The following is a 56,555-nucleotide window of genomic DNA, read 5'->3' on the forward strand; positions in this document are numbered from 1 at the left end:
TCCGGCGCGGTCGTCTACCTCAAGGGCCTCCAGCCCGCCGTCGACGCCGCCGTCGAGCAGTCCGGCGCGCAGCACGTCGCCGACGCGGCCGCCCTCACCTCTCTCGAAGAGCACGGCACCGAGGTCGACGGCCACCACCACACCACCGGCGACAACCACTCGCACTCGGAGTCCGAGGGCGGCAAGGACCCGCACGTCTGGCTCGACCCGGTGAAGTACGCCGAGGTCGCCAAGGGCGTCAACAAGACCCTCGCCAAGGCGGACCCGAAGCACAAGGCCGACTACCAGAAGAACACCGACGCCCTGGTGGAGAAGCTGGACGGGCTGAACACCGAGTTCAAGAACGGCCTGAAGAAGCGGTCGTCCGACACCTTCCTCACCACCCACGCCGCCTTCGGCTACCTCGCCGAGCGCTACGGCCTCACCGAGGAGGCCATCAGCGGACTCGACCCGGAGTCCGAGCCCAGCGCCAAGCGCATCAGGGACCTGCACACCCTCGCCGAGGAACACCACGTCTCCACGGTCTTCTTCGAGACCATCGCCAACCCCGCCACCGCCAAGGCCCTGGCCGGCGACCTCCATCTGAAGACCGATGTCCTGGACCCGCTGGAGGGGATCAACGCCAAGTCCCGCGGCAAGGACTACTTCGGTGTGCAGCGCGCCAACCTCGCCGCGCTGCAGAAGGCGCTCGGCAGCAAGTGACGGACACCGCACCGCACGTGACGGAGGCCTCCATGAACCAGCCGCCCACCCAGCCGGTGATCGACCTGCGCGGGGCGACCGCCTCGCTGGGCGCCCGCCCCGTATTGCGCGGTGTGGACCTCACCGTGCACTCCGGCGAGGTCGTCGCGCTGCTCGGCGCCAACGGCTCCGGCAAGTCCACCGCCGTGCGCTCCGTGATCGGCCAGGTCCCGCTCACCGGCGGTGAGCTGGCCCTCTTCGGCACGGAATTCCGGCGGTTCCGGAACTGGGCCCGGATCGGCTATGTCCCGCAGCGCACCACCGCGGCCGGCGGCGTCCCCGCCACCGTCCGCGAGGTCGTCACGGCCGGCCGGCTGGCCCGGACGAAGCTGGGCATCCTGCGCAAGGCCGACCGGGCCGCGGTGCACCGGGCACTGGAGCTGGTCGGCATGGCGGACCGCGCCAAGGACTCCGTCAACGCGCTCTCCGGCGGCCAGCACCAGCGGGTGCTGATCGCCCGTGCGCTGGCCGGCGAACCGGAACTGCTGATCATGGACGAGCCGATGGCCGGCGTCGACCTGGCCAGCCAGGAGGTGCTCGCCGCCGCCCTGCGCGAACAGGTCGGCCGCGGCGCCACGGTCCTGCTCGTGCTGCACGAGCTGGGCCCGCTGGAGCCGCTGATCGACCGCGCGGTGGTGCTGCGGGACGGCTGTGTCGTCCACGACGGCCCGCCGCCCGAGGCCGTCGGCCAGCACGCGCTGCCCGGCCACGACCATGTCCACCCGCACGCCGACCAGGCCGCGGAACCGATCCGGACGGGGCTGCTGAGCTGATGGAAATCCTCGACTACGCCTTTATGCAGCGGGCCCTGATCGCCGCCCTGATCGTCGGCGTCACCGCCCCCGCCATCGGCATCTACCTCGTCCAGCGCCGCCAGGCCCTGATGGGCGACGGCATCGGCCATGTCGCGCTGACCGGCGTCGGCCTCGGCTTTCTGCTGAACACCAGCCCCATCTGGGCCGCCACCGCCGTCGCCATCGCCGGCTCGGTCGTCATGGAACTGATCCGCTGGTACGGCAAGACCCGCGGCGACCTCGCGCTGGCCATGCTGTTCTACGGCGGTATGGCGGGCGGTGTGATGCTGATGAACCTGTCCGACGCGGGCTCCAACGCCAACCTCGGCACCTATCTCTTCGGCTCGATCACCACCGTCTCGCCGCAGGACATGACGACGATCTACGTGCTCGCCGCCCTGGTGCTGGCGATCACGATCGGGCTGCGCCGCCAGCTGTTCGCGGTGTGCCAGGACGAGGAGTTCGCCCGGGTGACCGGCCTGCCGGTGCGGCTGCTGAATCTGCTGGTCGCCGTCACCGCCGCGGTCACCGTCACCGTCGCCATGCGCGTCGTCGGTCTGCTGCTGGTCAGCGCCCTGATGGTGATCCCGGTCGCGGCCGCCCAGCAGATCAGCCGCAGCTTCGCGGTCACCTTCTCGGTGGCCGTGGCGATCGGGGTCGCGGTCACCCTGACGGGCACCACCACCTCGTACTACGTCGACGTCCCGTCCGGCGCCACGATCGTGCTGTTCGCCATCGGCCTGTTCGTGATCTTCACCGGGCTCGCCGCCCCGCTCGCGAAAAAGCGTGCAAGGGCTGCCGCAGAAGCCTCGAAGGGGTGCACTCTGGAGGTACCCGGCGGCCGCTCGGCGACGGACGATGTCAGCGTGGCCGGGTGAGCACGGGCGGCGGGAAGCCGGCGGACCACGCCGGCGACAGATACGTGTATCGGTAAGCGTCTCCCCGGCGGGCCGGTCATCACCTGGCACAATGGCGGGACGCACGTGCAGGGGGAAGTCCTGACGTCGTAAACGTCCTAGGGAGGCAACGGTGGCGACGAGCGCGGGATCTCCGGTACGCGGCCGGTCGACGCGGCAGCGGACCGCGGTGTCGGCCGCACTCGACGAGGTCGACGAGTTCCGCAGTGCGCAGGAGCTGCACGACATGCTCAAGCACAAGGGCGACTCCGTCGGGCTGACCACCGTCTACCGGACGCTTCAGTCCCTCGCCGACGCCGGTGAGGTCGATGTGCTGCGCACCAGCGACGGCGAGGCGGTCTACCGCCGGTGCAGCACCGACGATCACCACCACCACCTGGTGTGCCGGGCCTGCGGCAAGGCCGTCGAGGTCGAGGGCCCCGCGGTGGAGAAGTGGGCCGACCAGATCGCCCGGGAGCACGGCTTCCAGGACGTCGCGCACACCATCGAGATCTTCGGGACCTGCGGCGAGTGCGCCGAGCGGGCCGCCGAGAAGCAGTAGCGGCAGCACCGCGACGCAACGCTGAAGGCCGCCTCCGACAACCGGAGGCGGCCCTTTGCGCGTCTGCCCGCAGCCCCTACGTCGCGGACTCGCCCTCCGCCAGCTGCGCGCCACCGAACCTGCGGTCCCGCTTGGCGTACTCCAGGCACGCCTCCCACAGGTTCCGACGGTCGAAGTCCGGCCACAGAATGTCCTGGAAGACCATCTCCGCGTACGCGCTCTGCCAGATCAGGTAGTTCGAGGTCCGCTGCTCACCCGACGGCCGCACGAAGAGATCCACATCCGGCATGTCCGGGTAGTACATGTACTTCGCGACGGTCTTCTCGCTGACCTTCGAGGGGTCCAGCTTGCCGGCCCGCACATCCGCCGCGATGGCCGCCGCCGCGTCCGCGATCTCGGCCCGGCCGCCGTAATTCACGCAGAAATACAGCGTCATCGCGTCATTGTTCTTGGTCTGCTCCTGGGCGATCTGGAGCTCCTGCACGACCGACTTCCACAGCTTCGGCATCCGCCCGACCCAGCGGATACGGATACCCAGCGCGTCCATCTCGTCACGGCGCCGCCGGATCACATCGCGGTTGAAGTTCATCAGGAAGCGGACCTCGTCGGGCGACCGCTTCCAGTTCTCCGTCGAGAAGGCGTACAGCGAAAGATTCTTCACGCCCATTTCGATGCAGCCCTTGAGGACGTCCAGCACGACGCCCTCGCCGACCTTGTGGCCCTCGGTACGCGGCAGCCCGCGCTCCTTGGCCCACCGGCCGTTGCCGTCCATGACGACCGCCACATGGTTCGGGACGAGCTCACCGGGGATCTTCGGCGGCCGCGCACCGGAAGGGTGCGGCTCGGGCGTCACGTACTCACGTCGATTACGGCCCAGAATCCCGCGTCGTGCCATGCGGCCCACTTCTCCTATAGGTCTTGAGAGGCGTATTCGCCTTGAGGGTCGTGTTCGCTATTTCTCTACGTACCGGAGAGAGCGCAGGCCCCGCTCCAGATGCCAGTGCAGATACGCCGTGACGAGGCCGCTGCCCTCCCGGGCATGACGGGCCTCACAGGCGTCCGCGGTCTCCCAGTCGCCGGTCAGCAGCGCACTCAGGAGCCCAATGGCCTCAGAGGAGGGTACGACGCTCCCCGGCACCCGGCAGTCACCACAGGTCACCCCGCCCGACGCGACCGAAAAGAACCGGTTGGGGCCGGGCAGCCCGCACCGCGCACAGCTGTCGAAACTCGGCGCGTAGCCGTTGACGGCGAGCGAGCGCAGCAGGAACGCGTCCAGCACGAGATGCGGCTCGTGCTCCCCGCGGGCCAGCGTCCGCAGCCCGCCGACCAGCAGCAGATACTGCTGTACGGCGGGCTCCCCCTCGTGATCGGTGAACCGCTCGGCGGTCTCCAGCATGGCCGTCCCGGCCGTGTAGCGGGCGTAGTCGGTGACGATCCCGCCGCCGTACGCCGCGATCGTCTCGCTCTGCGTACACAGCGGCAGCCCGCGCCCGATCAGCTCGCTGCCGCGGGCGTAGAACTGCACATCGACATGCGAGAACGGCTCCAGCCGCGCCCCGAACTTCGACTTCGTCCGCCGCACCCCCCGGGCCACCGCACGGACCCGGCCGTGCCCCCGGGTGAGCAGCGTGATGATCCGGTCCGCCTCACCCAGCTTCTGGGTGCGCAGCACGATGCCGTCGTCGCGGAACAGACTCATGGCGCCATTCTCGCGCATGGCGGCGGGGCCGCCGTCGCCCGGCCTGCTGGGGTATGCGGACCGGGCGCCCGCCCTGGCTGCGCGCGCCTGGTACGCAGCGTCGCCCCTCCGGGCATCGGCCGGCCGACGGGCGGCGGTTGTCCTGCTTCCCATTCCTCGACCCGCTTCGTCATGTCCGCACCTTCCGCGAGGGCTCACTGTTCGCACCCGGAGCGTGACGCTGCGAATTCAGGCTGCGCGATGAGAGGAGCCCCGCAGCTGCCCTGCAGGGAAGGGAGGGGGCAATGGCCGGCAGACCGACAACTGTGGTGGAGTGCCCTCGTCGACGCCGTCAAAGACTCGCATTTCGCCGGCGCCTGATCGCCTTTCACCAGGCGTACACAACAGGCTCACAAAGGCCCCGCCATCCCGCTGGATGACGGGGCCACATCACGTTATGGTCCGGGTCATCGTGGGCGGAAGACGACCTTCCGTACTTCTCAGTCGCCCCGTGGAAGTGGCCCTCACGGCTCGTCAACTGCCCGGTAGCATCCCGTGAAGTTCGGCAACTCACCGCCGTGAAGGCCGGCCGATCCAGTCAGTACCCAATTGAGGATCTCGATGACATCCATACCGGAGGCGCTGTTGTGGTGCCTCAGCGCAGGTACGGCCGCCGCCGTGGTCCTGGCGGCGCTCTCGATCCGTGCGGGCAGGCAGCGCGCCGATCTGAGAAAGCGCCTGTCCACCGCTGAGGAACAGAACAGCGCCACGCTCCGCAGCAATACGGAGCTGACGGCCCGGCTGCGCGCCACCGAGGCCGAGATCCGGCATCTGGCCGGTACCCGGCTCCCCGAACTGACGCTGGCGCTGGCGCACCCGCATGTGCCCGTGCCGGGGCTGCTGGACGCGCGGTTCACCGGGTCGGAGACCGACCAGGCGCTGAACGCCGTACTGGAGCAGGTCAGCGACGCGATCACCAAGGAGCGGGCGCGGGTCGACGCCGCCGCCCAGTCCACCCTCCGCGGGGCGACCACCACCATCCAGGCGCTGCTCTACCAGCTCCAGACGGCGCTCCAGGAGATGCAGCACCGCTACGACGACCCGAACGTCGCCCAGGACCTGCTGAACGCCGACTTCCTCAACGAGCAGGCGCTGCGGCGCATTCAGGCCACCGGTGTCGTGTGCGGCGCCTGGCCGGGGCTGACCCGCGAGGACTCCTACCTCGCCGAGCTGGTCGTCGGCGCCACCTCCCGGCTGCGCGGCTATGAGCGGGTGAACATCAGCAATCAGCTGCGTGACCCGATCGCCGTGGTCGCGCGGGCCGTGGAGCCGATCGCGATCACCGTGACCGAGCTGCTGGCCAACGCGCTGCACCACTCGCACCGTGAACTGCCCGTCACCATCACCCTCCAGCAGGGCAATCGCGGCGCCTCGGTCATCGTCGACGACTACGGCGTCGGGATGCACGACGACGAGATCAAGGCGGCGATGGAGCTGCTGTCGGGTGACGAGGACCTGCTGCTCACCCAGCTCGGTGACCCGCCGCGGTCCGGATTCGCGGCGGCCGGTCAGCTGGTGCGCCAGTACGGCTTCGGGGTGCATGTCGAGCCGTCCCCGTACGGCGGCGTGCGGGCGGTCGTGTACATCCCGGGTGACCCCCTCCTCACCGTGCTCGACGAGAGCGCCCAGCCGATGTCCGTGATGGCTCCTCTGCCACACCGTTCCGCGGTGCCGGATCGTTCCGCCTCCGTGCTGCCCACCGGTTCCGCGACGCCGCCCCCGGCCGCCGCCGCGCAGCAGCCCGCGCCCGCCGCGCAGCCCGCCCCCTCCTACGAGGCACCGGCCCAGCAGGCCGAGGGCGAACTCCCGCGCCGGCGGCGCCGTAAGCCCGTGTCCGAACCCGACGAGAGTGCCGCGCGCACCGAGTCGGCTCCCGAGCGCTCCCCGGAAGAGACCGGAACCCGCTGGGCCGCGCTCCAGCGCGGTACCGAATCCGGCCGGGCAGCCGCCCATTCAGAACCCCCTCGCAGTCCCGAAGGGAACGCTTAGTCATGAACAGCCCCACCCGCCGCCGTGTTGCCGAGGACAAGTCCTGGGTGCTGGCACCCCTCTTGGAGTTGCCGCATGTTATTCACGCAGCCGTCATCTCCGGCGACGGATTCATCGAGGGCTCCTCACCCGGCCTGAAGCGGGACTCCGCCGAGGGTGTCGCCGCGATGATGTCCGCGCTCCAGGGCGCGGGCCGGGCCGTCACCGCGGCGTTCGCCGAGAAGGACGACACCCGGCTGCGGCAGACCGTGATCGAGTCCGATGAAGGCTTCGTCTTCGCGATACCGGCCGGCGAGAACACCTGCCTGGCCGTCTTCGCCGGCCCGGAGGTGAACATGGGTGTGGTCGCGCACCATATGCAGGTCCAGGTCACGACCCTGGGCAACAAGGTCATGAACAGCCGGGCGCGGGACCTCGGCAACCCGGTATGACCCCCCGCCAGAGCAGCGGCAGGCGCCTCGTACCGGCCTATCTGGCGACCGGCGGACGCGCCCAGCCCAGCCGCAACACCTTGGACCGGCTCACCCTGCTGCACGGCGTGGGGATGCCGATCACCAGCGAGGTACGTCCGGAGGAGCACCGCATCCTGGAGCTGCTTCAGCCCGGGGCGCTGTCTCTGGCCGAGGTCGCCGCCCACCTTGACCTGCCCGTGAGCGTGGTGAAGGTGCTGGTGGCCGATCTCGTCGACGCCGGGCGGCTGCACGCCCGTGCCCCCATCCCCGAAGCCGAGCAATTCGACCGACACATCCTGGAGAGGGTTCTCGATGGACTCCGCTCTCTCAAGTCCTAGCCCCGGCACCGGCGCGAGCACCGGCAACATGTACCTCTCCGGCGAGAACCAGACACTGGTCAAACTGCTGATCGCGGGACCGTTCGGGGTCGGCAAGACCACTCTCATCCGTGCGCTGTCGGAAACCCCGCCGCTGCACACCGAAGAGGTCATGACCCAGACCGGCGCCGCCGTCGACGATCTCGCCGGAGTCCGGGAGAAGACCACCACCACCGTCGCCATCGACTTCGGGCGGCTGACCCTGCCCGGGGACCTGGCGCTGTATCTGTTCGGCACGCCCGGACAGAAGCGCTTCCGGCCCCTGTGGCAGGACATCGCCCGCGGCGCACTGGGCGCCCTGGTCCTCGCGGACACCCGCCGGCTGGCGGACTCCTTCGAGGTGATGGACATCGTCGAGGAGGCCGGACTGCGCTACGCGGTCGCGGTCAACACCTTCCCCGACGCGCCCGAGTACGACGTCGAAAAGCTGCGCGAGGCGCTCGATCTGCACCCCGACACGCCGCTGGTGCTGTGCGACGCCCGCGACCGGGAGCAGTCCGTCGACGCGTTGATCGCGCTCGTCGGGCACGTCCTGGCCCACACCCCCGAGGAGAACCCGAACCCGTGACTTCCCCGCACCAGCCGGGAGCCGCACCGCCACCGGGCTGCCCGGCGCACGCCGCCCCGTACCAGCAGGCACCGGCGCAGCCCGACGCCCAGACGCCGGTGAAGCTCTACGGACCGGACTTCGCCGCCGACCCGCACCGCATCTACGCGCAGCTGCGCCAGTACGGCGCGCTGGCGCCGGTCGAGATCGCGCCGGAGGTGACCGCGATGCTGGTCACCGACTACCGGGCGGCCCTCGACCTGCTGCACGACGACCAGACGTGGTCCAAGGACTCCCGCGAGTGGATGACCACCGTCCCGGCGGACTCGCCGGTCATGCCGATGCTGATGTGGCGCCCCAACATCTTCTACGCGGACGGGCCGGCGCACGTCCGCTACCGGGACGTCGTCGTCGACAGCTTCAAGCTGGTCGAGCCGCATGAGCTGCGGGCCCGCGTCCACCAGGCCGCGGACAGCCTGATCCGGCGCTTCGGGGCGCACGGCGAGGTCGATCTGATCGGCGACTACGCGCGGCTGATCCCGCTGCTGATGTTCAACAACCTCTTCGGGATGCCCGATTCCTACAGCGACCGGCTGATCGAGGCCATCGCGGGGATGCTGGACGGCACCTCCCCCGAGGAGGCCGCGGCCGCCAACGAGGCGTACACGAACTACATCATGGAGCTGGTCGGCTCCAAGAAGGCCGAGCGCGGTCCCGACCTGACGTCCTGGTTCATGGACCACCCCAACGCGCTCAACGACGAGGAACTGATCCACAACATCATCCTCACGATGGGCGCGGGCAACGAACCGCTCGCCAACCTCATCGGCAACGCGCTGTCGCGGATGCTGTCCGACGACCGCTACTACAACACCCTGTCCGGTGGCGCGCTGACCGCGCACGACGCCATCAACGAGGTGCTGTGGAACGACCCGCCGCTGACGAACTACTCCGCGCACTTCCCGGTCCGGGACGTCTTCTTCCACGGGACCTGGGTGCGCAAGGGGCAGTTGGTGATGGTGTCGTACGCGGCCGCCAACAGCCAGTTCGACACCACGTCGCTGGGGACGCCCGGGTCGGGCGGCGGCTCGCACCTCGCCTGGGCGGCGGGCCCGCACGCCTGTCCCGTGAAGCGGCATGCGCTGCTGATCGCCACCACGGCGATCGAGCGGCTCACGGCCTGGCTCTCCGACATCGAACTCGCCGTGGACCCCGGCACGTTGCAGTGGCGCAACGGCGCGTTCCACCGGGCCCTTGTCGCGCTCCCGGCCCGCTTCACCCCCATCACCCCCGACCAGGCAGGAGCTACCCCATGGCACAACAGGGACAGCAGCCCTTCGTCATCGACCCGGTCGGAAGCGACATCCACGGGGAGGCGGCCCGCCTCCGCGCACTAGGCCCGGTGGCCCGGACCGAACTGCCCGGCGGTATCGAGGCCTGGACGGTCACCAGCCACACCCTCCTCAAGCAGCTGCTGACCGACGACCGGGTCTCGAAGAACCCCCGGGACCACTGGCCGGAGTGGCAGCGCGAGGAGATCCGCAGCAGCTGGCTCCAGTACTGGATCGGCGTCACCAACATGTTCACCGCGTACGGCGCCGATCACCGGCGGCTGCGCAAGCTGATCGCCCCGGCGTTCACGGCCCGCCGTACCGATGCCATCCGCCCGCGCGTGGAGAGCATCACCACGGCGCTGCTGGACGACCTCGCCGCGCACCCCGCGGGCGAACCCCTGGACCTGCGGCAGCGGTTCAACCACCCGCTGCCCATGCAGGTCATCTGCGAGCTGTTCGGCTTCCCCGAGGGTGAGAAGCGCGGCGAACTCGCCCGCCTCGTCACGGCCATCATGGACACCACGGCCACCCCGGAGCAGGCCGGTGCCACCGGCGCGGCCGTCCATGCGCTGCTGTCCGATCTGGTCGCCACCAAGCGCGAGCACCCGGCGGACGACCTCACCAGCCTGCTGGTCTCCGCGCGGGACGACGAGGGCCAGAAGATGACCGAGCAGGAGCTGCTGGACACCCTGCTGCTCGTCATCGGGGCCGGTCACGAGACCACCGTCGATCTCCTCGGCAACGCGGTGCACGCCCTGCTGACCCACCCCGAGCAGCTCGAACTGGTGCTGTCGGGCCAGGTCTCCTGGAACGACGTCATCGAGGAGACCCTCCGCTGGGCCCCCAGCATCGCCGCGCTCCCCCTCCGCTTCGCCGTGGAGGACATCGAGATCCCGGACGGCCCGACGATCCGCAAGGGCGAGGCGATCCTCCCGGCGTACGCGGCAGCCGGCCGGGATGCCGCGTTCCATGGCGACACCGCCGCCGACTTCGACATCCGGCGCTCCGACCAGGAGCATCTGGCGTTCGGCCACGGCGTCCACCACTGCCTCGGCGCCCCGCTGGCCCGTATGGAGGCCCGGATCGCCCTCCCGGCCCTCTTCACCCGCTTCCCTGACCTCCAACTGGCCACCCCAGCCGAGCAGTTGGAGCCCACCAGTGGCTTCATCTCGGGCGGTCTGCGCACCCTGCCGGTCCGTCTGACTCCGGCGTGAACCCGTCCTGAGGCGGGCCTGAGGCGGGCCTGGAGCGGGCCGGAGAAGGCCCTTGGGCGGCCCGCCGCTCCGGCATCCGGCCCCGTCACCCTGCCCGGGTGGCGGGGTCTTCGGCTGCCGTCCTCAGGACGGCGTACGCGCCGCCGCCAGCAGCTGGTTGATCTCGGCGGGGCGCAGCATCAGGGCGCTGCCGACGGTACTCAGCACCTCGCGTTCCGCGGGGGTGTAGGAGCCGTCGGCGAGGGCGATCCGGGCGCCCTGGAGGAGGAGCGATTCCCGGCCCGCCGGGGCGAGGTGCGGGGCGAGCGGCTCCAGCGCCTCGTGGAGCTCTATGGCCAGCGCGGTGCCGCAGGGGTCCAGGCCCTGGGGGCCGCAGTGACCGCCGGTGACCGCGTCGTAGGTGCCGGTCAGCCGGCCGGTGTCGGCGGCGAGGGCGGCGAGCAGGGTCAGCAGCTCGTCCTCGGAGCAGTCCGCGAAGCCGGCCACGCGGACCGTGTCGACGGCGGTGTCGCGGACCGCGCGGGAGGAGGTGCCGCCGGCGGCCAGCAGCGCGAGAGTGACGGTGTGGACGGCGTCCCGGAGCATCGCGGAGAAGCGGAGGGTGGTGGGGTGGTCCAGGGCGTCCGGGCCGAAGTGGCCGCGGCAGGCGGAGCACTCCAGGACCGGGCCGGCGGGGCCGCGGGAGAGGAGCGGGAGGCCGAGCAGGGTGAGCCGGCGACGGCCGGTCCGGCGGAGGTAGTTGCGGTCCCCGCCGCAGTCCGGGCAGAAGAACTCGCCATCGGCGACGGTCCGCCAGGACGTGCGCACGCCCATCACACACATCTTGTGCATCACGTCAGCCCTCCGTAACTCACCCGTGCCCCTCCGGGCACGGGAGGTACCTGCATGGCCCCCTCGTCGCATTGGACGTGATGTTAGCCACATACGTGATGCGGCGTCAGCACCTCGTACCGGACAACTGGCCGGATGACGAAGGACCCCGCCCCTCCGGACGGTAGGGGGCGGGGCCTATGGGCGCCGTGAAGAGCATGGCCATGAGGAGGCGGGCAACGGGTGGGGCGGCTGCGGGGCCGCTCGTGGCGGCGGCCCGGCTTGGCCAAAACGGTGGGGTTCGGCGGCGCCCGCGCGGGGACCGGCGTCAGCCTTACGGGGTCATCGGCCTTACGAGGCCATCAGCGCCCGGGCCACCTGTCGTGTCTGGTTGTCCAGGCCGCGGGCGTTGGGGTGGACGAAGGTGCAGGCCTCGCCGGTACCGGGGAAGGACCGGCACAGCTCCGTCGGCGGGTCGGTCTGGTTGCCGTCGCCGGTGAGGTTGTCCTTGATGCCGTACATCCACTTCGCGTCGCCGCTCGCGCACACCCCGTGCGCGGCACTGGGACCGTAGGTGTCGATGTAACTCGCGCCGTGGTAGGCGGCCTGCTTCTCCAGCAGCGCGTTCAGGCGCAGTTCGAGCCCGTCGAGCCAGGGCATATCGCCCTTCTTGACGCTGCCGAGCTGGTTCCAGCGGCCGAAGGTGCAGCCGGAGTTGTCCGGAACGATGGCCGGATACCCCACGACGGCGACCCGTGCGTGCGGTGCGCGCCGGTGGATCACCGTCATCATGTGGGCGAAGTCGGTGTCGAGCCGGCTGAACCGCTCCTCCAGCCAGTCCTCGCCCGGACCGCCGTCGCTGTAGTGGTCGGTACAGGGCTTCGGCTGGAGGGGCTTGGTGATGCCCAGTTCGAGGCACTTGCTCACGATGGGCCCGAAGCCGAGGGAGTTGCCGCCGACGCCGACGGTCACGTAATCGGTGTCCGGGGACAACGCCTCGACCTGCGGCGGCAGATCGGACCAGCCGCCCGGGGGCGGGATGGTCGGCGGACCGTGAATCTTGGCGGCCGGCTGGGGACCGAGGACCCCGTCGACCACCTCGGCGGCCCCGCAGGTCTTGTCCGTCAGCGCGAGTCCGAGCTGACCGGCCACCTGGTGCGGGTAGTTGCGCCCGGAGCGGCCGCAGCCGTCGTGCTCCTCCCAGGGCCGGACGAACACCCCGGCGCTGTAGGAGTCGCCGAGCGCCACGTACTCCGGACGGTCCGCCGTCCGGGCCGGGGCTCCGGACGCCGCCGGGGCGAACGCGGAGGCCACCACGGCGAGCGAGGCAACCGCCGCGACAGCCAGCCGGGAGAGGGCGGGCATGCCATATCTGCTCATCTGCACGTCCTTGGTGTCCGCGCCGCGGCCTGTCCGACGAGCGCTGATCACCAAAAGTACTGAGCTACTTACGCACAGTGAGAGGCGTGGAGCCCAAACCCCACCTTCAGGTGGCGGGGTCGCACAACGGCGCCCCCGCGGCTCGGAAAGAGTCGCGGGGGCGCCGAAGGGGGCGGCCGATGCCGGGCGTCAGCGGCCCGCGCGGTTCACGGCGGAGACCACGGCCTTCAGTGAGGCGCGCGTGGTGTTCGCGTCGATGCCGATACCCCACAGCACCTTGTCACCGATCGCGCACTCGATGTACGAGGCGGCCAGCGACGAGGCGCCCTCGCTCATGGTGTGCTCCTGGTAGTCCAGCAGCCGCGCGTCGACGTCGATGCCCTGGAGGGCGTGGAAGAACGCGGAGATCGGGCCGTTGCCGGTACCGACCAGCACCGTCTCCGCACCGTCCACCTCGGCCTCGACGGTGAGGGTGTCGACGCCGTCCTTGTCGGTGGTGGTCTGGCCGTTCTTGACCTGGATGCGGCCCCACGGGTTCTGGGGGTTGGGCAGGTACTCGTCCTGGAAGGCCGACCAGATGGCGGCCGGCGTGACCTCGCCGCCCTCGGCGTCGGTCTTCTCCTGGATGATCCGGGAGAACTCGATCTGCATCCGGCGCGGCAGTTCCAGCTTGTGGTCGTTCTTCAGGACGTAGGCGATTCCGCCCTTGCCGGACTGCGAGTTGACGCGGATGACCGCCTCGTAGGAGCGGCCGACGTCCTTGGGGTCGATGGGCAGGTACGGGACCGCCCACTCGATGTCGTCCACGGTCTTGCCGGCGGCCGCTGCCTCGGCCTCCATGGCGTCGAAGCCCTTCTTGATGGCGTCCTGGTGGGAGCCGGAGAAGGCGGTGTAGACCAGATCGCCCGCGTAGGGGTGGCGCGGGTGGATCTCCATCTGGTTGCAGTACTCGCTGGTGCGACGGATCTCGTCGATCTGCGAGAAGTCGATCTGCGGGTCGACGCCCTGGGAGAACAGGTTCATGCCCAGCGTCACCAGGTCGACATTGCCGGTGCGCTCGCCCTGGCCGAACAGGCAACCCTCGATACGGTCGGCGCCCGCCATGATTGCCAGCTCGGCGGCGGCGACCGCGGTGCCCCGGTCGTTGTGGGGGTGCACGGACAGGCATACGTGCTCGCGCCGGGACAGGTTGCGCGACATCCACTCGAAGCGGTCGGCGTGCGTGGACGGCGTGGAGCGCTCGACGGTGGCGGGCAGGTTCAGGATGATCTCGCGGCCCTCTTCGGGCTGCCAGACGTCACAGACCGCCTCGCAGACCTCCAGCGCGAAGTCCAGCTCGGTGTCGGTGAAGATCTCCGGGCTGTACTGGTAGCCGAAGATCGTCTCGTCGCCGAGGATCTTGTCGGCGTACTCCATGACCAGCCGGGTGCCGTCCACGGCGATCTGCTTGACCTGCTCCTTCGAGCCGCGGAAGACGACCCGGCGGAAGGTGGGAGCGGTCGCGTTGTACAGGTGGACGGTGGCGCGGTGGGCGCCCCGCAGCGACTCCACCGTCCGCTCGATCAGCTCCTCGCGGGCCTGCGTCAGGACGGAGATCGTCACGTCCTCGGGGATCGCGCCCTCTTCGATGATCGAGCGGACGAACGCGAAGTCCGTCTCCCCGGAGGACGGGAAGCCGACCTCGATCTCCTTGTAGCCCATGCGTACCAGCAGGTCGAACATCTCGCGCTTACGGGCCGGCGACATCGGGTCGATCAGCGCCTGGTTGCCGTCCCGCAGGTCGGTGGAGAGCCAGCGGGGCGCGACGGTGATGCGGTTGTCCGGCCAGGTGCGGTCGGGGATGTCGACCGCCTCGTAGCGGCCGTACTTGTGGACCGGCATTCCGGAGGGCCGCTGGAGCTGCGTCGCGTTGGTGACCGGGGTGGGTCGGCCGACGGCATGACCTGCGGGGCTCGACGGGTTCGTCATGGTGCGTAGGGCTCCTCGTATGTCCGCTGGGGGTCCCCCTGCTCCGGAAGAGCGAGGGAGAGGCCGACGGGGCGATAGATCGCAACACCGAACTCCGCGGGGAGGGGGTCGGCCTACGACTACAGGCCCTCGCCGCGGCAGCTAAGGAGAAGCAGCCCGAAACGCATGATGCACAGCACCCTAGCCGAGGTACGCCCTGTCCGGCGGTCGCGTATCAGTATGCGGGACCCGACGGACGTTACGACCTAAATGCGACCAACCACACTTTTAGGGAATCTTGGACGCAGGCAGTGACAGCGGGATTACACAGTGCCACCTTTTGTGCATGGACCTCAACGACGCGCAGCCAGATCCCGCCACCCGTCACACGCCCGTCTTCTGCACGATCATCCCGCCGCACATCCTCGACAACCTGGCCCAGTCCGACGACCCGGAGCGGCACGAGCCCGCCCGTCGCACCCTGGAGCACGACCACGTGGCGCGCACCGAGCGCCGCGCGATCGCCGCCCGCGGCGGCCTCACCCCCGGCGAGCCCGGCGCCGACGCCGACAAGCCGAACCGCACCATCTACGACGCCCGGCACCGCGAGGACCTGCCCGGCAAGAAGGTCCGCAGCGAGTCCGACGGCCCCTCCAAGGACGCCTCCGTCAACCGCGCCCACGCCGGCCTGGGCGCCACCTTCGAGCTCTACCTCAAGGTCTACGGCCGTAAGTCCATCGACGGCGCCGGCCTGCCGCTCAACGCGACCGTCCACTACGGCCGGCGGTACGACAACGCCTTCTGGGACGGCGAGCGGATGGTCTTCGGCGACGGGGACAACGACCTGTTCAAGGACTTCACCATCTCCGTCGACGTGATCGGCCACGAGCTCACCCACGGGGTCACCCAGTACACCGCCAACCTCGACTACCAGGGCCAGTCCGGCGCCCTCAACGAGTCGGTCTCCGATGTCTTCGGCGTACTGATCAAGCAGTACGCCCTCGGCCACACCGCCGACCAGGCCGACTGGCTGATCGGCGCCGACCTGCTCGGCCCGAACGTCACCGGCACCGCCCTGCGCTCGATGAAGGCCCCGGGCACCGCCTACGACGACGACGTCCTCGGCAAGGACCCGCAGCCCGCCGCCATGAAGGACTATGTCCACACCATCGACGACAACGGCGGCGTGCACATCAACTCCGGCATCCCCAACCACGCCTTCTACCTGGCCGCCACCGCCATCGGCGGCAAGGCCTGGGAGCGCGCCGGGCAGGTCTGGTACGACGTACTGACCGGCGGCGAGCTCACCCACACCGCCACCTTCGCCGACTTCGCCGCCCTCACGATCAAGGCCGCCAAGGCCCGCTTCGGCGCGGGCGACGAGCACGAGGCGATGATCAAGGCCTGGACACAGGTCGGCGTCACCACGAAGTAGCGGCACCGCGTGCCCGGGGCGGGAATTCGGCAGCGCCTTCCGCCCCGGGCACGATTACCGTGGCCTTACGGGGTAGGAGTCCGTCGAAGACGTCGGAGGAGTCCGTTATGCGCATTCATGTCCATCGCACCGGAGGCTTCGCGGGCGTCGACCGCCGCGCCGAGATCGACACCTCGGGCCGCCCCGACGCCGATGACTGGCAGAACCTGGCCAAAGAGGCCGTCGCCACCGCCCGCACCGAACCCCCCGTAGGGGTCCCGGACGGCTTCAGCTACCAGATCACGGTCGACGGCCGGACGGTCTACTGCTCCGACCCGCGCCTCACCAAGGAACAGCGGTCGCTGATCACGAAGGTGATGAAGGAAGGCGCGTAGCACCGCCGCGTGGCGATGCGCGGGGCCGCCCCGGCCCCACTCAACTCCGTACCGCACCGCCCCCTTGACACCGTTACCGCCGGTTACAAAGATCCGGTTCATGACGACCGAGCCGGTGCCCGCTGCCCTGCCCCGCTTCCCCCGTGACTTCGTGTGGGGGGTGTCCACGTCCGCCGCGCAGATCGAAGGCGCGGTGGCGGAAGGCGGGCGGGGGCGGTCCGCGTGGGATGTGTTCGCGGCGGAGGCGGGGCGGATCAAGGACGGGTCGGATCCGCGGGTGGCGACCGATCACTACCACCGGTACCCGGAGGACGTGGCGCTGCTGAAGGAGCTCGGGGTCGGGGCGTACCGGTTCTCGGTGGCCTGGCCGCGGGTGGTGCCGGACGGGAGCGGGGCGGTCAGCAAGGCGGGTCTGGACTTCTACGACCGGCTGGTGGACGCGCTGCTGGCGGCGGGGGTCGCACCGGTGCCGACGCTGTTCCACTGGGACACTCCGCAGGCGCTGGAGGAGGGCGGCGGGTGGCTCGTCCGGGAGACGGCCGAGAAGTTCGCGGCGTACGCGGACGTGGTGGCGGAGCGGCTCGGGGACCGGGTCGAGCGGTGGATCACGCTCAATGAACCGGCCGAACTGACCTTGCTGGGCTACGGGCTGGGGCAGCACGCGCCGGGGCGGCAGCTGCTGTTCGAGGCGCTGCCTGCGGCACATCACCAGTTGCTGGGGCACGGCCTCGCCGTACAGGCGCTGCGGGCCCGCGGGGCGACGAGCATCGGGATCGCCAATTCGCACGGGCCGACGTGGACGGCGAGCGCGTCGGAGGCGGACACCGCGGCGGCCGATCTCTACGATCTGCTGCTCAACCGGCTGTTCGCGGAACCGGTGCTGCTGGGGCGGTATCCGGACGAGGAGCTGGCGGCCCTGCTGCCGGGTCCGGTCGCCGAGGACCTGAAGGTCATCGCGCAGCCGCTGGACTGGTACGGGATCAACTACTACCAGCCGACACTGGTGGGCGCCCCGGGGGCCGAGGGCGTGGCGGCGGCCGACTTCGGCGGGATCCGGCTGCCGCCCGAACTGCCCTTCGCGCCCCAGGAGATCGAGGGGTATCCGCGGACCGACTTCGGGTGGCCGGTGGTGCCGGAGGCACTCACCGGGCTGCTGGTGTCGTTCCAGGAGCGGTACGGCGACCGGCTGCCGCCCGTCGTGATCACCGAGAACGGGTGCTCCTACGAGGGCATCGAGGACGGCGAGCGGATCGCGTTCCTGGACGGGCATCTGCGGGCGCTGCACCAGGCCATGGCGGCCGGGGTGGACGTCCGGGGCTACTTCGTCTGGTCGTTGACGGACAACTTCGAGTGGGCCGAGGGGTACGCCCGGCGCTTCGGGCTGGTGCACGTCGACTACACGACGCTGGCGCGGACGCCCAAGGCGTCGTTCCGCTGGCTGCGTGACGCCCTCCGGGAGCAGGCCCGCGGATGAGCCGCGCCGCTCCGGAGGCGCTCACGGAGCCGACGGAGCCGGCCGGACGCGGGTGGACCGCCGCCCTGTCGCTGGCCAACGGGGCGATCTGGGTCGGCTGGTACGGGCCGCTCCAGATCCTGCTCGCCCTCCAGGCCGCGGAACTCGCGCCGCCGGGCACGGCGAAGGAGTCGGTGCTGGCGTGGGTGACGGGCGCCGGGGCCGTGGTCTCGATGGTGGCCAACCCGCTGTTCGGGGCGCTGTCGGACCGTACGGCCTCGCGGTTCGGGCGGCGCGCCCCGTGGGTCCTCGCGGGGGTGCTGGGCGGGGCCGGGGCGCTGGTGCTGCTGGCCGGGGCGGGCACGGTGGCGGGGATGGCGCTGGGGTGGTGCCTGGTGCAGCTCACCCTCAACGCGGCGTTCGCGGCGATCACGGCGGCGGTGCCCGACCGGGTGCCGCACGGCCGGCGCGGGGCGGTGGGCGGCTGGCTGGGGGCCGCGCAGATCCTCGGGGTGGTGGCCGGGACGGGGCTGGCGACGGTCGCGGGCGGGGTGGTCGCGGGCTACCTCGCCTGTGCCGGCTTCACGGTGCTGGGCACCCTCCCGTACGTACTGCTGCACCGGGACCCGGTGCTGCCTGCCGGGCGGCGTCCCGCGCTGCGCCTGCGGGCCCTGCTCGCCGGGTTCACGATCAGCCCGCGCCGCGACCCCGATCTGGCGTGGGCCTGGCTGACCCGGTTCCTGATCAACCTCGGCAACGCGCTGGCCCTGCTGTACCTGCTGTATTACCTGCGGGATGTGCTGCACCGGCCGGACCCGGACGGCGGGGTGCTGGTGCTCACCGCCGTCAACGCGGTGACCCTGCTCGGCACGGTCGTCGTCGCGGGCTTCTGGTCGGACCGGATCGGACGCCGGCAGCCGTTCGTGCTGGGGGCGGGGGTGCTGATGACGGTGGCGACCGGGCTGCTGGCCGGGTGGCAGACCTGGCCGGGGGCGGTGTGTGCCGCGGCGCTGCTGGGGGTCGGCTTCGGCGTCTTCACCTCCGTCGACTTCGCGCTGATGACGCAGGTGCTGCCGGCCGCCGCGGACCGCGGCAAGGACCTGGGCGTCATCAATATCGCCAACGCGCTGCCGCAGGTGGCCGCCCCGGTGCTGGCCGCGCCGATCGTGCAGCACCTCGGCGGCTACCGGGTGCTGTACGGCGTCGCCGCGGGCATCGGGCTGCTGGGGGCGTTGCTGGTGCGGCGGATCCGGGGCGTGGCGTAAGGGCCGGGGCGCCGGATCCGGGGCGTGGCGCAGTCCCGTCGGCCGGGTCCCGGGCCGGAACGGCTCAGAAGCCCAGCTTGCGCAGCTGCTTCGGGTCGCGCTGCCAGTCCTTGGCGACCTTCACGTGCAGGTCCAGGAAGACGGGCGTGCCCAGCAGCGCCTCGATGTGCTTGCGGGACTTCATGCCGACCTCCTTCAGGCGCTTGCCCTTGGGGCCGATGATGATGCCCTTCTGGCTGGGGCGCTCGATGTAGACATTGGCGTGGATGTCGAGGAGCGGCTTGTCGGCCGGGCGGTCCTCGCGCGGCAGCATCTCCTCGACGACCACCGCGATGGAGTGCGGCAGCTCGTCGCGGACGCCTTCCAGCGCGGCCTCGCGGATCAGCTCGGCGACCATGACCTGCTCGGGCTCGTCGGTGAGGTCGCCCTCGGGGTAGAGCGGCGGGCTCTCCGGGAGCATCGGGACCAGCAGGTCCGCGAGCAGGGACACCTGGGCGTCGCCCACCGCCGAGACCGGGATGATCTCCGCCCATTCGATGCCCAGCTCCTTGCCGAGCTGGTCGATGGCGATCAGCTGGGCGGCGAGTGCCTTGTTGTCGACCAGGTCGGTCTTGGTGACGATGGCGACCTTGGGGGTCTTCTTGATGTCGGCCAGCTCACCGGCGATATAGCGGTCGCCGGGGCCGATCTTCTGGTCGGCGGGCAGACAGAAGCCGATCACATCGACCTCGGACCAGGTGGTGCGCACGACATCGTTCAGCCGCTCGCCCAGCAGCGTGCGGGGCTTGTGCAGGCCGGGGGTGTCGACGAGGACCAGCTGGGCCTCGGGGCGGTGCACGATGCCGCGGACCGTGTGGCGGGTGGTCTGCGGGCGGTTGGAGGTGATGGCCACCTTCGTGCCGACGAGCGCGTTCGTCAGGGTCGACTTGCCGGCATTGGGACGGCCGACGAAGCAGGCGAAGCCCGCACGGTGCGCGGCGGAGGACTCGGTACGAACGCTCATGGCGCCCATTCTCCCCGATCCCGGGCGCGCCTCCGACCATCCCGGCCCGGGGACGGCCGGCGGGGGGGCGCGAACGGCGCGGGGCGGCCCTCCGCTGCCGGCGGGCCGCCCCGTGCGCCGTCGTACGGCCGGCCGGCTCAGGCCGGGGTCCCGCCCGCCGGGACGGTGCTGCGCAGCGTGCCGTCGGGGCCCGCGACCAGCACCGGCGTATCGGGGCCGCCGAGGTCCCGTACGGCCGCGCGGTCGGCGTCGTCGGCGTGCTCGGCGTCGGTGACCACGGCCGCGGCCTCCAGGGACGTGGCGCCGCTGGCGACGGCCATCGCGACGGCGGTCCGTAGCGCGCTGAGCTGTAGCGAGTCCAGGGCGACGGTGCCGGCGACATAGGTGCGGCCGGTCTCGTCGCGGACGGCGGCGCCCTCGGGCACGCCGTTACGGGCCCGCGCCGAGCGCGCGAGCGTGATGATCTTGCGGTCTTCGGGGTCCAGCGGTGCGGCTTCGCTCATACGGGCGAGCATATGCGGGGCGGCGGGAGGGCCGCGGCAAGGGGCGACGGGCCGGGCCGACCGAAGGCGCCCGCCTTGGGCCGCCCTCCCCCGGGCCGTCAGCCCGCGACCGAGGACATCCCGCCGCGCCGGCCCTCCGGAGAGGTGAGCCACGCCAGCCTGGCCGCGGTGTCCGTCTCCGGGCGCGGATTGTGCAGCACGACATTGAGATCGGGACGGGCCGGGATCCGCAGCTGGGTGGTCTCGAAGAACAGCGCCCCGACCAGCGGATGGTTCAACTCCTTCTGCCGCTGGCCGCCGTCCTGCACATCGCCGCGCTCCCACAGCGCGGCGAACTCCTCGCTGCGCGCGGAGACCTCACGGACCACCTCGTCGAAGCCCTCGTCGCCGGGCCGCGCCGACCACGCGGCGCGGTACTCCGCCACCACCGAGGGGGCGTTCGCCTCCCAGCTCGCCGCCCGCGCACGGTAGACGGGGTCGGTGAAGAAAGCGATCAGGCAGTTCGGCGAGACCCCCGGTCGGCCGTGGCGGAGCACCAGCCCCGCCGCCTCGTTGTAGGCGACGGTGTTCCAGTACGGGTCCATGATGTGCGCCGGGGACGGCATCCAGGCGTCGATCAGCCGCTGGAGGCCCGCGCACACATCGGTGCGGCCCAGTTCCTCGGCGTCCTGCCGCAGCGGTGGGTTCAGCCCGGCCAGGACGTACAGATGCCGGCGCTCGGCGCCGCTGAGCCGCAGCACCCGGGCGACCGAGTCCAGCACCTGCGGCGAGACGGTGATGTCCCGGCCCTGCTCCAGCCACTGGTACCAGGACGCGCCGACCCCGGCGAGGACGGCGACCTCCTCGCGGCGCAGGCCCGGGGTGCGGCGGCGGCCGCCGTCGGGCAGGCCCGCCTCGGCCGGGGTGACCCGGGCGCGACGGCTTCGGAGGAAGTCGCGCAGATCCTGGCGGCGGCGCGCGGTGTCCCGGTTGGCTGCGTTCGTGGCCACGTTCTCCCCCTGTTCGGCGTGGCTGGTGGTGCGGACACCACGATAAGTTCCCGCTCCCCACGCGGTGTTCGGGGGCCGCAGCCTCGTCCTATGCCGATAACCGACAGCACCGTTGCTCCCGATACACCGACGGGCGCCGCCCCCGCGCCGGGCGCCGCCCCGAATACCGCGCCCGCCGGCTCGCGGATGACCGGGCGCGCCAAGCTCATCCTGCTGCTCCTGTGCGGCGCGCAGTTCATCATCGCGCTGGACTTCTCCATCCTGAATGTGGCGCTTCCGGTGCTCGGGCGGGATCTGGGGATGGACCAGGCCGATCTCCAGTGGGCGGTCACCGCGTTCGCCCTGCCCTCGGGCGGCTTCCTGCTGCTGTCCGGCCGGATCGCCGATCTCTTCGGGCGGCGCCGGCTGTTCCTCATCGGGCTCGGGCTGTTCACCGCGGCCTCGGTGCTGGCCGCGCTGGCCTGGTCCCCGGCGGTCTTCCTGGCCGGGCGGGCGCTTCAGGGCCTCGGCGCGGCGATCATCGTGCCCACCGGGATGTCGCTGCTCACCACCACCTTCGCCGAGGGCCCGCAGCGGGAACGCGCGTTGGGCATCAGCGGCACCGTGCTCTCGATGGGCTTCACCATCGGCATGGTGCTGGGCGGGGTGATGACCGATGCGCTGGGCTGGCGCTCCACCATGAGCCTGCTGTCGGTGGCCGGGGTGGCCGTTCTGGCGGCGGCGCCGCTGCTGCTGACCGAGTCCCGGCATCCCGAGCGGCCGCGGATCGACGTGCCCGGCGCGGTCACCGTCACCGGCGGCCTGCTGTCGCTGATCTACGCCCTGTCGACCGCCGCCGAGCAGGGCTTCGGCCGCCCGGACGTGCTGGTGACGCTGCTCGCGGGGGTGGGGCTGCTGGCCGCGTTCGTGGTGGTCGAGTCGCGGGCCGCGCAGCCGCTGGTGTCGCTGCCGATGCTGCGCCGCCGGACCGTCGCCTGGGGCAATCTGGCGGGCCTGACGACCTTCGCGATGATGAGCACCGTCATCTTCCTGCTGACGCTCTACCTCCAGGAAGTGCTGCGGCTGTCCCCCTTCCACACGGGTCTGGTGTTCGGGGTGCAGGGCGTGGTCTCGGCGTTCGCCGGGCTCGTCGCCCCGAAGGTCATCGGCCGGCTCGGCGCCCACCGCACCCTGCTGACCGGGCTGCTGCTCCAGGCCGGTTTCACGGCCGCGCTGCTGGGGCTGGGCACCGGCGGCGGCCTGTGGCTGGCCCTGACCGGGGTATCCCTCGGCAGCCTCGGCCATCTGTGGGCGATCATCTCCTACGGCGTGACCGCGACCTCCGGGGTGCCGGACGCCGAACAGGGCCTGGCCACCGGGCTGGTCACCAGCTCGCAGCAGGTGGGCATCACCATCGGCATTCCGCTGCTGAGCGCCGTCGCCTCGGCGCATATCGCCGCGCTGCGGGCGGACGGCAGCGACTTCGCCCGGGCCACGCTCGGCGGCATCAAGCTGGCGCTGGGCCTGGACGCGGCGCTGCTCGCGGTGGTCGCGCTGCTGGTGGCGGCCGGGCTGCGGACGGTGCGTACGGCGCGCCGCGGCTGAGGAAGAAGGTGGTTGCCCCGGTCCCCCGTCGCCGGGGCAACCTGCGCTACAGGATTTCTCACGCATTGCGGCCACGCGCCGACGACCGCTTGAAGATCCTTCCACGGCGCCTGCCGCGGAATCCAGCTCCCCCGGATATGGCTTTCAGAACATTTCTGCTGCACTGGAGATAAGTAGCCGCGCGGTATGCGACAGCGGGAAATATTCCCGCCATCACCAGGAATTACGCGGCGAATTCCGCGGATGTTCAGCCGGCGGTGCGGCCGCCCGCCGACTGCTCCTCAGCGGCGCTCGCACCCGCCGGCCGCACCGGCTCGCAGAGCACCGTGATGATCTTGTTGCGGCGGCCGGCCGGGGATTCCGCGGTCAGCCGCAGCCCCTTCAGCCCCGGGTCGGAGGCGTCACCGGAGAGGTCTACCTCGGCGGTGGCACCGGCGATCGGGACCCGGCCGAGGAGCTTGGCGAGCAGTCCGCCGACGGTTTCGACGTCCTCGTCGTCCAGCTCGGCCAGGCCGTACAGCTCACCGAGGTCGCCGATGTCCAGCCGGGAGGTGACGCGATAGCGGCCGTCGCCGAGATCCTCGACGGGCGGCAGTTCCCGGTCGTATTCATCGGTGATCTCGCCGACGATCTCTTCCAGAATGTCCTCGATCGTGACAATGCCTGCGGTGCCGCCGTATTCATCGATCACCACCGCGACATGATTACGGTCCTGCTGCATTTCCCGCAGCAGATCACCGGCATTCTTGGTGTCGGGGACGAAAACGGCGGGGCGCATGGCCGTGGAGACCAGCTCGCTCTCGGCGTCGCGGCTGATGTGGACCTTGCGGGCCAGATCCTTGAGGTAGACGACGCCGACGATGTCGTCCTCGTTCTCGCCGGTCACCGGGATACGGGAGAAGCCGGAGCGCAGGGCGAGGGTCAGCGCCTGGCGGATGGTCTTGAACCGCTCGACGGCCACCAGATCCGTGCGCGGCACCATCACCTCACGGACGAGGGTGTCGCCGAGCTGGAAGACGGAGTGCACCATCCGGCGCTCCTCGTCCTCGATCAGCGACTCCTTCTCCGCGAGGTCCACCAGGGAGCGCAGCTCGGCCTCGGAGGCGAACGGGCCCTTGCGGAAGCCCTTGCCCGGGGTGAGGGCATTGCCGAGGAGGATCAGCAGCTGCGGGACGGGGCCCATGATGCGGGCCAGCGGCAGCAGGACGTAGGCGGCGGCGGTCGCGGTGTTCAGCGGGTGCTGGCGGCCGATCGTCCGCGGTGAGACGCCGACGGCGACATAGGAGACCAGCACCATCACGGCGATGGCGACGGTCAACGCCTCCCAGGTCTCGTCGAAGGAGCGCAGACAGGCGTAGGTCACCAGGACCCCGGCGGCCATCTCGCAGCCGACCCGCACCAGCAGGGCGACATTGAGATAGCGGGTGGGGTCGGCGGCGACGGCGGCGAGCTTGGCGCTGCCGCGGCGGCCGGAGCGGACGGCTTCCTCGGCCCGGAAACTGGTCGTCCGGGCCAGCCCGGCCTCCGCACAGGCGGCGAGCCAGGCGATCACGACGAGCAGGACCGCGACCGCGATCAGCTGGGTGGTCATCGGGCTGTCCCGTCAGGTCACGGTGGGGGCCGGAGAGGGGCCGGTCAGCCCCCGCTCGGCGCGCCAGCCGTCAACGATCGCCGCCTGGAGACCGAACATCTCGGCCTTCTCGTCCGGCTCCTCGTGGTCGTAGCCGAGGAGGTGGAGCACTCCGTGGACGGTGAGCAGCTGGAGCTCCTCGTCCATGCTGTGCCCGGTCGGCGCCTCCTCGCCCTGCTTCTTGGCGACCTCCGGGCAGAGCACGATGTCACCGAGGAGGCCCTGCGGGGGCTCCTCGTCGTCCTTGGCCGGCGGACGCAGCTCGTCCATGGGGAAGGACATGACATCGGTCGGCCCCGGCAGGTCCATCCACTGGAGGTGGAGCTGCTCCATGGCCTCGGCGTCGACGACGATCACGGACAGCTCGGAGAGCGGGTGGATACGCATCCGGGCGACGGCATAGCGGGCGACATCCAGGATGGCCTGCTCGTCGATCTCGGTGCCGGACTCGTTGTTGACGTCGATGGACATGGGGGCGTTGCTTCTCGCTTCTCGGGCCCGGCCCGATGGTTGCTGGGACCGCGGGTCGTGCGCCAGCCGGCCGGGGCGGCCGGCCGGCGGGGCTCACGAGCCGTTGCGGCTGTCGTACTTCTCGTAGGCGTCGACGATACGGCCGACGAGCTTGTGCCGGACCACGTCCTGGCTGGTGAGCAGGGAGAAATGCACATCGTCGACACCGTCCAGGATCTCCCGGACCTGGCGCAGACCGCTCTTCGTGCCGCCCGGGAGGTCGACCTGGGTGACATCGCCGGTGATGACGATCTTCGAGTCGAAGCCGAGGCGGGTGAGGAACATCTTCATCTGCTCGGGGTTCGTGTTCTGCGCCTCGTCGAGAATGATGAAGGCGTCATTCAGCGTCCGGCCGCGCATGTACGCCAGCGGCGCGACCTCGATCGTCCCGGCGGCCATCAGGCGCGGGATGGAGTCGGGGTCGAGCATGTCGTGCAGCGCGTCGTAGAGCGGGCGCAGATAGGGGTCGATCTTCTCGTAGAGCGTGCCGGGCAGGAAGCCGAGCCGCTCACCGGCCTCGACCGCGGGGCGGGTCAGGATGATGCGGTTGACCTGCTTGGCCTGGAGCGCCTGGACGGCCTTCGCCATGGCGAGGTAGGTCTTGCCGGTGCCGGCCGGGCCGATGCCGAAGACGACGGTGTGCTCGTCGATGGCGTCGACATAGCGCTTCTGGTTGAGGGTCTTGGGCCGGATCGTCCGGCCGCGGTTGGAGAGGATGTTCTGGGTGAGCACCTCGGCGGGTGTCTCGCTCACCGCGCCCTCGCCGTCCTCCGCCGCGCGCAGCATGGCGATGGACCGTTCCACTGCGTCCTCCGTCATCGGTTGTCCGGTGCGGAGCACCAGCATCATCTCGTCGAAGAGGCGCTGGATGAGAGCCACTTCCCGGGCGTCACCGACAGCGCTGACCTCGTTGCCCCGGACGTGGATGTCGGTCGCCGGGAAGGCTTTTTCGATCACGCGCAGTAGGGAGTCACCGGATCCCAGGACCGTCACCATCGGGTGCTTGGCCGGGACGGTGAACTGGGCGCGCGCCTGCGGTTGCGTGGGTGTCTGAGTCATAAGGCGGCTCGGTGGCCTGCTCAACCCCCATCCTTTGCTAATAAGAGGTGCCTGCCTGCACTCGACTCCTTGGGATACAAGAGTACGACGGAGCACTGACAGGCCCGAGGGCTTTTCCCGCCGGGGCGGGGCGACGGGGGCACGCCGCAAGGGGCGGCCGCACGCGCCGGGCCCGGCCCCGCGGCTGCTCAGGCCGGCCGGCGGAAGCCGATCGTGGGGACCGCGCGGGCCAGCGGCGCCGGCCGGTACGCCGCGGGCAGCACCTCGTCCAGGAAGGCGTACTGGCGGCGCAGCACACCCGGTGCGCCCGCCTCGTAGGCCCGCACCTGCTGCCACCAGGCGGCGATCTCCGCCCAGCCCGGCGCGGACAGCGAGCCGCCGAATTCCTGCACGGACAGCGCGGCGGACAGCCCCGCGAAGGCGAGCCGGTCGGTGAGCGGCCAGTCGGCGAGGGTGCCGGTGACGAATCCGGCGACGAAGACATCGCCGGCGCCGGTCGGGTCCAGCGCCTCCACGGCGATCGCGGGCACCTCGGCGCTCTCGCCGGTCCGGCCGTCCACCGCGCAGGCGCCCTCCGAACCCAGCGTGACCACCGCGAGCGGCACCCGGTCGGCGAGCTTGCGGGCCGCGGCGCGCGGGCAGTCCGTCCGGGTGTAGCGCATCGCCTCCTCGGCGTTGGGCAGGAACGCCTCGCAGTGCTCCAGGTCGGCGAGGTCGGCCGGGTCCCAGCGGCCGCTGTCGTCCCAGCCGACGTCCGCGAAGATGCGGCTGCCGCGGCCCGCCGCGCAGCCCAGCCAGCCCTCCCGCCGGCCCGGGACCAGCGAGGCGATGCAGGCGCGGGACGGCGGCGGGCAGCCGGGGGCGTGCTTGCCGTCGAAGGCGAAATCGGGCGGTGGCGCCTCGTGACCGTGCGAGACCATCGTGCGCTCGCCCTCGTACGCCATGGAGACGGTGACCGGGGAGTGCCAGCCGGGGACCGTGCGGGACAGCTCCAGGTCGATGCCCTCGCCCTGTTCGAGCACCTCCCAGCAGTACTCGCCGTAGTGGTCGTCGCCGAAGGCCGCGGCGAGTGAGGTGCGCAGCCCGAGCCGGGCCAGGGCGGTGGCCATGTTGGCGACGCCACCGGGGCTGGAGCCCATCCCGCGGGCCCAGGACTCGGTGCCGCGGACCGGGGCGGAGTCCAGACCGGTGAAGATGATGTCCAGGAAGACCGAGCCGGTGAGGTAGACGTCGGTGCGCGGATCGCCGTCGGCGCGCACCCCGGCCAGCGGATCGAGGGCCGCGGGCACGGCGGCCGGGCCCGCGGGCGGAAGGTCATCGCGTCGGCTGCTCACCGTGCTCTCCCCTCTCGTATCTGCACGTGCCGCCAGTGTGCCTGATGCTGCGGTACGTTCCGCCCCATGAGGCTCACGATTCTGGGCGGGGGCGGTTTCCGGGTGCCGCTGGTGTACCGCGCCCTGCTGGACGACCCGGGGCGCGCCGTCTCCGAGGTGGTGCTGCACGACACCGATCCGCGCCGGGTGGCGGTGATCGCCGAGGTCCTGGCGCGGCTGGCGCAGGGGCATCCGGCACCGGTGCCCGTACGGGTCGCGGACGGTCTGGACGAGGCGCTGGCCGGCGCCGGCTTCGTCTTCTCGGCGATCCGGGTGGGCGGCACGGCGGGCCGGGTGCGGGACGAACGCATCCCGCTGTCCGAGGGCGTGCTCGGCCAGGAGACGGTCGGCGCGGGCGGTGTCCTCTACGGCCTGCGGACGATTCCGGTGGCGCTGCACATCGCCGAGCGGGTCGCGGCGCTCGCCCCGGATGCCTGGGTCATCAACTTCACCAACCCCGCGGGCATGGTCACGGAAGCCATGTCCCAGGTGCTCGGCGACCGCGTCATCGGGATCTGTGATTCGCCGGTGGGGCTGGTGCGCCGCGCGGCGCGGGCGGCCGGCGCGGACCCGGACCGGGCCGGTTACGACTATGTGGGGCTCAACCACCTCGGCTGGCTGCGGTCGTTGACGCTGGACGGCACGGATCTGCTGCCGGGGCTGCTCGCCGACGAGGACGCGCTGGGCTCCTTCGAGGAGGGCCGGCTGTTCGGCGGGGACTGGCTGCGGACCCTGGGCGCGCTCCCGAACGAGTATCTGCACTACTACTACTTCCGCCGCGAGACCCTCGACTCCGTACGGGACACCCGGGAAACCCGCGGCGAATTCCTCGACCAGCAGCAGGGCGGCTTCTTCGAGCGGGCCGCGGCGGCCGGCGGCCCGGACGCGGTGTACGCCCTGTGGGAGCGGACCCGGCTGGAGCGCGAGGAGACGTACATGGCGCACAGCCGGGAGGCCAGTGGCGGCTGGCAGCGCGACAGCCACGATCTGGAGGGCGGCGGCTACGACCGGGTGGCGCTGGCGCTGATGCACGGCATCCTGGGCGGCAGCGGCACCCGGCTGATCCTCAATGTCCGCAACGGGACGACCGTGCCGCAACTGGCGCCGGACGCGATCGTGGAGACGGTGTGCGAGGTGACCGCACAGGGCGCCCGCCCCCTGCCCTGCGCACCGCTGCGGGAGGACCAGTTGGGCCTGATGTTGCAGGTCAAGGCGGTGGAACGGGCGACGGTGGAGGCCGCGGTCTTCAAGGACCGCGCCGCCGCGCTACGGGCCCTGGCCCTGCATCCGCTGGTGGACTCCCCCGCGGTGGCCGCCCGCATTCTGGAGCGGGCGGCCGGGGAGGGGTGAGAGCGGGGGCGGGGGGGCGCGGAGCTCGGGGGCCGGGGCACGGGCCTGCGGGGCACGGGCCGGCGGGCCGCGGGGCCTGTCGCCACGGCGGCATGACGCCACCGAGGCGTGACGCACGGCGGCGTGACGCCACGGCGGCCTCGTGCCACGAAGGCGCGTCACACCTCGGAATACCCTCCGCCCCCGCCACGTTGTGGCCCCGAGGGGGCGCCCGCACCCCCTACGGGAAGTGTTCGCCCCTCCCCTAGGGCATCTCCGACGGGCCGCGTTACCTCTGAGTGCCCTGAGCATTCCGTTCGCTGTGGGGCGGGACGCCGGTGGCCAGGACCTTGACCTTGTCGGACGCCCCTCGTTCCGGCGAGCAGCCGCGCGTTTCCCAACTAGTCGCCACGGTCGGGTTCTTCGCGTTCTCCTAGGCGTCTTTTCCCTGCTCACAAGCGTGTTAGCCGCACGTTAGCGGAGCGGCAGCCGCCCGCTAGTGGCCCCGACCAGAGTGGTTGTCGTCACGAGGAAACAGCGACACCGACCGTCCTGGGGGACCCGAAATGAGCGCCAACACCACTGCCCGCACCGTCCGTCGCCGCACCCTGCGCATTGCCGTCGCGGCCCTGACCGCGGCCGCCGGTCTGACGCTGACCGCCTGCTCCGGCTCGGACGTCGCCGGCACGGAGCCCGCGGGCCAGTCGGGTGCGGGCACGGCCGTCGAGTCCAGCGGCCCGGGCTCCGGTGCCAAGGCGCAGGGCTCCGGTGGCGAGGCGGGCTCCGGTGCCGAGGCGGGTTCCGGTGCCAAGGCCGACACCAAGGCGGGGGCCGCGGCCAAGAAGCCGGGCGGCGCGAACGCCGCCGGCAGTGGCGGGGCGGGCTCGGGCGTCGATCGCTGCCACACGTCCGGCCTGAAGGCGGCGTTCGCCACGGGTGAGGACGCGGCTCCGGACCCGAACGCGGGCGGCTCGACGACCACCAGCGTCGTGCTGACCAACAAGGGCAGCCGCACCTGCAAGATCGGTGGCTTCCCGGGGGTGGACCTCAAGTCCGAGAACGGCGGCGAGCGCTGGTCGCTGGCCCGCTCGTCGGCCAAGCACGGCTCGATCACCCTGGGGCCCGGCGAGAGCACCGACTTCACCATCAACGTCGCCCTGACCAAGGAAGACAAGGGCTTCTACCAGCCCGCCTTCGCGGACATCACCCCGCCCAACGAGACCAAGTCGCTCACCATCAAGTGGCCCTGGGGCACGCTCGTCGACCAGCGCAGCGCCACCCACCCGGCCACCTTCGTCAACCCCATCGGCTGACCACCTCGGCGCTGCCCTGGACATCAGCCGAGAACCTCTCTGAGCCCGACCAGCTCAGAACGCACAAGACAAGCAAGGAGATGACCATGAAGTCGTGGCGTACTCGAATCGGTGTCGGTCTCGCGGTCGGTGCCGCAGCGGTCGCCATCCCGCTGACCGCCACCACCGCCTTCGCCGCCCCTCCCCCCGGCGACGGCTGGGTCCCCGTAGGTGCCGAGAAGTACCCCTCGAAGGCGGAGTGCGAAGCGAAGGAACTCCCGATGGCCCAGGCGAACGGGTACCACGAGGTGTGGTGCGACGACAGCGACCCCATCATGGCCATCTACAACCGCTGACGGCTCTCCACCCGGCGAGGACTCGTCCCGCCGACGTCGCGTCAAGAAGGCCGCTGCCCCGGTGTGTCTCACCGGGGCAGCGGCCTTTTTCGCGATCCATGCGGACACGCCCTGGGGCCCGCCGTTCTAGTGCCCCCGCTTGATCCACTCCTCCAGGTGCGGGGCCTCCGTCCCGATCGTCGTCGGATCGCCGTGTCCGGTGCGGACCTCCGTCTCCGGGGGCAGGGTCAGCAGCCGGTCGCGGATCGAGGCGACGATCGTCGGGAAGTCCGAGAAGGACCGGCCGGTGGCGCCGGGGCCGCCCTGGAAGAGGGTGTCGCCGGTGAAGACGGTGCGCAGGTCGGGTGCGTGGAGGCAGACCGCGCCGGGGGCATGGCCCGGGGTGTGCAGCACGGTCAGGTCCGTACCGGCGATGGTCAGCACCTGACCGTCCGCCAGCTCCGCGTCCGGTGGGGTGCCCGGATGGGTCATCTTCCACAACGGCAGGTCGGCGGGGTGCAGATGGATCCGGGCGCCCGTGCGGGAGGCGAGCGCCGGGGCCGCGTCGATGTGGTCGTTGTGCCCATGGGTGCAGATGATCGCGCGCAGCGTCCGGCCACCGAGGGCCTCGACGATGGCGTCGGCGTCGTGGGCGGCGTCGATGACGATCGCCTCGTCGTCGTCGCCGACGATCCAGACGTTGTTGTCGACGTCCCAGGTGCCGCCGTCGAGGGAGAAGGTGCCGGAGGTGACCAGGTGGTCGATGCGGGCCGCCATCAGAGGGTCACCACCGAACGCAGTACGTCGCCCGCGTGCATCCGCGCGAAGGCCTGTTCCACGTCCTCGATGCCGATGGTCTCGGTGACGAACGCCCCCAGGTCGATCCGGCCCTGGAGATGCAGATCGACCAGCATCGGGAAGTCGCGGGAGGGCAGACAGTCGCCGTACCAGGAGGACTTGAGGGCGCCGCCGCGGCCGAAGACGTCCAGGAGGGGGAGTTCCAGGGTCATGTCCGGGGTGGGGACGCCCACCAGGACGACGGTTCCGGCCAGGTCACGGGCGTAGAACGCCTGCCGGTAGGTCTCCGGGCGGCCGACCGCCTCGATGACGACGTCCGCGCCGAAGCCGCCGGTCAGCTCGCGGATCGCCTCGACGGGGTCGGTGGAGCGGGAGTTGACGGTATGGGTGGCGCCCATGGAGCGGGCGGTCTCCAGCTTGCGGTCGTCGATGTCCACCGCGATGATCTTGGCCGCGCCGGCCAGCCGGGCACCCATCACGGCCGCGTCGCCGACGCCGCCGCAGCCGATGACCGCGACCGCGTCGCCGCGTGCGACACCGCCGGTGTTGAGCGCGGCGCCCATGCCCGCCATCACCCCGCAGCCCAGCAGACCGGCCGCCTCGGGCGCGATCTCGGGGTTGACCTTGGTGCACTGTCCGGCGGCGACCAGCGTCTTGTCGGCGAAGGCGCCGATGCCCAGCGCGGGGCTCAGTTCCGTGCCGTCCTTCAGCGTCATCTTCTGCCGGGCATTGTGGGTGTCGAAGCAGTACTGCGGACGGCCGCGCAGGCACGCCCGGCACTGGCCGCACACCGCACGCCAGTTGAGGATGACGAAATCGCCGGGCGCCACATCGGTGACGCCGGAGCCGACCGACTCCACCACGCCGGACGCCTCGTGCCCGAGCAGGAACGGGAAGTCGTCGTTGATGCCGCCCTGCTTGTAGTGCAGATCGGTGTGGCACACCCCGCACGCCTGGATCTTCACCACGGCCTCGCCGGGACCCGGGTCCGGCACCAGGATGGTCTCCAGCCGGACCGGTTCGTTCTTCCCCGGCGCAATCACGCCGCGCACTTCCTGTGCCATCGGGACAGCCCCTTTCAAAGATCACTTACGGGACCACTGTGGCGCACCGCCACTGAGCCGTGCCTCACCGTACGCGTGCCGGGCCACCGCGCACAGGACCACGGCCGGGTCCGTGATCTCCGTCCCGGGGCCGCCGGCCACGGGCCCGCTCGTGCTGCCCGCCGCCGCGGACCGGGGCGGCGCCGGCGGCCGCCAGGACGCCCACCGCCGCGAGCCCGATCAGCCCGCCACGGGTCGAGCCGGTGGCGTCCTGGAGGTGCCGAAGGCGGCCGGTGAGACGAAACCGCCGAGGTTTCCCAGGGAGTTGACCAGGGCGAGGGCCGGCCCCCGCGGTCACCAGCGCGGCGTGGCGGGGGTGACCCAGCCGGGGTCCGCGTGCCGCATGGCGGCGGCGTCATCGCGGTCGCGCAGTCCGCCGTCGTCGGCCCGCCAGCGGCGGTGCAGTACGGCGAGCCGGTCGCGGTCGAGGGTGACGCCGAGGCCGGGGGCGTCGCTGACGTCCACCCGGCCGTCGCGGAAGCCGATCCGCTCGGTGAGGACGTCCTCGGTCTGCCAGGGGTAGTGGCTGTCGCAGGCGTGGCCGAGATGCGGCACGGTCGCCGCGACCTGGGTCATCGCGGCGAGGCTGATGCCCAGATGGGTGTTGGAGTGCATGGACAGGCCGACGCCGAAGGTACGGCAGATGGCGGCGAGTTCGCGGGTGTTGCGCAGCCCGCCCCAGTAGTGGTGGTCACAGAGCACGATCTGGACCGCGTCCCGGGCGAACGCCTCGGCGATCTCGTCGAAGGTCGTCACGCACATGTTGGTGGCCAGCGGGAGGCGGGCCCGTCCGGAGGCGCCCGGCCGCGCCCCGCGCAGGGCGGCCGCCACCTCCGCCATCCCTGCCGTACCGCTCGTGGGGTCCTCCAGATACTCCACGACGTCCGCCAGCTCGTCCGCCACCCGGCAGGAAGTCGGCACGCTCCAGGCCCCGTTGGGGTCGAGGCGCAGCGGCTGACCGGGGAACTCGGCGGCCAGCGCCCGGACCGCGGCGATCTCCTCGTCGGGCGGGAAGACGCCGCCCTTGAGCTTGAAGGACGTGAAGCCGTAGGTGTCGGCGAACCGGCGGGCCTGGGCGACGACACCGGCGGGGTCGAGCGCCGCGCCCCAGTCGTCGCGTTCGCCGCGGCCGCCCGGGTGTTCGGCCCAGCGGTAGAAGAGGTAGGCGCTGAACTCCACCCGGTCGCGGACCTTGCCGCCCAGCAGGGCGTGTACGGGCAGTCCGGTGGCCCGGCCCCAGGCGTCCAGGCAGGCGACCTCGAAGCCGGAGAGGACGGAGAGCCGCAGTTTTCCGGCGGTCCGGGCGCCGCGCAGCCCGCCGGCGTCCACGGCACCGGCGCCGGTCGCGCCCCGCGGGTCCCCGCACACCTCGGCGGCCAGCTCGGGCAGTCCGTTCAGATCCGTGACCGACCGGCCGATCAGCGCACCGGCCAACGGCTGGGCCAGGGCCAGGTAGCCGGTGTCCCCGTAGGTCTCGCCGAGCCCGGTGACGCCGCCCTCGGTGGTCACCTCGATGATCAGCCGTGGGGTGTACGGCTGGTGTACGCCCTGCGTGTTCAGCAGCGGCGGATCGGCCACCAGGACCGGGGTGAGCCGGACCTCGGTGATGATGAGGCCGTGCCGGGCATCGGTCATCCGGAAGCTCCTACGAGGCCGAGGGCTGTTTTCATATGTAGATGACGTCTACAGAAGGAGTTGGAGGTTAGGGATCCCGCACAGCGACCGTCAATTCCGCACCGCGGTCAGCTTTTACCAAGGGTTGAATCTGCGCGCGTAGATACGGATGTGAGGCTCTGTTAGACCTACGGGGTCCGCTCATGTCTCCCGGAGGAGCCGCGCATGCCCCGTCCCGCCCGTTTCCGCCCCACCCTCTCCCGGAGGGCCCGCCTCGGCGCCACCACGGTCGCCGCCCTCGTCGCCGGCACCGCCGTCTTCGGCATCGGCCAGGCCACCGCCGAACACTCCGTACCGCGCACCGACAAGGAGATCCCGAACCTCACGCAGGTGCAGGACAAGATCAAGGCGTACTACGGCGACACGGTGACGGCGGACGGCGAGCACTACGCCTCCCCGCGCAGCAACTACGCACATCAGGTCCGCGGCATAGAGGCCAAGGCCCGCGCCTATCTGTCGAAGGCCCTCGCGCGGCACGACCGCACGGGCAAGGCCAAGCCGGCCATCGTGCTCGACATCGACGACACCACCCTGCTCACCTACAACTACGAGCTCCAGGTCGGCTTCCACTTCACCGAGGAGAGCCAGGACAAGTACCTGGCCCACACCGACATGGACCCGGTCTTCGGCATGGACCGGCTGGTCAACTGGGCGCACGACAAGGGCGCCGAGGTCTTCTTCCTCACCGGCCGCAAGGAGGCGCAGCGCGCCTGGAGCGTCCGCAACCTCAAGAACGTCGGCTACGGCATGCCCCTGGACCGCCGGCACGTCTACCTGAAGGACAAGGAGCACCCGCCGGCCTACCTGCCCTGCGGTGCCACCTGCACGACCATCGAGTACAAGTCGGGCACCCGCAAGCACATCGAGTCCCTCGGCTACAACATCGTCGCCAGCTTCGGGGACCAGTACAGCGATCTGCGCGGCGGCGCCGCGGACCGGACGTTCAAGCTGCCCAACCCGATGTACTACCTGCCGTAAGGCGGAGGCGTGCGGGTCCGGTCCCACGGGGCCGGGCCGGGCGGGCCGGGCGGTGTCACGCCCCGGCCCGCCGCCCTCAGCGCCGTTTGGGCAGCGGCACCCGCGACAGGTCCCGGGCGATGGTCAGTTCGCCGGTGTACCCCGCCGCGCGGGCCTGCCGCTCGAACTCCGTGGGGTCGTCGTAGCGCTGCGAGAAGTGCGTCAGCACCAGATGCCGCACACCGGCCCGTGCGGCCACCTCCGCGGCCTGCCCGGCGGTCAGATGCCCGTGGTCCACGGCGAGCTGGACGTCCTCATCCAGGAACGTCGACTCGATGACCAGCATGTCCGCCCCTTCGGCGAGCGCATGGACCCCGGGGCACAGCCGGGTGTCCATGACGAACGCGAACCGCTGGCCCCGCCGCCGCTCGCTCACCTCGTCGAGGGTGACGCCGTTCAGCTCGCCGAGCTGCTTGAGCCGCCCGATGTCCGGCCCGGCGATACCGTGCTCCGCCAGCCGGTCCGGCAGCATCCGGCGGGTGTCCGGTTCGACGAGGCGGTAGCCGTACGACTCGACCGGGTGGGAGAGCTTGCGCGCCTCCAGGACGTACGCCGGCGAGCGCTCCAGCTCACCGTCGACGGCGACCGGCCGCTGGACCAGCCGGACCGTCTCCCGGTAGGCGGTGGCATAGCGCAGCCGGTCGAAGAAGCGCTCCCCGCTGGCCGGGTAGTGGGCGGTGACCGGGTGCGGCACCTGGTCGAGGTTGATCCGCTGGATCACACCGGCCAGGCCGAGCGAGTGGTCACCGTGGAAGTGCGTGATGCAGATCCGGTTGAGGTCGTGCGCGGCGACCCCGGCCCGCAGCATCTGGCGCTGAGTGCCCTCGCCGGGGTCGAAGAGCAGCCCCTGACCGTCCCAGCGCAGCAGATAGCCGTTGTGGTTGCGGTGCCGGGTGGGGACCTGACTGGCGGTGCCGAGGATCACCAATTCACGTACGGACACGGTCAGTTATCCGGGCGGCCACTGGAGGCCACGGCCGCCGAGCACGTGCAGGTGGGCGTGGAAGACGGTCTGGCCCGCGCCTGCTCCGGTGTTGAAGACGACCCGGTAGCCCCGGTCCTCCACCTTCTCCTCGGCGGCGACCTCCCGGGACTCCCGCAGTATGTCGGCGACGATCTGCGGTTCGGCGGCGGCGAGGGCCGCGGCGTCCTGGTAGTGCACCTTGGGGATGATCAGGACATGGGTCGGCGCCTGGGGGTTGATGTCGCGGAAGGCGACAGTGGTCTCCGTCTCCCGGACGATGGTCGCCGGCACCTCCCTCGCCACGATCTTGCAGAACAGGCAGTCGGCCTGCGGTTCTCCCGCCACGGGTGGCTCCTCCCAGGTCATCCGTCCGGCGCACGGTGCGCACGGCCTCGGATGCTACCGGGCGGGCCGCACCGGAGCGTCCACCCGGCCCGCCCGCCGCGCGGCTGCGCCCGCCCGGGCCCGGCCCCGCGGCGGGCACGCCCACGGGTCGGCCGGGCACCGGGCCGCCGGATCATTAAGCTGGGCGGTGATCCCTTTCGCCCACAACCGGGAGTTCTGCACCATGGCAACCACGCGCACCGCCAAGACCCACTGGGAAGGCAACCTCCTGGAGGGCAAGGGCACCGTCGCCCTGGAGTCCTCCAAGGTCGGTACGTACGACGTGAACTGGCCCGCCCGCGCGGAGCAGCCCAACGGCGTCACCAGCCCCGAGGAACTGATCGCGGCGGCCCACTCCTCCTGCTACTCGATGGCCTTCTCGCACGGCCTGGCGGGCAAGGGATACACCGTCGAGGCCCTGGACACCCAGGCCGATGTCACCTTCCAGCCCGGTGAGGGCATCACCGGTATCGCACTGACCGTCAAGGCCCGCGTCCCCGGACTGTCCGAGGAGGACTTCCAGGCGGCGGCCCAGGACGCCAAGGCCAACTGCCCGGTGAGCCAGGCGCTGGCGGGCGTCAAGAACATCACGCTGGCGGCCGAGCTGATCTGACGGGGCGGCCGGCCGGGCCGGTCCTCCGTGTGTGAACGGCGGTGCGCCGGACGTCCCCTGAGGGCACGTCCGGCGCACCGTCGCGTTGTCAGTGGGCTGTGCCACGATCTTTGTGCTGCGGAAGGGCCCGGTGCCGTTCCGTGGACCTCCGCACGCCCGCCCCGCGAAGGGACTCCCGCACGTGACCCACCACCCCGCCACCCCGCTCCGTCTGGCCCTGCGGCTCGCCGCACCGGACACCGCCGATGCGCTCGCCGAGCGGCAGCGCCCGGAGCTGCTGACCGCGCTGGCCGACCGGTTCGGGCTGCCGGAGGAAATGGTGGAGACCCTGATCGGGCCGGGTGGCCAGGCGCTGCGTGCCGCGCTGGACGCCGATCCCGAGGCGTTCTTGCTACGGGCGGCGGAGACCGGCGATCCGGTGATCGCCCGCGCGGTGTGGCGGGCGCGCTACCGCATCGGAACGGGCCGGACCGGGCGGGCGAGGGACCTGCCGGATCTGCTGCCGGCGATTCTGCGCGCCGCCGACGTCACGGACCCGCGCTGGGTGGCCGAGGACGGCCTCGTCCCGCTGCTCCAGGAGGAGGCCACCAGCATTGAGCTGCTTCCCGCCCTGACCGGCCCGTTCCCCCAGCTGATCTCCTTCACCCTGGTCCAGCTGGCCCGGCTCCTCCCGCTGCCGGTCGCGGTCGACGCCTGCATAGCCATGGTGCAACTGGCGGGTGCGGAGGCGCTGCCGGCCTTCGCCGACGGTGTCGAGCGGATCGAGGACTTCGACCTCGGGCGGCCGGAGCTGCTGGATCTGATGCGGGCGGCCGCGGCCGACGATGACCCGGAGTCGTTCCTGAGGGAGCGGCGGCCGGCCGGCGAATGGACCGACCCCGCCGTGCTGCGGGCCCTGCTGAAGGTCCGTGAGGGCAGCCACCCGGGCCCCCGGCCCGCCGCCCTGGACTGGGAGCTGGTCCGCCGCGAGCACGCCCGGCTGCCCTTCGGGACCGAGCCGTCGCGCCGCCGCGGCGCGCGCGGCGACCACGGCCTGTTGCAGCTCAGCCGGTGGGAAGGCTGCCCGGAGGAGCTCGTCATGGAGTGCTTCCGCGCCAACCCCTGGACCACCTCGCGGGTCGCCGCCGAGCTGCCGTTCGAGGTGCTGGTGGGGCCCGAGGCGGCAGCGGGCAAGGTGCCCTTCGACGAGGTCCTCGGGCGTGGTCTCCGTACGGGCCGGCTGCCGGTGGACCGCGTACTGGCGGAAGTGACGCCGGCCGCGGAGGTGCTCGGCTCGCTGCCCTACGACCACGAGCCGACCCGTAAGACCCTCGCCGGACTGCTCGACCGACTGGGCACGGACCCGGTCAACTGGCTGACGTGCTACGCCCGGATGGGGCGGGCCCGGGGCAGCGTCGCCGAGCTCATCGACGACGCCGCCTCGGCCACCTCCCGCCAGAAGCGCAACACCAGCTGGCCGCGCCCCTTGGAGGCGGTGTTCCCGGCCACTCCCCCCGAGGCGTCCCGGGCCGCGTTCCTGCACCTGTTCCAGTGCGCCTCCGAAGAGGCCCAGATCGCCGTCGTCCCGCACTTCGACGCCCGGGCCGTGCAGCATCTCCTGGTGTACGGCGATCCGGCGCCGGCCGTCCGGGACGCGGTCATCGCCGCCCACGGGGTGGCAGCGCAGGCCGCGCAGGCCGCCACCACCGCCCTCTCCCCCGAGAAGCTGGCGTACCTCCTCGATCTCGACGAACCGCAGGTGGACGCCAACCTGTTCTTCCACTGCGGCATCGACCAGGAGGAACGGGTGCGGATGCTCGCCGGACGGCTGCGCGGCGGCGGTGTCCGCGCCGTCCCCGAGGAGTTGCTCGCCGTCCTGCGGGAGACCAACCTCGGCCACTACCGTCACTGGCTCATCGCCGGCCTGGACTCCGGTGACCTGGGTGTGGCGCGCACGCTCGTCGGGCGGCTGAAGCTGCGGATACCCGCGGCCCGGCTGCGGCTGCTGGTGGCCGTGTGGCAGCGCGGCGGCCCGGACGCGGTGCGCGAGATCCTGGCGATGGACCGGCTCCCGGTCACCCTCCGCCGGCAGACCGAGAAGCTGCTCGACGCCCCGGACGGCCTGGACCGGCTGCGCGCCCGCCTGGCCGCGGAGGAGGACCCGGAGAAGCTGCTGGTGTTCCTCAACAAGGCACCGGGCTACGACGGCAGCCAGCCGCACAAGCTCACCGGCGAGGGCATCCCGCTGCCCTGGCCCGAGCTGATCGCGGCGTACCGCTCCGGCAGGCTGACCCCCAGCGCCGCCCAAGACCTCGCGGAGCGCGCGGACTGCCCGCGCGAACTGCTGCTTGCCCTACTGCCGGACATCCCGGAGCTGGACCGCTACAGCACCGTGTGGCCCCAGCTCGCCCTCCGGCACGGCACGCTCACCCCGGAGGACCTCCTGACCCATGCCGCCCCCGCACGCCGGGCGCTGTCCCACCTCCGCCACGCGCTCAACTCCCGCGAGAAAAAGGCCGACCGGCAGGAACTGCGCACCCAGGCAACCGCACTGACCGCCGAGCAACTGGGCACCGACCCCGAAGCCTGGGCCGTCGCCCTCCAACTGCTCCCGACCTTCGCCGGCACCCTCCCGGAGCTGTGCGCGACAGCAGCCGCGATCACACACCCATCGGCCTGACCACCAGGCACCGAACCACCGACACCACCCCCCACCGGCCTTCTCCCCACCCCCAACGGGAGGGGACGGGCCGGAGCGGGTGGGTGTCCGGACGTAAAGCGAAGCAGTCCGGCACCCCACCCGCGGAGGCCCGTCACCGCACCCGACAGCCCCGCGCAGCGGCACGGCCCGCCGCAGGCGCCACGGCGAGCAACCCCCACGGCGGGACAGCCAAAAACGTGGGCCGAAAGCAAAGCGCAGCGCTCAGCTCCACCGCCCCGTACGCCCCAGCAGCAGCGCCGTGGCCGCCGTGCCGGCCGTCGAGGTGCGCAGCACGGTCTTCCCCAGCCGGTAGGGCTTGGCGCCGGCCTCGGCGAAGGTGGTGAGTTCCTCCGGGGAGACCCCGCCTTCCGGGCCGACGACGAGCACGATCCGGCCCTCGGCGGGGAGTTCGGCGGTGGCGAGCGGTGTGCTGCCCTCCTCGTGGAGGACGGCCGCGAAGTCGGCGTCGGCGAGCAGCGCGGCCACCTGCTTGGTCGTCAGCGGGTCGGCGACCTCGGGGAAGGTCAGCCGGCGCGACTGCTTACCGGCCTCCCGGGCAGTGGCGCGCCATTTGCCCAGCGCCTTGGCGGCCCGCTCGCCCTTCCACTGGGTGACACAACGCGCCGCCGGCCAGGGCACGATGGCGTCCACCCCGGTCTCGGTCATCGTCTCGACGGCCAGCTCCCCGCGGTCGCCCTTGGGCAGCGCCTGGACGACGGTGATCGTGGGGCGGGGCGGGTCCTCGGTGCGGAGTTCGGTGACCGCGACGGTGAGCCGGTCCTTGCCCTCGACGGCGGCGACCGTGCCGTGGGCGCCGGTGCCGTGACCGTCCGTCAGGACGACCTCCTCGCCGGTCCGCAGCCGGCGCACCGAGACCGCGTGCCGGCCCTCGGGCCCGTCCAGCGTCAGAGTGCCGCCGGCCCGTACGCCCGCGAGCGATTCGACGAGGAAGACCGGCGCGGTCATGAGGCGTTTCCGTTGGCGGTGCGCTGCAACGCGGCGCGTGCGGCGTCCAGTTCGGCCGCCAGCACCTCCACCAGCTGCCGGGCGGGCAGTTCCCGCGCCAGCCGGTGGCCCTGCCCGGCCCACAGGTTCATGCCCTGGGCGTCGCCCGCCTTGGCGGCGGCCTTGCGCACGGTGGAGGTGAGGTAGTGGACGGCCGGGTAGGCGGCCGGTGCGTACGGGCCGTGCTCGCGCAGGAAGCGGTTCACCAGCCCGCGGGCCGGCCGCCCGGAGAACGCCCGGGTCAACTCCGTATGCGTGAACAGGGGGTTGGTCAGCGCCTGCTTGTGCAGCGGGTTGGCGCCCGACTCGGGGGTGGCGAGGAAGGCGGTGCCCAGCTGCGCCATGGTCGCCCCGGCGGCCAGCACCGCCGCGATCTGCGACCCGCGCATCAGCCCGCCCGCGGCGATCATCGGAATCTGCACGGCCTCCCGGACCTGGCCGAGCGCCGCGAGCAGCCCCAGCCCCGCGCCGGTCCCGTCCGCGTGCGGATCGTCCCGGTGGGTGCCCTGGTGGCCGCCGGCCTCCACGCCCTGCACACACACCGCGTCCGCACCCGACCACTGCGCGGCCTGTGCCTCGGCGGCGGTGGTGACCGTGACGACGGTGTACGTACCGACCTTGGCGAACGCGTCGAGGACGGCACGCGAGGGGCAGCCGAAGGTGAAGGACACCACCGGCACCGGGTCCTCGCGCAGTATCGCGAGCTTGGCCTCGTAGCCGTCGTCGATGGGCCCGTCGGTGTCGCCGAGTTCGGTCTCGTACCAGGTGGCCTCGCCGGCGAGCTGTTCGCGGTAGACCTCGACGACGGAGCCGTCGGCCAGTGAGGGCTGCGGCATGAAGAGGTTGACGCCGAAGGGCCGGTCGGTCAGCGACCGCAGCTGTTTGATCTCCTGGTACATACCGTCGGCGGTTTTGTAGCCGGCGGCGAGGAAGCCGAGACCGCCGGCCTCGCAGACGGCGGCGGCGAGCTCGGGTCCGGAGCCGCCTCCCGCCATCGGGGCCTGCACGATCGGGTAGCGGCAGAGATCGGTCGGTGCGGTGGGCATGAGCACATCGTGTCACGCCCACCGCACCGCCCCGAACGGGGGCGGTGGCTGCCAAGCGGGCCCGGGGAACCTCCGCGGACCCCGGGCCGACCTGGGCTATCGCCCGTTGAACGCATCCTTCAGCCGCGAGAACAGACCCTGCTGCCCCGGCTGGAACTGCCCCGTGGGCCGCTCCTCACCGCGCAGCTTGGCCAGCCGCCGCAGCGCCTCCTCCTGCTCGGGGTCGAGCTTGGTGGGCGTCTGCACCTCGACATGGACGATGAGGTCGCCGCGGCCGCCGCCGCGCAGATGGGTCACCCCGCGCTGGTGCAGCGGGATCGACTGGCCGGACTGGGTACCGGGCCGGACATCGATCTCCTCGACCCCGTCCAGCGTCTCCAGCGGGCACTTCGTGCCCAGCGCCGCCGCTGTCATCGGGATGGTGACCGTGCAGTGCAGATCGTCGCCGCGCCGCTGGAAGACCGGGTGCGGCAGCTCGTGGATCTCCACGTAGAGATCACCGGCGGGGCCGCCGCCGGGGCCGACCTCGCCCTCGCCCGCGAGCTGGATGCGAGTGCCGTTGTCGACACCGGCGGGGATCTTGACGGTCAGGGTGCGACGGGAGCGGATCCGCCCGTCGCCCGCGCACTCGTGGCACGGCGTGGGGACGACCGTGCCGAAGCCCTGGCACTGCGGGCACGGCCGCGAGGTCATGACCTGGCCCAGGAACGACCGGGTGACCTGCGAGACCTCACCACGGCCGCGGCACATGTCACAGGTCTGCGCCGAGGTACCCGGCGCCGCGCCCTCGCCGCTGCACGTCGTACAGACGACGGCGGTGTCGACCTGGATGTCCTTGGTCGTGCCGAAGGCCGCTTCGGTCAGCTCGACATCGAGCCGGATCATGGCGTCCTGGCCGCGGCGGGTGCGCGAGCGCGGCCCGCGCTGCGACGCGGTGCCGAAGAACGCGTCCATGATGTCGGAGAAGTTGCCGAAGCCCGCGCCGAAGCCGCCCGCACCCTGGCCGCCGCCCGCCTGCGAGAGGGGATCCCCGCCGAGGTCGTAGACCTGCTTCTTCTGCGGGTCCGAGAGCACCTCGTAAGCGGCGTTGATCTCCTTGAACCGCTCCTGGGTCTTCGGATCCGGGTTCACGTCCGGGTGCAGCTCACGGGCCAGCCGACGGAAGGCCTTCTTGATCTGGTCCTGCGAGGCGTCGCGTCCGATACCGAGGACCGAGTAGTAATCCGTGGCCACTTACGACTCCGCGAGGATTTGTCCGACGTAACGTGCCACTGCGCGTACCGCTCCCATCGTTCCGGGGTAGTCCATGCGGGTCGGTCCGACCACGCCGAGTTTGGCGACTGCCTCGTCGCCCGAACCGTAGCCGACCGCGACGACCGATGTGGACGTCAGGCCTTCATGGGCATTCTCATGCCCGATACGTACGGTCATGCCCGAGTCCTTGGCCTCCCCGAGCAGCTTGAGCAGCACCACGTGCTCCTCCAGTGCCTCCAGCACCGGCCGGATGGTCAGTGGGAAATCGTGCCCGAAGCGCGTGAGATTAGCGGTGCCGCCGATCATCAGCCGCTCTTCGGTCTCCTCCACCAAAGTTTCCAGCAACACCGACAGCACTGTCGAGACCGTGCCTCGGTCGTCCTGCTCGAAGGACTCCGGGAGATCCTGCACCAACTGCGGCACATCCGCGAACCGGCGCCCCACGACCCGGCTGTTGAGCCGGGCCCGCAGATCCGCCAGCGAGGTCTCGCCGAACGGCGCCTGGCAGTCGATCAACCGCTGCTCGACCCGCCCGGTGTCCGTGATCAGCACCAGCATCAGCCGGGCCGGGGCCAGGGCCAGCAGCTCGACGTGCCGGACCGTGGACCGGGTCAGGGACGGGTACTGCACGACCGCGACCTGCCGGGTCAGCTGCGCCAGCAGCCGGACCGTGCGGCCCACCACGTCATCGAGATCGACGGCGCCGTCCAGGAAGTTCTGGATCGCCCGCCGCTCCGGGCTGGACAGCGGCTTCACACCGGCCAGCTTGTCGACGAACAGGCGGTAGCCCTTGTCGGTCGGGATGCGCCCGGCACTCGTGTGCGGCTGGGCGATGAAACCCTCGTCCTCCAGGGCGGCCATGTCGTTGCGGACGGTGGCCGGGGAGACGCCGAGCTGATGGCGTTCGGTCAGGGCCTTGGAGCCGACCGGCTCCTCCGTCCCGACATAGTCCTGGACGATGGCGCGCAGCACTTCGAGCCTGCGTTCACTGAGCATCCCGCGCACCTCCAGTCCGGCCGTCCGCCGTCTCGACTCTCCTGGCACTCACACGGGCCGAGTGCCAGACCTTGAGCCAGTGTACGGCCGAGTAGCACGGACACGGCAAGGGCGGCCGCACACAGCACCCGCCCGGTGACCGTGTTCGGTCGATCTGTCGGGCAACGCTATCGCGATGGCGCTAGCGTCTCGGTATGCACACGTCTTGGGAAGAGGCCGGTTGGGAACAGCTCGGTGACGGTGTCGCCAGACGCCGGATGCCGGGCTGGGACGAGACGATCGGCGTGATCGCGGGCACCACCGGCGTCATGATCGTCGACACCGGCGCGACCCTGCGCGACGGCGCGGATCTGCGGCGCGCGATCCGCGGGGTGCTGGGCCGGGACGTGACGCATATCGCGCTCACCCACCCGCATTTCGATCATGTGCTGGGCACCGCCGCGTTCGCGGGCGTCGAGGTCTTCGGCGCGGCCGGACTGGGCGAGCTGCTGCGCCGCGGCAAGGACGAGCTGCGGCACGACGCGGTACGGCACGGCGTCGACCGTGACGCGGCCGCCGAAGCCGCCGATCTGCTGGTCGCCCCGCACCACCACGTCCACGACCAGCTGACCGTCGAGCTCGGCGACCGGCAGGTGCTGCTCGCCAATGTCGGCCCCGGCCACACGGCGCACGATCTCGCGGTCCTGGTACCGGGCCGGGGCGGGTCCCCGGAGATCGTCTTCTGCGGCGATCTGGTCGAGGAGTCCGGCGAACCCCAGGCGGGCCCGGACGCGCTGCCGCAGCGGTGGCCCGGCGCACTGGACCGGCTGCTGGCCCTCGGCGGCGAGGACGCGCGGTATGTGCCCGGCCACGGCGCCGTGGTGGACGCCGGTTTCGTCCGCGCCCAGCGCGCCGCCCTCGCCGCCCGCTTCGGCGTCGCCCCCTCCTGACCCCCGCCCGCTCACCCACGGACAGGCCCCCATGCAGAGCAAGCGCTACAGCCCCGACCTCACCCCGCCCTGACTGCATCCCCCCGGGGGCGCCCCCCGGACCCCCGGCCGAAACACCGACCACCCGCAGAGAACAGGCCCCACTCGATGCAGAACAGGCACTACAGCCCCGACCTCACCCCGCCCTGGAAGAAGCAGCGGCCCGCGCCCGAGGTGCCCGCCGATCCCGATCTGGTCGTCGAGGAGGTCACCTCGGGCTTCTGCGGCGCGGTGATCCGCTGCGAGAAGACGGCGCAGGGCCCGACGGTCACCCTGGAGGACCGCTTCGGCAAGCACCGCGTGTTCCCCATGGAGCCGCGCGGCTTCCTCCTGGAGGGCAAGGTGGTCACGCTCGTACGCCCCCAGGGCGGGCCGGCCGCCACCGCTCCGGCGCGTACGGCGTCCGGGTCGCTGGCCGTCCCCGGCGCCCGCGCCCGGGTCGCCCGCGCCGGGCGCATCTATGTGGAGGGCCGGCACGACGCCGAGCTGGTGGAACGGGTGTGGGGCGACGACCTGCGCATCGAGGGCGTCGTCGTGGAGTACCTGGAGGGCGTCGACGACCTGCCCGCGATCGTCCGCGGCTTCTCCCCCGGCCCGGACGCCCGCCTCGGCGTCCTCGTCGACCATCTCGTACCCGGCTCGAAGGAGTCCCGGATCGCGGCCGAGGTGACCGGTGACCACGCGCTGGTGGTGGGCCACCCGTACATCGACATCTGGGAGGCCGTGAAACCGTCCTCGGTCGGCATCCCGGCCTGGCCGACCGTTCCGCACGGCCAGGACTGGAAGACGGGCGTCTGCCGGGCACTGGGCTGGCCGGAGAACACGGGCGCCGCCTGGCAGCGGATCCTCTCCTGCGTGCACTCCTACAAGGACCTGGAGCCGGCGCTGCTGGGGAGGGTGGAGGAGCTGATCGACTTCGTCACGGCCGGCGGTGACGTGTGACGGCAGGAAGCGTTCCGAACCGGGAGGTGTCCAGCTTGAGGCCGAGGGCGTCGACGCGGAGAGGAGCACCGAACGAGACGGTGCGCTGAACCTCGTAGTCGGCTTCCTCTCCCGCACCGGCCGGTTCCGACAGCAGTACACAGCGGGCGTCATACGGGTCGACGATCAGATACGCGGGGATTTCCCCTGCGGCGTAGATGGAGCGCTTCAGGCCGTGGTCGCGGTCGGCGCTGCGCAGGGAAACCACCTCGAGCAACAGCGTCACGTCCGAAGCGGGTACCAGCCATCCGGAACCCTCGCATCGTCCGCGCTCCATCACCACGAGGTCGGGCTGCGGCTTGCTGAGCTCCCCCGGGAACGACAGGTGCTGTGTCGCGAATCTGTGCCAGCGGTCGTGCGGAATCTGGTCCGTGACATCGCTGACGATCCGGTTGTGGACGATGTCCGTCCCTCCCGTCAGCAGAATTTCGCGGCGTAGTAACTCCGCCCTGAGGCCCTCCGGAGGCTCGAACTCCGCGAAGTACTCGTCAAGGGCTCGATCATGCATGCCGTCACCGCCCGTCCCTCCGTACCGGCTGAATCCTGTGACAGCACGCTAGGGACGGAGCGGTCCGGTGTGGCCGGGTCCTGCGCAGAGATCACTCCGTTGAGTGATCAGTCCACCAGATCCCGCACCACCGCGTCCGCCAGCAGCCGCCCCCGGAGGGTCAGCACGGCCCGGCCGGCCTCGTAGGGCGCGGGCTCCAGGAGGCCGTCGGCCAGCGCGCGCGCCGCCGCCCGCGCCCCGGCCGGGGCCAGGATGTCCAGCGGGCAGCCGTCCGCCAGCCGCAGTTCCAGGAGGATGCGTTCGACGCGGCGGTCCTCGTCGGAGAGGAGTTCCCGGCCGGCGCCCGGGGAGCGGCCCTCGCTGAGGGCCTGGGCGTAGGCGCCGGGGTGTTTGACGTTCCACCAGCGGACGCCGCCGACGTGGCTGTGGGCGCCGGGGCCGGCGCCCCACCAGTCGGCGCCGGTCCAGTAGAGCTCGTTGTGGCGGCAGCGGGCGGCGTCGGTGGTGGCCCAGTTGGAGACCTCGTACCAGGTGAAACCGGCCGCGGCGAGGCGTTCGTCGGTGATCAGGTAGCGGTCGGCGTGCACATCGTCGTCGGTCATCGGGACCTCGCCGCGGCGGATCCGGCGGGCCAGCTGGGTGCCCTCCTCGACGATCAGGGCGTAGGCGGAGACATGGTCGGGGCCGGCGCCGATCGCGGCGTCGAGGGAGGCGCGCCAGTCGTCGTCGGTCTCGCCCGGGGTGCCGTAGATCAGATCGAGGTTGACGTGGTCGAAGCCGGCGGCGCGGGCCTCGGCGACACAGGCCTCGGGGCGGCCGGGGGTGTGCGTACGGTCGAGGATCTTCAGGACGTGCTGCCGGGCGCTCTGCATGCCGAAGGAGACGCGGTTGAAGCCGCCCGCGCGCAGTTCGTCGAGGTAGCGGGGGTCGACGGACTCCGGGTTGGCCTCGGTGGTGATCTCCGCGCCGGGCGCGAGGCCGAATTCCTCGCGGATCGCGGCCAGCATCCGGGCGAGATCGGCGGCGGGCAGCAGGGTCGGGGTGCCGCCACCGACGAAGACCGTCTCGACCGGGCGGGGGTCGTCGCCCAGCACCTTGCGGGCCAGCCGGATCTCGTCCACGACGGTGTCGGCGTAGTTGTCCCGGGAGGCCAGGGCGCCGCCGGAGCCGCGCAGCTCGCTCGCGGTGTAGGTGTTGAAGTCGCAGTAGCCGCAGCGGGTCGCGCAGTACGGCACATGCAGATAGAAGCCGAGGGGGCGCCCGGCGGCCCCGGCCGCGGTATGACCGGGCAGCGCCCCGTCCTCGGGCATCGGCTCACCATCAGGCAGTGCGGAAGGCATGGGAACCATTGTCCGTCATCGCGGGGCGGTGCCGGTCCGGCGCCGTTGTGCCTCAGGACACCCCGGGTCCCGAGGCCTGGAGGACCAGCAGGGCCAGGTCGTCGTCGGGCGGGGTGGGGCCGAAGGCGTGGACGGTGCGGCGGATGTGGTCCGCGAGGGCGGTGGCGCCCAGGCCGGCGCCCGCGGCGAGGGCGGTGGCGAGGCCGTCCTCGTCGTCGAAGAGCCGCCGCCCCGAGCGCCGCTCGGTCACCCCGTCGGTGACGCACAGCAGCGTCTCCCCTGGGCAGAGGTCAAACGATTCGCTTACGTACGCCGCGTCCTCGACCACCCCCAGCAGCATCTGCGGCGCCGCGACCACCCGCACCCCGCCGTCCGTGCCCAGCACCAGCGGCAGCGGGTGGCCGGCGCTGGCGAGGGTGCAGCGGGCGCCGCCGGAGCCGCTGGGGTACGGGACGATCTCGCCGTAGAGCAGGGACAGGAAGCGGGCCTGTTCGCCCTCCTCGCGGATCTCGACCGGCGCCTCCGCCCCGGCGCCGGCCGCCGCCACCGCCGCCGCGACCGCCGCGACCGAGTCCGCGGCCTCCCGCGCCATGGTCTTGTTGAGCCGGTCGAGCACCGCCGCGACCCCGAAGCCGTCCCGGGCCAGCAGCCGCAGCACCGGCCGGGCCAGCCCGGTCACCGCGGCCGCCTCCGGGCCGCTGCCGCAGACATCGCCGAGCGCGAAGCACCAGCGGCCGTCCCCGGCGTCGAACAGGTCCCAGAAGTCGCCGCCCGCCCAGGCGCCCTCGCGCGGTTCGTAGACCACCGCCGACTCCACCCCGGGCACCCGCGCCCGCCCCCGGGGCAGCAGCCGGCGCTGAAGGACCTGACTGATGCGCTCCTGGCGGCTGTAGGCGCGGGCGGTGGCGACCGCGCGGGCGACCCGGCGGCACAGGTCCTCGATCAGCGCGACCACCTCGTCGGGGAAGTGCGGCAGCCCGCCCCGGCCGAGCAGCAGGGTGCCGAGCCGCCGGCCGCCGGCGACCAGGGGGCAGGCCAGCGCGGCGCCGCCGGGACCGTAGCCGCCCGGTTCGTACGGCCAGGGCCAGGGCACGACGCCCGGTGCGCTGCCGGACGCGCCGCCGCCCGGAAACTCCGGCGGCTGCTTCTCCAGCGCCGTGCGCAGCGCGTCGATCCGGCTCTCGCTGGTGTGCCAGACGCCGGCGAGCCGCTGCTCGTCACCGGCCTGGGCGATCCCCCGGCCGGGTGCGCCGCCGTCGCCGTCGTACAGCCACACCGCACACCACTCGGCGAGCCGGGGAACGATCAACTGAGCGGCGAGCGCGGCGACTTGATCGGCGTCGAGCTGACCGGAGAGCAGATCGGAGGCCTCGGCGAGGAAGGAGAGGGCGCCGTTGTCGACCCGGCCGCTGCCGGGTTCCGGCCGGGCGGCCCGGCGCGGGGCCGGGGCGAGGAGCTCGGCGGCCCGCAGCTCGCGCTGGAGCAGCTGGTTGTCGAGGGTGAACTCGGGCTCGGGCCGGCCCGTGGCCCCCAGGGGCAGCCGGAACCACACGGTCTTCATGGCCCGGCGGTAGGTGACACCCCAGGATTCGGCGACCGCGCTGATCAGCTGGAGCCCGTGTCCGCCGTTCTCGGACGCGGCACTCTCCGCACGGGCGCGGACCGGCTGGGTGGGGTGGTGGTCGGAGACCTCGATGACGATGCCGGGGCCAAAGGCGTCCTCGGTGCCGGCTCCGGGGGCGGCCGCCGCTTCGCGGTGCGGCGCCTCGTACGGCTCACGGTCGCGGCGCCGGTACGGCTCCGCGTTCCCGTCCCGCCCGGCCTCCGGGTACAGCCGGCAGCGCAGTTCGACGGTGGTGCCCGCATGCACGACGGCGTTCGTCACCAACTCGCTGACCAGCAGTACCGCTTCGTCGGCGAGCCGGTCGGTCAGGTTCTCCGCGCCGGTCAGCCGCCGGCCGGTCCAGTCGGCGAAGGTGGCCCGGACGAAGCGCCGGGCGGCGGCAGCGGCCTGCGGATCACCGGGCAGGCTGGTCCGGCGGGAACGGGCGGCGGGACCGTCGGCGGCCCCGGCCGCGGGTCCGCCGGGGAACCCGTCCGTCCTCGTCGCGCGCGCCGCCGTGACGTCGTCGTCCCGTGGAGACGAAGTTGTCGTCCTCATTGAGCAACTCCCGACCAGCTCCGCTACAGCGCCGGATGCGCCACCGACAGAGTGACAGAACGAGCGCAGCCATAAGCACTGAGTCACAGAAGTGGGTGGTCGCAGCCATCAATTCGGCTGACGTACCGCGGGAGTTGGCCGACGGGGGCGGAGTCGCGGGCACGGCGGCACGAGGCGGACCTACCGGCACAGCGGCACGGCACGGCGGTACGGGGCGGGGCCGACCGGCCCGTCCCGTACCGCAGTGCCCGTATCGCCGGACCCGTATCGCCGTGCCGTACGGCTACGCCTCGCGCGCCCCCGTGTACATGTCGTCGAGCAGGTCCTTGAACGTCCGCTCCACCACGGGCCGCTTGATCTTGAGGCTCGGGGTCACCTCGCCGTGCTCGATGTCCAGGTCACGCGGCAGCAGCCGGAACTTGCGGATCTGCTGCCAGCGCTGGAGCCCCTCGTTGACCCGCTCGACATAGCCGTCGATCAGCTCCCGGACCTGGTCGGTGGCGACGACCTCGGCGTAGCCCTTGCCGCCCAGGCCGTGCTCCGCCGCCCAGGTCAGGATGGTCGGCTCGTCGAGGGCGATCAGCGCGGTGCAGAAGTTCCGGTTGGCTCCGTGCACCAGCACATTGGAGACGAACGGACAGACCGCCTTGAACTGTCCCTCCACCTCGGCCGGCGCGATGTACTTGCCGCCCGAGGTCTTGATCAGGTCCTTCTTGCGGTCGGTGATCCGCAGATAGCCGTCCGGGGAGAGCTCGCCGATGTCGCCGGTGTGGAACCAGCCGTCCTCCTCCAGGACCTCGGCGGTCTTGTCCGGCAGGCCGTGGTAGCCCTGCATGATGCCGGGGCCGCGCAGCAGGATCTCGCCGTCCTCGGCGATCCGCACCTCGGTGCCGGGCAGCGGCTTGCCGACCGTGCCGGTGCGGTAGGCCTCGCCGGGGTTGACGAAGCTGGCGGCGCTGGACTCCGTCAGGCCGTAGCCCTCCAGGATGTGGATACCGGCGCCGGAGAAGAAGTAGCCGATCTCCGGCGAGAGCGCGGCCGATCCGGAGACCGCGGCGCGCAGCCGGCCGCCGAACGCCTCCCGCAGCTTGGTGTAGACGAGTGCGTCGGCGATCTTGTGCTTGGCGCCGAGCGCGAACGGTACCGAGGCGCTGCCGGTGCGGCGGAAGTTGTCCTGCGAGACCTTGGCGTACTCGCGGGCCACCTCGGCCGCCCATTGGAAGATCTTGTACTTGGCGCCGCCGCCCGCGCGGGCCTTTGCCGCGACCCCGTTGTAGACCTTCTCGAAGATCCGCGGCACGGCAGCCATGTACGTGGGCCGGACGACCGGCAGATTGTCGATGATCTTGTCGACCCGGCCGTCCACGGCGATCACCTGGCCGGTCGCGATCTGTCCGGCGGTGAGCACCTTGCCGAAGACATGCGCCAGCGGCAGCCAGAGGTACTGCACATCGTCCTCATGGACCAGCCCCGTCGACTGGATCGCGCGGGCCATGTACGACCAGCAGTCGTGCGGCAGCCGGACACCCTTGGGGCGGCCGGTGGTCCCGGAGGTGTAGATGAGCGTCGCCAGCTGGTCGGCCCGCAGCGCGGCCACCCGCTCCTTGACGCACTCCGGGTGCTCCTCCAGATAGGCGGTGCCGCGCTTCTCCAGCTCGGCGAGGGTGAGCACCCAGCCCTCCGGGTCGCCCTCGGCGGGCTCCGCGCCCGTCTCGTCGATGACGACGACATGCGCCAGCTCGGGCAGCTCCGCCCGCCGCTCGCGGGCCTTGGCGAGCTGTCCGGCGTCCTCCGCGATCAGCACCCGGCTGCCGGAGTCGGACAGGATGTACGCGGTCTCCTCGGCGTTGGTGCTGGGGTAGACCGTGGTGGTGGCGGCGCCGGAGCAGAGCACCCCGAGGTCGGCGAGGATCCATTCGACGCGGGTGTTCGAGGCCAGCGCCACCCGCTCCTCGGGATGTACGCCGAGTGCGATGAGTCCGGCGGCCACGGCGTAGACCCGCTCCGCGGCCTGGGCCCAGCTGATCGCCTTCCAGTCGTCCGGCCCCTGGCCGGAGGCCGGGGGGACGGGATGGCGATAGGCCTCGATGTCGGGCGTGGCCGCCACCCGCTCCAGGAAGAGGTGGGCCACCGAGGGCGGCCGGTTTTCGATCAGCGTGTGGGTGTCCGTCACGGCGTCCTCCGGGGCCCGCTTCGTTGCTGGTGACTCGCGAGTAACCTTTGAGCGTGATCAGACTAGAGCGCGATGCGCCGCCACGTAAGGGGCTGCGACCTACTGGTTCACGATGTGACCGGTGCGATAGCTGTACGTAGCACGCACAATGCCCCGATTGTGAGCCGCGCCGGTCATCACCACCAGATCACACCCGGCGGGCCGGAGCGCGCCACCCCTGGTGCCCTCCCGGGCATTCCTCCCGACTACGGCCGGAAAGCCGGCAGGGCGCCGGCCCGCCATGGGGACCGACGCCCTGCCGTCGCCGCCCAGCGGCGGCCGTCACCGGCTACGCGCTACTTCTTCGCCTTCGCGTCACCGTCGGAGTCCGAGGACAGCACCGCGATGAAGGCCTCCTGCGGGACCTCCACGCTGCCGACCATCTTCATCCGCTTCTTGCCTTCCTTCTGCTTCTCCAGCAGCTTCCGCTTACGGGAGATGTCACCGCCGTAGCACTTGGCGAGGACGTCCTTGCGAATGGCGCGGACCGTCTCACGGGCGATGACCCGGCTGCCGATGGCGGCCTGGATCGGCACCTCGAAGCTCTGCCGCGGGATCAGCTCCCGCAGCTTGGCGACCAGCCGCACGCCGTACGCGTACGCCTTGTCCTTGTGGCAGATCGCGGAGAAGGCGTCGACCTTGTCCCCGTGCAGCAGGATGTCGACCTTGACCAGGTCGGCGACCTGCTCGCCGGTGGGCTCGTAGTCCAGCGAGGCGTAGCCCCGGGTCTTGGACTTGAGCTGGTCGAAGAAGTCGAAGACGACCTCGGCGAGCGGCAGCGTGTAGCGGATCTCGACGCGGTCCTCGGAGAGGTAGTCCATGCCGAGGAGGTTGCCGCGGCGGTTCTGGCACAGCTCCATGATCGCGCCGATGAACTCGCTGGGCGCCAGGATCGTGGCCCGGACGACCGGCTCGTGCACCTTGTCGATCTTGCCCGTCGGGAACTCGCTCGGGTTGGTGACCTCGTGCTCGGCGCCGTCCTCCATGTCCACGCGGTAGACCACGTTCGGCGCGGTGGCGATCAGATCGAGGCCGAACTCGCGCTCCAGCCGCTCCCGGATGACCTCCAGGTGCAGCAGGCCCAGGAAGCCGACGCGGAAGCCGAAGCCCAGGGCCGCGGAGGTCTCCGGTTCGTAGACCAGCGCGGCGTCGTTGAGCTGGAGCTTGTCGAGCGCGTCGCGCAGCTCGGGGTAGTCGGAGCCGTCCAGCGGATACAGCCCCGAGAAGACCATCGGCTTGGGGTCCTTGTAGCCGCCCAGCGGCTCCTCGGCACCCTTGCTGAGCTGGGTGATCGTGTCACCCACCTTGGACTGCCGGACGTCCTTCACACCGGTGATCAGATAGCCGACCTCACCGACGGACAGCCCGTCGGCGGCCTTCATCTCCGGGGAGTTCGTACCGATCTCCAGCAGCTCGTGCGCCGCGCCGGTCGACATCATCCGGATGCGCTCGCGCTTGCTGAGCGTGCCGTCGACGACCTTCACATAGGTCACGACACCGCGGTAGGCGTCGTAGACCGAGTCGAAGATCATCGCGCGGGCGGGGGCGTCCTTGACGCCGACCGGAGGCGGCACCTCGCGGACGACCTTGTCCAGCAGCTCGGCCACGCCGACGCCGGTCTTGGCGGAGACCCGCAGCACGTCCTCCGGCTCGCAGCCGACCAGGTTGGCCAGCTCGGCGGCGAACTTCTCGGGCTGCGCGGCCGGCAGGTCGATCTTGTTGAGGACGGGGATGATCGTGAGCTCGTGCTCCATCGCCAGGTACAGGTTGGCGAGGGTCTGGGCCTCGATGCCCTGGGCGGCGTCGACGAGAAGGATGCAGCCCTCGCACGCGGCGAGCGACCGGGAGACCTCGTAGGTGAAGTCGACGTGGCCCGGGGTGTCGATCATGTTCAGGATGTGGGTCGTGCCACGTCCTTCTTCACCCTCGGACGGGTCCCAGGGCAGCCGGACCGCCTGGGACTTGATCGTGATGCCACGCTCGCGCTCGATGTCCATGCGGTCGAGGTACTGCGCGCGCATCTGCCGCTGGTCGACGACACCGGTGATCTGAAGCATCCGGTCGGCGAGCGTCGACTTGCCGTGATCGATGTGCGCGATGATGCAGAAGTTACGGAGGAGGGCCGGATCGGTACGGCTCGGCTCCGGCACGTTCGTAGGGGTCGCGGGCACGCAGGGTCCATTCAGTGAACGCGGGTAGGCGGGACTCGGGTATATGACGTCTCCCCCCATCGTCCCATGAGCGAGGGGCTCGGTCCGGTTTGGGCGGTGGTGGGGCGGCGGTCAGGCGGTGGGTGCGGTCCGGTTTGGGCCGCTGTAGAGCCTGCTGGTAGCCTGGTCCACTGCGCTTCGTGCCCTCTCTCGTACGAGGCGCAACTCGAAACTCCAACGAACCTGAAAAGGCTCTTTCGTGGCGAACATCAAGTCCCAGATGAAGCGGATCAAGACGAACGAGAAGGCTCGTCAGCGCAACAAGGCTGTCAAGTCCACTCTGAAGACCGCGATCCGTCGCACCCGCGAGGCCGTGGAGGCCGGTGACCTTCAGAAGGCCACCACCGCCCAGGCCGAGGCTGCCAAGAAGCTCGACAAGGCCGTCAGCAAGGGTGTCATCCACAAGAACGCCGCCGCCAACAAGAAGTCGGCGCTGGCGAAGAAGGTCGCGTCCCTCAAGGGCTGACCTTCCTCCGGAAGAAGATCTTCGGCCTGTTCAGCCCTGATCTTCGACCCACCGCAATACCAGAGCAGTAACCCTGCCGACAGGGACCCAGCGGCCCCTCTCTCCGCTCCCTGGCCGGTGCACCACCGCGCCGCACACGGCCTGCGTTCGCCACGCGGGTGCGGCGCACCCGGCTGACCCGGCGGTCACCACCGCCGACGAAGCCGCAACAGCTTGATACGAAGGCCCCGCCTCCCCCTTCCCCAGGGATGAGGCGGGGCCTTTTGTCGTGGGGGCACTGCACCGCCGGGCTTTTGTTGATCGTTTGCCGGGAGGCCGTTCGCGGGCGTGAGAGGTTTCCTTGGAGTGCCTTTCGGTCCCTTCCAGTTTTATTGCGAAACTCGCTGTGGGATTTGTTGTGGATGTGGTGGGTGCTGGGGCTTTTGCAGGGGCATCTGCTGCCGGGCTTCTCCTGAGCGAGTGGTATTTGTTACGGGGAATATGTCCAGGGGCCCTTGTTGCGGGCGTCGAGATTTCTTGGCGGAGGGTCGCTTCCACCCGGCAGATCGGGCTTGCCCGACGTCGAGGGAATTCACGGCGCCGAGCCGGGTTCGCTTTCGGCGGGGTCCGCTACGCTGCGCCCATGTCCATATCGGGGGATCAGAACAATCCTTACGGCCGGCCGCAGCCCCATCCCTACGGCCAGGGCCCGGCACCGCAGAATCCGGTGCCCGCACAGCAGAATCCCTACGTACAGCAGCCCCCACCACAGGGGCCGGCCGGCGGATACGGCTATCCGGCAGCAGGCACGCCCCTAGGGGCGCCCGGTCCTCCGAACACGGGCCGCGGTATGTCCGGCTGGCTCTGGGCGATCGGCGGGGCCGTCGCCACCTCCGCGGTCTGGGGCTCGCTGTTGTTCGCGACCGGCGGTTTCTCCTCCGAGCCCAGCCCCGATCTCGCGGGCTACGGCTACACCGGTGATCTGTGTGCGGACACCTTGATGACCCCGTTCGAGAACGCCGGCCTCAAGGCCAAGGCGAGCACCGGCACCGCCTCGAAGGACGCCAACCCTCAGCACAGCGGCGCACAACAGGCCTCGCTGGACATCATGTGGTGCAACACCTCGCTGGAAAAGAAGAACGCCGGTAGCTCCGACTACTCCTCTATCTGGCTCTCCAACACAGCCACCCTGCACAAGAAGGCCGACCCCGCGCCCGAATTCGCCGACAGCTACCGCTCGTACGAGAAGCAGGACGCCTCCACCGGCTACCGGGTCGAGGC

51 protein-coding genes (2 of these 51 running past the window's edge) are annotated in these 56,555 nt (G+C 71.3%); 25 read left to right on the top strand and 26 right to left on the bottom strand.

Translation table 11 applies throughout. The features are described 5' to 3' along the window. The 4 genes from TU31_RS15315 to TU31_RS15330 form a co-directional block, all read left to right on the top strand. Positions 1-702, top strand: the 3' portion of a protein-coding gene (locus TU31_RS15315; RefSeq protein ID WP_042154626.1) for a metal ABC transporter substrate-binding protein. It extends 261 nt beyond the left edge of the window; the window shows 702 of its 963 coding nt (coding positions 262-963); its start codon lies off the left edge, out of view; the stop codon is at positions 700-702. 32 nt (positions 703-734) lie between these two features. Next, complete coding sequence (locus TU31_RS15320; protein WP_042155492.1) at positions 735-1,514, top strand: metal ABC transporter ATP-binding protein; 780 nt, start codon at positions 735-737, stop codon at positions 1,512-1,514. Continuing rightward, positions 1,514-2,413, top strand: a complete 900-nt coding sequence (locus TU31_RS15325; RefSeq protein ID WP_042154628.1) for a metal ABC transporter permease — start codon at positions 1,514-1,516, stop codon at positions 2,411-2,413. The genes TU31_RS15320 and TU31_RS15325 overlap by 1 nt, the downstream gene beginning before the upstream one ends. 151 nt (positions 2,414-2,564) lie before the next feature. Then, positions 2,565-2,993 (top strand): Fur family transcriptional regulator, encoded by a 429-nt coding sequence (locus TU31_RS15330; RefSeq protein WP_078885795.1) that lies wholly within the window; start codon positions 2,565-2,567, stop codon positions 2,991-2,993. 76 nt (positions 2,994-3,069) lie between these two features. On the opposite strand, the gene TU31_RS15335 is transcribed toward TU31_RS15330, so the two are convergent. Then, positions 3,070-3,888, bottom strand: a complete 819-nt coding sequence (locus tag TU31_RS15335) for an isoprenyl transferase (RefSeq protein ID WP_042154631.1) — start codon at positions 3,886-3,888, stop codon at positions 3,070-3,072. Positions 3,889-3,945: 57 nt separating this feature from the next. Further along, positions 3,946-4,692 carry a DNA repair protein RecO gene (recO, locus tag TU31_RS15340; RefSeq protein ID WP_042154633.1) on the bottom strand — a complete coding sequence of 249 codons (747 nt, stop codon included), beginning with the start codon at positions 4,690-4,692 and terminating at the stop codon, positions 3,946-3,948. Positions 4,693-5,292: 600 nt separating this feature from the next. Here recO and TU31_RS15345 point away from each other — a divergent pair. Genes TU31_RS15345 through TU31_RS15370 form a run of 6 tightly spaced genes read left to right on the top strand, consistent with a single transcriptional unit; the run spans position 5,293 to position 10,644 of the window. Beyond that, positions 5,293-6,720 carry an ATP-binding protein gene (locus TU31_RS15345; protein WP_042154635.1) on the top strand — a complete coding sequence of 476 codons (1,428 nt, stop codon included), beginning with the start codon at positions 5,293-5,295 and terminating at the stop codon, positions 6,718-6,720. A 2-nt stretch (positions 6,721-6,722) separates the two neighbouring features. Then, a complete protein-coding gene (locus TU31_RS15350) occupies positions 6,723-7,151 on the top strand; it encodes a roadblock/LC7 domain-containing protein (RefSeq protein ID WP_042154637.1) in 429 nt (142 codons plus the stop codon). Further along, positions 7,148-7,510, top strand: a complete 363-nt coding sequence (locus TU31_RS15355; protein ID WP_042154639.1) for a DUF742 domain-containing protein — start codon at positions 7,148-7,150, stop codon at positions 7,508-7,510. The genes TU31_RS15350 and TU31_RS15355 overlap by 4 nt, the downstream gene beginning before the upstream one ends. Positions 7,511-7,538: 28 nt before the next feature. Next, entirely contained in the window at positions 7,539-8,117 is a 579-nt protein-coding gene (locus tag TU31_RS15360) for a GTP-binding protein (RefSeq protein WP_078885796.1), read from the top strand. After that, positions 8,114-9,493 (top strand): cytochrome P450, encoded by a 1,380-nt coding sequence (locus tag TU31_RS15365; protein WP_042154643.1) that lies wholly within the window; start codon positions 8,114-8,116, stop codon positions 9,491-9,493. Before TU31_RS15360 ends, TU31_RS15365 begins: the two co-directional genes overlap by 4 nt. Then, complete coding sequence (locus tag TU31_RS15370) at positions 9,409-10,644, top strand: cytochrome P450 family protein (protein WP_042154644.1); 1,236 nt, start codon at positions 9,409-9,411, stop codon at positions 10,642-10,644. The genes TU31_RS15365 and TU31_RS15370 overlap by 85 nt, the downstream gene beginning before the upstream one ends. Before the next feature lie 123 nt (positions 10,645-10,767). Here the strand turns inward: TU31_RS15370 and TU31_RS15375 are convergent, their stop codons facing one another. From TU31_RS15375 to leuA, 3 genes are all read right to left on the bottom strand, one after another. Continuing rightward, a complete protein-coding gene (locus tag TU31_RS15375) occupies positions 10,768-11,475 on the bottom strand; it encodes a TerB family tellurite resistance protein (RefSeq protein ID WP_042154646.1) in 708 nt (235 codons plus the stop codon). Positions 11,476-11,805: 330 nt separating this feature from the next. Continuing rightward, entirely contained in the window at positions 11,806-12,834 is a 1,029-nt protein-coding gene (locus TU31_RS15380) for an SGNH/GDSL hydrolase family protein (protein ID WP_245698554.1), read from the bottom strand. A 189-nt stretch (positions 12,835-13,023) separates the two neighbouring features. After that, complete coding sequence (leuA, locus tag TU31_RS15385; RefSeq protein ID WP_042154649.1) at positions 13,024-14,802, bottom strand: 2-isopropylmalate synthase; 1,779 nt, start codon at positions 14,800-14,802, stop codon at positions 13,024-13,026. A gap of 325 nt (positions 14,803-15,127) precedes the next feature. Between leuA and TU31_RS15390 the strand changes: the two genes are divergently transcribed. The 4 genes from TU31_RS15390 to TU31_RS15405 all read left to right on the top strand — a co-directional run bounded on the left by TU31_RS15390 (position 15,128) and on the right by TU31_RS15405 (position 19,308). Next, positions 15,128-16,216: a M4 family metallopeptidase gene (locus TU31_RS15390; protein ID WP_042154652.1), complete on the top strand. Its 1,089-nt coding sequence runs from the start codon at positions 15,128-15,130 to the stop codon at positions 16,214-16,216. Positions 16,217-16,323: 107 nt separating this feature from the next. Next, on the top strand, positions 16,324-16,590 hold the full coding sequence (locus TU31_RS15395) for a protealysin inhibitor emfourin (RefSeq protein ID WP_042154654.1): 267 nt from the start codon (positions 16,324-16,326) through the stop codon (positions 16,588-16,590). Between the two features lie 100 nt (positions 16,591-16,690). Beyond that, positions 16,691-18,064, top strand: coding sequence for a GH1 family beta-glucosidase (locus tag TU31_RS15400; protein WP_042154656.1), 1,374 nt, complete (start codon positions 16,691-16,693; stop codon positions 18,062-18,064). Further along, positions 18,061-19,308, top strand: a complete 1,248-nt coding sequence (locus tag TU31_RS15405; protein WP_042154658.1) for an MFS transporter — start codon at positions 18,061-18,063, stop codon at positions 19,306-19,308. The genes TU31_RS15400 and TU31_RS15405 overlap by 4 nt, the downstream gene beginning before the upstream one ends. Before the next feature lie 64 nt (positions 19,309-19,372). On the opposite strand, the gene era is transcribed toward TU31_RS15405, so the two are convergent. From era to TU31_RS15420, 3 genes are all read right to left on the bottom strand, one after another. Then, entirely contained in the window at positions 19,373-20,320 is a 948-nt protein-coding gene (gene era, locus TU31_RS15410; RefSeq protein WP_370682736.1) for a GTPase Era, read from the bottom strand. 128 nt (positions 20,321-20,448) lie between these two features. Further along, a complete protein-coding gene (locus TU31_RS15415) occupies positions 20,449-20,814 on the bottom strand; it encodes a cytidine deaminase-like protein (RefSeq protein WP_042154660.1) in 366 nt (121 codons plus the stop codon). 98 nt (positions 20,815-20,912) lie between these two features. Continuing rightward, positions 20,913-21,803: a helix-turn-helix transcriptional regulator gene (locus tag TU31_RS15420; protein WP_042154662.1), complete on the bottom strand. Its 891-nt coding sequence runs from the start codon at positions 21,801-21,803 to the stop codon at positions 20,913-20,915. A gap of 90 nt (positions 21,804-21,893) precedes the next feature. Between TU31_RS15420 and TU31_RS15425 the strand changes: the two genes are divergently transcribed. After that, positions 21,894-23,387, top strand: coding sequence for an MFS transporter (locus TU31_RS15425; protein ID WP_042154664.1), 1,494 nt, complete (start codon positions 21,894-21,896; stop codon positions 23,385-23,387). A 247-nt stretch (positions 23,388-23,634) separates the two neighbouring features. Here the strand turns inward: TU31_RS15425 and TU31_RS15430 are convergent, their stop codons facing one another. From TU31_RS15430 to TU31_RS15445, 4 genes are all read right to left on the bottom strand, one after another. After that, a complete protein-coding gene (locus TU31_RS15430; RefSeq protein WP_042154665.1) occupies positions 23,635-24,978 on the bottom strand; it encodes a hemolysin family protein in 1,344 nt (447 codons plus the stop codon). A 12-nt stretch (positions 24,979-24,990) separates the two neighbouring features. Then, positions 24,991-25,488, bottom strand: a complete 498-nt coding sequence (ybeY, locus tag TU31_RS15435; protein ID WP_042154667.1) for an rRNA maturation RNase YbeY — start codon at positions 25,486-25,488, stop codon at positions 24,991-24,993. Between the two features lie 93 nt (positions 25,489-25,581). Continuing rightward, entirely contained in the window at positions 25,582-26,586 is a 1,005-nt protein-coding gene (locus TU31_RS15440) for a PhoH family protein (protein ID WP_042154668.1), read from the bottom strand. Between the two features lie 188 nt (positions 26,587-26,774). Next, complete coding sequence (locus tag TU31_RS15445) at positions 26,775-27,920, bottom strand: carbohydrate kinase family protein (protein WP_042154670.1); 1,146 nt, start codon at positions 27,918-27,920, stop codon at positions 26,775-26,777. Between the two features lie 66 nt (positions 27,921-27,986). Here TU31_RS15445 and TU31_RS15450 point away from each other — a divergent pair, with 66 nt between their 5' ends. From TU31_RS15450 to TU31_RS15460, 3 genes are all read left to right on the top strand, one after another. After that, positions 27,987-29,309, top strand: a complete 1,323-nt coding sequence (locus tag TU31_RS15450) for a family 4 glycosyl hydrolase (protein WP_042154672.1) — start codon at positions 27,987-27,989, stop codon at positions 29,307-29,309. 545 nt (positions 29,310-29,854) lie between these two features. Further along, on the top strand, positions 29,855-30,601 hold the full coding sequence (locus TU31_RS15455; protein WP_042154674.1) for a DUF4232 domain-containing protein: 747 nt from the start codon (positions 29,855-29,857) through the stop codon (positions 30,599-30,601). 86 nt (positions 30,602-30,687) lie between these two features. After that, complete coding sequence (locus TU31_RS15460) at positions 30,688-30,936, top strand: hypothetical protein (protein ID WP_042155495.1); 249 nt, start codon at positions 30,688-30,690, stop codon at positions 30,934-30,936. Between the two features lie 126 nt (positions 30,937-31,062). Here the strand turns inward: TU31_RS15460 and TU31_RS15465 are convergent, their stop codons facing one another. From TU31_RS15465 to TU31_RS15475, 3 genes are all read right to left on the bottom strand, one after another. Next, a complete protein-coding gene (locus TU31_RS15465; RefSeq protein WP_042154675.1) occupies positions 31,063-31,692 on the bottom strand; it encodes an MBL fold metallo-hydrolase in 630 nt (209 codons plus the stop codon). Then, positions 31,692-32,777 (bottom strand): S-(hydroxymethyl)mycothiol dehydrogenase, encoded by a 1,086-nt coding sequence (locus TU31_RS15470; RefSeq protein WP_042154677.1) that lies wholly within the window; start codon positions 32,775-32,777, stop codon positions 31,692-31,694. The genes TU31_RS15465 and TU31_RS15470 overlap by 1 nt, the downstream gene beginning before the upstream one ends. Positions 32,778-33,110: 333 nt before the next feature. Beyond that, the gene (locus TU31_RS15475; RefSeq protein ID WP_042154679.1) at positions 33,111-34,451 is read right to left on the bottom strand and encodes a glucarate dehydratase family protein; all 1,341 of its coding nucleotides are present in this window, start codon (positions 34,449-34,451) and stop codon (positions 33,111-33,113) included. 204 nt (positions 34,452-34,655) lie between these two features. Here TU31_RS15475 and TU31_RS15480 point away from each other — a divergent pair, with 204 nt between their 5' ends. Continuing rightward, the gene (locus TU31_RS15480) at positions 34,656-35,468 is read left to right on the top strand and encodes an HAD family acid phosphatase (protein WP_042154681.1); all 813 of its coding nucleotides are present in this window, start codon (positions 34,656-34,658) and stop codon (positions 35,466-35,468) included. Between the two features lie 76 nt (positions 35,469-35,544). On the opposite strand, the gene TU31_RS15485 is transcribed toward TU31_RS15480, so the two are convergent. Both TU31_RS15485 and TU31_RS15490 read right to left on the bottom strand, forming a co-directional pair. Continuing rightward, complete coding sequence (locus tag TU31_RS15485) at positions 35,545-36,450, bottom strand: ribonuclease Z (protein ID WP_042154683.1); 906 nt, start codon at positions 36,448-36,450, stop codon at positions 35,545-35,547. Between the two features lie 6 nt (positions 36,451-36,456). Next, entirely contained in the window at positions 36,457-36,816 is a 360-nt protein-coding gene (locus TU31_RS15490; RefSeq protein WP_042154686.1) for a histidine triad nucleotide-binding protein, read from the bottom strand. A gap of 223 nt (positions 36,817-37,039) precedes the next feature. Here TU31_RS15490 and TU31_RS15495 point away from each other — a divergent pair, with 223 nt between their 5' ends. Together TU31_RS15495 and TU31_RS15500 are read left to right on the top strand one after the other, a co-directional pair. Further along, positions 37,040-37,468 (top strand): OsmC family protein, encoded by a 429-nt coding sequence (locus tag TU31_RS15495; protein WP_042155497.1) that lies wholly within the window; start codon positions 37,040-37,042, stop codon positions 37,466-37,468. A 181-nt stretch (positions 37,469-37,649) separates the two neighbouring features. After that, a complete protein-coding gene (locus TU31_RS15500; protein ID WP_042154687.1) occupies positions 37,650-40,127 on the top strand; it encodes a hypothetical protein in 2,478 nt (825 codons plus the stop codon). Between the two features lie 243 nt (positions 40,128-40,370). Here the strand turns inward: TU31_RS15500 and TU31_RS15505 are convergent, their stop codons facing one another. The 4 genes from TU31_RS15505 to hrcA form a co-directional block, all read right to left on the bottom strand. Continuing rightward, positions 40,371-41,114, bottom strand: coding sequence for a 16S rRNA (uracil(1498)-N(3))-methyltransferase (locus TU31_RS15505; protein WP_042154689.1), 744 nt, complete (start codon positions 41,112-41,114; stop codon positions 40,371-40,373). Continuing rightward, positions 41,111-42,199 carry a nitronate monooxygenase gene (locus TU31_RS15510; protein ID WP_042154691.1) on the bottom strand — a complete coding sequence of 363 codons (1,089 nt, stop codon included), beginning with the start codon at positions 42,197-42,199 and terminating at the stop codon, positions 41,111-41,113. Before TU31_RS15510 ends, TU31_RS15505 begins: the two co-directional genes overlap by 4 nt. Before the next feature lie 96 nt (positions 42,200-42,295). After that, positions 42,296-43,432: a molecular chaperone DnaJ gene (gene dnaJ / locus TU31_RS15515; protein WP_042154692.1), complete on the bottom strand. Its 1,137-nt coding sequence runs from the start codon at positions 43,430-43,432 to the stop codon at positions 42,296-42,298. Next, entirely contained in the window at positions 43,433-44,449 is a 1,017-nt protein-coding gene (gene hrcA / locus TU31_RS15520) for a heat-inducible transcriptional repressor HrcA (protein WP_042154694.1), read from the bottom strand. Positions 44,450-44,643: 194 nt separating this feature from the next. Between hrcA and TU31_RS15525 the strand changes: the two genes are divergently transcribed. Continuing rightward, positions 44,644-45,378 carry an MBL fold metallo-hydrolase gene (locus TU31_RS15525; RefSeq protein ID WP_042154696.1) on the top strand — a complete coding sequence of 245 codons (735 nt, stop codon included), beginning with the start codon at positions 44,644-44,646 and terminating at the stop codon, positions 45,376-45,378. Between the two features lie 147 nt (positions 45,379-45,525). Then, a complete protein-coding gene (locus tag TU31_RS15530; protein WP_042154698.1) occupies positions 45,526-46,359 on the top strand; it encodes a DUF3097 domain-containing protein in 834 nt (277 codons plus the stop codon). Here the strand turns inward: TU31_RS15530 and TU31_RS15535 are convergent. The 5 genes from TU31_RS15535 to lepA form a co-directional block, all read right to left on the bottom strand. Beyond that, complete coding sequence (locus TU31_RS15535) at positions 46,337-46,906, bottom strand: Uma2 family endonuclease (protein WP_042154700.1); 570 nt, start codon at positions 46,904-46,906, stop codon at positions 46,337-46,339. The genes TU31_RS15530 and TU31_RS15535 overlap by 23 nt on opposite strands. 107 nt (positions 46,907-47,013) lie before the next feature. Then, a complete protein-coding gene (gene hemW, locus TU31_RS15540) occupies positions 47,014-48,246 on the bottom strand; it encodes a radical SAM family heme chaperone HemW (protein WP_042154702.1) in 1,233 nt (410 codons plus the stop codon). Between the two features lie 52 nt (positions 48,247-48,298). Next, positions 48,299-50,407, bottom strand: a complete 2,109-nt coding sequence (locus tag TU31_RS15545; RefSeq protein WP_078885797.1) for an ATP-binding SpoIIE family protein phosphatase — start codon at positions 50,405-50,407, stop codon at positions 48,299-48,301. 283 nt (positions 50,408-50,690) lie between these two features. Beyond that, the gene (locus tag TU31_RS15550) at positions 50,691-52,580 is read right to left on the bottom strand and encodes an AMP-dependent synthetase/ligase (protein ID WP_042154704.1); all 1,890 of its coding nucleotides are present in this window, start codon (positions 52,578-52,580) and stop codon (positions 50,691-50,693) included. 335 nt (positions 52,581-52,915) lie between these two features. Then, positions 52,916-54,790 (bottom strand): translation elongation factor 4, encoded by a 1,875-nt coding sequence (gene lepA / locus TU31_RS15555; protein WP_078885798.1) that lies wholly within the window; start codon positions 54,788-54,790, stop codon positions 52,916-52,918. A 238-nt stretch (positions 54,791-55,028) separates the two neighbouring features. Between lepA and rpsT the strand changes: the two genes are divergently transcribed. Both rpsT and TU31_RS15565 read left to right on the top strand, forming a co-directional pair. Next, entirely contained in the window at positions 55,029-55,295 is a 267-nt protein-coding gene (rpsT, locus tag TU31_RS15560; RefSeq protein ID WP_030249540.1) for a 30S ribosomal protein S20, read from the top strand. Between the two features lie 622 nt (positions 55,296-55,917). Further along, positions 55,918-56,555 carry the 5' portion of a hypothetical protein gene (locus TU31_RS15565; RefSeq protein WP_042154711.1) on the top strand. Its footprint extends 241 nt past the window's final position, so 638 of the gene's 879 nt are visible here — the first part of the coding sequence; it begins with the start codon at positions 55,918-55,920; its stop codon lies beyond the right edge, outside the window.

Origin of the sequence: Streptomyces lydicamycinicus (assembly GCF_000829715.2) — a bacterium.
Lineage (GTDB): Bacteria > Actinomycetota > Actinomycetes > Streptomycetales > Streptomycetaceae > Streptomyces > Streptomyces lydicamycinicus.

Coding starts and splice junctions, on each gene's coding strand:
- TU31_RS15320 (WP_042155492.1), top strand. CDS start 735: ATGAACCAGCCGCCCACCCAGCCGGTGATCGACCTGCGCGGGGCGACC.
- TU31_RS15325 (WP_042154628.1), top strand. CDS start 1,514: ATGGAAATCCTCGACTACGCCTTTATGCAGCGGGCCCTGATCGCCGCC.
- TU31_RS15335 (WP_042154631.1), bottom strand. CDS start 3,888: ATGGCACGACGCGGGATTCTGGGCCGTAATCGACGTGAGTACGTGACG.
- recO (WP_042154633.1), bottom strand. CDS start 4,692: ATGAGTCTGTTCCGCGACGACGGCATCGTGCTGCGCACCCAGAAGCTG.
- TU31_RS15345 (WP_042154635.1), top strand. CDS start 5,293: ATGACATCCATACCGGAGGCGCTGTTGTGGTGCCTCAGCGCAGGTACG.
- TU31_RS15350 (WP_042154637.1), top strand. CDS start 6,723: ATGAACAGCCCCACCCGCCGCCGTGTTGCCGAGGACAAGTCCTGGGTG.
- TU31_RS15355 (WP_042154639.1), top strand. CDS start 7,148: ATGACCCCCCGCCAGAGCAGCGGCAGGCGCCTCGTACCGGCCTATCTG.
- TU31_RS15360 (WP_078885796.1), top strand. CDS start 7,539: ATGTACCTCTCCGGCGAGAACCAGACACTGGTCAAACTGCTGATCGCG.
- TU31_RS15370 (WP_042154644.1), top strand. CDS start 9,409: ATGGCACAACAGGGACAGCAGCCCTTCGTCATCGACCCGGTCGGAAGC.
- TU31_RS15375 (WP_042154646.1), bottom strand. CDS start 11,475: ATGCACAAGATGTGTGTGATGGGCGTGCGCACGTCCTGGCGGACCGTC.
- TU31_RS15380 (WP_245698554.1), bottom strand. CDS start 12,834: ATGAGCAGATATGGCATGCCCGCCCTCTCCCGGCTGGCTGTCGCGGCG.
- leuA (WP_042154649.1), bottom strand. CDS start 14,802: ATGACGAACCCGTCGAGCCCCGCAGGTCATGCCGTCGGCCGACCCACC.
- TU31_RS15390 (WP_042154652.1), top strand. CDS start 15,128: ATGGACCTCAACGACGCGCAGCCAGATCCCGCCACCCGTCACACGCCC.
- TU31_RS15395 (WP_042154654.1), top strand. CDS start 16,324: ATGCGCATTCATGTCCATCGCACCGGAGGCTTCGCGGGCGTCGACCGC.
- TU31_RS15400 (WP_042154656.1), top strand. CDS start 16,691: ATGACGACCGAGCCGGTGCCCGCTGCCCTGCCCCGCTTCCCCCGTGAC.
- TU31_RS15405 (WP_042154658.1), top strand. CDS start 18,061: ATGAGCCGCGCCGCTCCGGAGGCGCTCACGGAGCCGACGGAGCCGGCC.
- era (WP_370682736.1), bottom strand. CDS start 20,320: ATGGGCGCCATGAGCGTTCGTACCGAGTCCTCCGCCGCGCACCGTGCG.
- TU31_RS15415 (WP_042154660.1), bottom strand. CDS start 20,814: ATGAGCGAAGCCGCACCGCTGGACCCCGAAGACCGCAAGATCATCACG.
- TU31_RS15425 (WP_042154664.1), top strand. CDS start 21,894: ATGCCGATAACCGACAGCACCGTTGCTCCCGATACACCGACGGGCGCC.
- TU31_RS15430 (WP_042154665.1), bottom strand. CDS start 24,978: ATGACCACCCAGCTGATCGCGGTCGCGGTCCTGCTCGTCGTGATCGCC.
- ybeY (WP_042154667.1), bottom strand. CDS start 25,488: ATGTCCATCGACGTCAACAACGAGTCCGGCACCGAGATCGACGAGCAG.
- TU31_RS15440 (WP_042154668.1), bottom strand. CDS start 26,586: ATGACTCAGACACCCACGCAACCGCAGGCGCGCGCCCAGTTCACCGTC.
- TU31_RS15450 (WP_042154672.1), top strand. CDS start 27,987: ATGAGGCTCACGATTCTGGGCGGGGGCGGTTTCCGGGTGCCGCTGGTG.
- TU31_RS15455 (WP_042154674.1), top strand. CDS start 29,855: ATGAGCGCCAACACCACTGCCCGCACCGTCCGTCGCCGCACCCTGCGC.
- TU31_RS15460 (WP_042155495.1), top strand. CDS start 30,688: ATGAAGTCGTGGCGTACTCGAATCGGTGTCGGTCTCGCGGTCGGTGCC.
- TU31_RS15465 (WP_042154675.1), bottom strand. CDS start 31,692: ATGGCGGCCCGCATCGACCACCTGGTCACCTCCGGCACCTTCTCCCTC.
- TU31_RS15470 (WP_042154677.1), bottom strand. CDS start 32,777: ATGGCACAGGAAGTGCGCGGCGTGATTGCGCCGGGGAAGAACGAACCG.
- TU31_RS15475 (WP_042154679.1), bottom strand. CDS start 34,451: ATGACCGATGCCCGGCACGGCCTCATCATCACCGAGGTCCGGCTCACC.
- TU31_RS15480 (WP_042154681.1), top strand. CDS start 34,656: ATGCCCCGTCCCGCCCGTTTCCGCCCCACCCTCTCCCGGAGGGCCCGC.
- TU31_RS15495 (WP_042155497.1), top strand. CDS start 37,040: ATGGCAACCACGCGCACCGCCAAGACCCACTGGGAAGGCAACCTCCTG.
- TU31_RS15505 (WP_042154689.1), bottom strand. CDS start 41,114: ATGACCGCGCCGGTCTTCCTCGTCGAATCGCTCGCGGGCGTACGGGCC.
- TU31_RS15510 (WP_042154691.1), bottom strand. CDS start 42,199: ATGCCCACCGCACCGACCGATCTCTGCCGCTACCCGATCGTGCAGGCC.
- hrcA (WP_042154694.1), bottom strand. CDS start 44,449: ATGCTCAGTGAACGCAGGCTCGAAGTGCTGCGCGCCATCGTCCAGGAC.
- TU31_RS15525 (WP_042154696.1), top strand. CDS start 44,644: ATGCACACGTCTTGGGAAGAGGCCGGTTGGGAACAGCTCGGTGACGGT.
- TU31_RS15530 (WP_042154698.1), top strand. CDS start 45,526: ATGCAGAACAGGCACTACAGCCCCGACCTCACCCCGCCCTGGAAGAAG.
- TU31_RS15535 (WP_042154700.1), bottom strand. CDS start 46,906: ATGCATGATCGAGCCCTTGACGAGTACTTCGCGGAGTTCGAGCCTCCG.
- hemW (WP_042154702.1), bottom strand. CDS start 48,246: ATGCCTTCCGCACTGCCTGATGGTGAGCCGATGCCCGAGGACGGGGCG.
- TU31_RS15545 (WP_078885797.1), bottom strand. CDS start 50,407: ATGAGGACGACAACTTCGTCTCCACGGGACGACGACGTCACGGCGGCG.